Consider the following 56,660-nt stretch of genomic DNA (forward strand, 5'->3'; position numbering starts at 1 on the left):
GACGCACAGGCCTCGGTCAACGGATCCAGACCCCAAGCCTAAACCAGATCGTGTGCCATGCTGCGATGCAGAAATGGTTTCATCTGGTAGTGCCGGCCGCTGGCCAGCAACCTCACGTTGCGCAGGTCCGTGAGAGTGCCGGCCAGCGGCCGGCACTACCAGGACGGGTCAGCGCGTCTTCTTGGCCTTGCCCTGCTGCACCGGACCCAAGGTCTGTTCCAGCCAGCGTTCGCTTTCGGCCAGCATGGTCATGATCGATTCGCGTGCGCGGTAGGCATGCGATTCGTTCGGCAGCATCACCAGCCGTGCCGTGCCGCCCAGGCCCTTCACCGCAGCGAACATGCGCTCGCTCTGCAACGGGAACGTGCCCGAATTGTTGTCGTCCACGCCATGGATGAAGAGGATCGGATCCTTGATCCTGTCGGCGTAGTTGAACGGCGCCATCTTCTGGTACACATCCTGCGCCTGCCAGTAGTTGCGCTCTTCGGCCTGGAAACCAAACGGGGTCAGCGTGCGGTTGTAGGCACCGCTGCGGGCGATGCCGGCCTTGAACAGGCGGGTGTGCGCGAGCAGGTTGGCGGTCATGAACGCACCGTAGGAATGGCCGCCGATGGCGATGTGCTCGCGATCGGTCACGCCGCGCCGCACCACCTCGTCCACCGCGGCCTGCGCATTGGCCACCAGCTGTTCGATGTAGGTGTCGTTGGGTTCCTTGTCGCCTTCGCCGATGATCGGCATCGACGGGCTGGCCAGCACCACGTAGCCCTTGGCCAGGAACGCCTGCGGGCCCCAGTAACTGATCGCGTTGAAGCGGTACGGCGAATCGGTCACCTGGCTGGCGGCTGCCGCACTCTTGAACTCACCCGGGTAGGCCCACATCAGCAGCGGCCGCGGGCCATCGCGCTTGGGGTCATAGCCCGGCGGCAGCAGCAGGGTCGCGGTCAGGTCCACGCCATCCTTGCGCTTGTAGCGGATCTGTTCTTTCTGCACGCCCTTCAACTGCGGCAGCGGATGGGGGAAGTGGGTCAGCGCACGCGGTGCAGCGTTGGTGTCGGCCAGCGACTGCACGTAGAAGTTGGTGGGCTCGTCCGGACTCTCGCGGCTGATCAACAGCGAACTGGCCTGCGCATCCAGCAATGTCACCGGTGCGGCGTAGGTCGGTGCCTGCGAATGGAACAGGCGGGTCGCCTTGCCGCTGGCCACCTCGAAGCGATCGACGAACGGACGGTCGCCCTCCGGCGATGCACCGGCACCGGCCAGATACAGGCTGCCACCATCAGCGGTGGTCTGCAGCAGCGAGCGGCCGCGGTCATCGCTGGCCATCAGCGGGCGCCCCGGATCGGCATAGCGGTCCTGCGCATCGCGGTCCCACAGCAGCCGGGCATCAGCGCTGGCGTTGTCCGGCGCGATCAGCCAAGTCTTGCTGCGGCGGGTCTTCCACCACGATTCGTTGAGCAGGGCCAGGTCGCCACGGCCCCAGCTGATGCCGGCGTAACGGCTGCCGAGCTGGGCCAGGGTCACCGGCGGCGTGTCGAACGGTGCGGCCTGCATGAACACCGCATCGCGCACCTTGGCTTCCCTGTTCGGGTCGCCGCCGTCCTGCGCTTCGGCCCAGACCAGGGTGGCATCGGCATCGCCGCGCCAGCTGATGTCACGCACGCCGGTCACTTCAGCATCGTTGCCGGTCGGCAAGCCCTCCACCAACGGACGCACGGCCACGGTGTGCACCAGCTTGCCGGTGCTGCGGTCGAGCACTTCGATGCGGCGCGGGAAGCTGCCCAGCGGCACCACGTAGGAGTACGGGCGCTGCACCGGCTGGCTGAGCACGAAGCGGCCATCGGGCGACACCGCAAAGCCCATGAAGATGCCGGCCGCACCGATGGCACGGCTCTGCCCGTCCAGGCTGACCTCCACCGGCTGGGTGGTGGCGTAGTAATCGAACTGGCGCGCGTCGGCCTCGTTCTTCAGCAGATCCTGGTAGGTGCGGATGGACACCACGCCCCCGCCCTGACTGGTCTGCTGCACGGCCGGGCCGGTCGGAATGCCATCCGCGGCCGGCGCGGCGCCCAGGTTGGCCGGGCGGGTGAACACCACCAGTCCACGGCTGTCCGGCAACCACTGGTAGCCACTGCCCAGAACGGTGTTCAGGCCGGCGACCAGACGACGGGCGCTGCCGCCGGCCACGTCCACCAGCCACAGCTCATTGGCGCCGGTAGCGGCATCGACCTGGTTGAAGGCCAGCCACTTCTGGTCCGGCGACCACGTCAGGCTGGCAATCGACAACGTGGCCGGCAGCCCGCTGATCTGCCGCTCCTTGCCGTCGGCCACGTTCATCAGCCACAGCTTCTGGCCGAAGCTGAAGCGGCTGTCGGAGAAGGTGCGCGGGTTGATGCGCAGGCCGGCCAGCTTCAGTTCCGGCTGCGCCACCACCTGGATCGACGGCAGCGACGGCATCTGCATCAGCGCGGCCACATCGCGGCGCGGCGACAGGTACAGCGACGGCGCCCGCGGCGCGTCGACCACCGCCTGCAGTGCGGCCGAAGGCAGCTCATAGCCGGTCACGCCCTGCGCTTGGGCCGGCGCCGCCTGCGGGGCCGCTGCCCAGGCCTGCGGGACCACCGCCAGCAGGGCCATGGACAGGACCAGGCCAGTCAGGCGCCGGCTGCGGCGTGCGTGCATGCTCATCATTGTTCCACCTGTTCGCTGCGTGAAGCCCTTGACCTTAACAGGCCATGCACATCCGCCCATCTGCCGATGGTTGGGTCATCGCTGTGTCACAGCAGAGGCGCGATATAATGGGCGTCCTCCCCTGCCGAGGGGCGCTGCGACCGGATCCTCTGAGACCGGCCAGGCTCGGCCAGGTGGCTTTGCAACAACGGCGCCCGGCTAGATGCGAGCAACCGCTCGCCCACAACCGGAGCTACTGCATGAATGCTGTTGCCAAGACCTTCTCCACCGAAGGTGATTACAAGATCCGCGACATCACCCTGGCCGACTGGGGCCGCAAGGAACTGGACATCGCCGAGCACGAGATGCCGGGCCTGATGTCGATCCGTCGCAAGCACGCCGCCACCCTGCCGCTGAAGGGCGTGCGCGTGACCGGCTCGCTGCACATGACCATCCAGACCGCGGTGCTGATCGAGACCCTGAAGGACATCGGCGCCGACGTGCGCTGGGCCTCGTGCAACATCTTCTCGACGCAGGACCACGCTGCTGCGGCCATTGCCGCCACCGGCACCCCCGTGTTCGCCTGGAAGGGCGAGTCGCTGGAAGAGTACTGGGACTGCACCCTGGACGCGCTGACCTTCACCCTGGCCGACGGCACCCTGACCGGCCCGGAACTGGTGGTCGACGACGGCGGTGACGTGACCCTGCTGATCCACAAGGGTTACGAGCTGGAAAACGGCAGCACCTGGGTCGACGAAAAGGCCGCTTCGCACGAAGAGCAGGTCATCAAGAACCTGCTCAAGCGCGTGGCCAAGGAGCGCCCGGGTTACTGGGGCCGCGTGGTCAAGGACTGGAAGGGCGTTTCGGAAGAAACCACCACCGGCGTGCACCGCCTGTACCAGCTGGCACAGGCCGGCACCCTGCTGATCCCGGCAATCAACGTCAACGACTCGGTCACCAAGAGCAAGTTCGACAACCTGTACGGCTGCCGCGAGTCGCTGGCCGATGGCCTCAAGCGCGCGATGGACGTGATGCTGGCCGGCAAGGTCGCCGTGGTCTGCGGCTACGGTGACGTGGGCAAGGGCTGCGCCGCCTCGCTGCGTGCCTACGGCGCGCGCGTGGTGGTCACCGAGATCGACCCGATCTGCGCCCTGCAGGCCGCGATGGAAGGCTTCGAGGTCAACACCATCGAGTCGACCCTGGGCCGTGCCGACCTGTATGTCACCACCACCGGCAACAAGGACATCATCCGCATCGAGCACCTGAGCGCGATGAAGGACCAGGCCATCGTCTGCAACATCGGCCACTTCGACAACGAGATCCAGGTCGATGCGCTGGTCGCCTTCCCGGGCGTGAAGCACGTCAACATCAAGCCGCAGGTGGACAAGTACATCTTCCCGGCATCTGATGGGAGTGCTGGCAACGCGATCTTCCTGCTGGCCGAAGGCCGCCTGGTGAACCTGGGCTGCGCCACCGGCCACCCGAGCTTCGTGATGTCCAACTCGTTCGCCAACCAGACCCTGGCCCAGATCGACCTGTGGGCCAACAAGGGCAGCTACGAGAACAAGGTGTACCTGCTGCCGAAGAAGCTGGACGAGGAAGTGGCCCGCCTGCACCTGGAGAAGATCGGCGTGAAGCTGACCACCCTGAGCCAGGAACAGGCCGACTACATCGGCGTGCCGGTGGAAGGTCCGTTCAAGCCGGATCATTACCGCTACTGATGCCGTGCGCGGGGTCGGATCCCTTTCCACCGGAAAGGGCTCTGACCCCAGCAACGGATACACATGGACGGGCGCCTTCGGGCGCCCGTTCTGCGTTGGTGCGCGGGGCGTTCCGTATCCACGCATGGCGTGGATCTACTGCCTACATAGCCTGACCCGGTAGATCCACGCCATGCGTGGATGCTGTTCGTCGGCCACCCGCAGTAGCCTCAGTCAAGGCAACCCGCGCGCTGCGCGCTACGATTCCCCCATGACCCCCGCCATCAATCTGCTCAAGCGCGAAAAGATCTCTCATACCGTGCACAGCTACGTGCACGACGCCCACGCCGATTCCTACGGTGGCGAGGCCGTCGAAAAGCTGGGCCTGGACCCGGCACAGGTGTTCAAGACGCTGCTGGCCAGCACCGAAACGCATGAGCTGCTGGTAGCGATCGTACCGGTGGCCGGCCACCTCGACCTGAAAGCACTGGCCGAGGCGGCCGGGTGCAAGAAGTGCGAGATGGCCGCCGTCGATGCCGCGCAGCGCGCCACCGGCTATCTGGTCGGTGGCATCAGTCCGCTGGGGCAGAAGAAGCGCCTGCGCAGCTTCCTCGATGCCAGCGCGCGGCCGCTGCCAACGTTGCACGTCAGCGCAGGGCGGCGCGGGCTGGAAGTGGAGCTGGTGCCGGCCGACCTGCTGCGCCTGACCGGCGGCCACTACGCCGCGATCGGCAGGCCCCGTTGATGCGCTGGCCCTGGTCCATATCGCCGCCACCGCGGCTGGACGATCCGCAGGCCGACGTGCTGCTGCAGGATCTGCTGTCGCGCGATGCCAGCCGTATCCATGCGGCCAGCAGCCAGCTGGCGCGGCTGTTCAGCGCCACGTCGCTTGACGCTCTGGCGCCACATGCCGAACGCATCCAACACGCCTGCAATGGCATGCAGCTGGGCGGGGCGCTGGTCAGCAACAATGTGCATCTGAAAGCGGCACTGCGCCGCCTGCGCTATTGGCGTGAACGCAGCGGCTGCCTGTGCGCGCTGTATCCGGACTATCTGTTCTTCAACCCACGCCGGCTGATCGAACAGGGGCATGTGAGCTTGCTGGAACTGGGCGTGGCCGAGGACGGCTGGGGCGACCGCCATCGGGTGGCCTGCACAAACTGCAGCCAGCACTGGGATGCCACCGACCGCGAGTACCACTACCCGTGGTGGGAGTGGACCTTGGTCGCCGATGATTGAAGCCACGCATGGCGTGGCGCTACTGCGGTAGCGCGCAGATCAATACCATGCGCGGGCGGCATAGCCGCTAATCCATCAATTCATACCGCATCGGTACGCGCACGATGCTCAATTCCGGCACTGCATTCTTCGCGTCGGTGCGGGTGAAGCGCCAGCCGCGCAGTTCCTCAACCGCCGCTTCATCCAGCACCGCGTGGCCACTGGATCTTTCGACAACCACTGCAGCGACGGCGCCCTGCGCATCCACCACGGCCTTGAGCAGGCTGCGACCGGAAAGCCCTTCCTGCATGGCCTCCCGCGGGTAGCGCGGTGACACACCGCGGGGTGGCATCCAGGCCGTCTCGTCGCCCGCGAACAGATCCTGGCTGCTGCGCGCCGCGCAGCGCTTCGGCAGGCGCAGCTGCAGTGACACCTGCGTGTCATCCACGGTTGCTTCCGCCGGTGCGGCACAGGCCTTCTGCGCAAGCACCATCAGCATCTGCTGCTGGCGCAACAGGGCCTTGCCATCGACCGCCGTCACCTCCACCACGCAACGGCCTTCGCGGGCCTGCATCGACAACGCGGTCACCCCCGCATCGCGCAGCCAGGACGTGGGGGGCAGTGGCGAACACGCGTCCTGCGTGTCAGGCGTTGCCGCCAGCACCCCGGCAGCCGGCAGCATGCCTGCCAGCAGCAGCGGGATCCTCCTTGCCCAGATACCCATGCCCCGCCCTCCGTGCGTTTGTCTGCCCGATCATAGGGCAGTGGCGCATGGCATGGCGCTACGGGCCCTTATGCATTCATGGCCGCCAGTTGGCGTTGTTTTCCCAGAACGCCACCGCACGCTGGTACGCCGCGCGGTCCAGCGGCACACCGGAGCCGCCCTCCTCCACGCCCAGCGCATTGCGCATCATCGTGATCGGTGCCATCGGCACTTCTTCCGCTTCGGCGGTGTAGATGCAGCCGACGATGCCCCAGTCCGCATCAATGGGCGAGCCCTCCTTGGCCAACTGCTCGGCGCTGTACAGGATCACCACCAGGTAGTTCGCCCGCGGCGATTCCACACCCTCGAACCAGCGCACCAGCACCGGCAGTTCCTCACGGTTGCGCGCTTCGTAGCCGCTGCGCAGCTGGTGCCGGTTGGCCTCGGTGATCGGCACCGTCAGGCAGCGCGTGCTGGTCCAGTTCTCGTACACGAACAGCTTGCAGAACGGTGCATAGCCATCGAGCACTTTCAGCGGCGCATGCGCGTTGAGATGCGCCTCGAACTGCTCGGCACTGCAGTCCTGGATGGTGTTGCCGCGCGGCACGCGGGGGAACAGACGGGGGCGGGCGAAATCGGTGAGGACGATGGACATGGCGATGTAATGCGGGAACAGGGACTCAGGTTAACCGCCGTCGTGCTTGAAGTCTGCTTCACATCTGCCGCGCAGACTGCGCCGCACACCCAAGGAGAGACGAGCATGTTCCGATTCAACCCGAGCCACGTGCTGGCGCTGGTCCTGCTGCCATTTGCCGTTGTTGCGGCCCCCGCTCCCCCAGAGCCGCCGCGCGTGCTGCTGGTGGTCAGCAGCGAGGGCCGCGACCAGGGCAAGAGCCGTCCCGGTTTCGAGATGGACGAGTTCGCCCAGGCCTGGTTGATCCTCAAGCGCAACGGCTTTGCCATCGATGTGGCAAGCCCCCGCGGCGGCGCCGTGGAAGCAGACAAGTACAACCCCGCCGAGGCATTCAATGCCGCGCTGCTTGCCGATAAGCAGGCGGTTGCAAAGCTGGCTGCCACGCTTCCCACCAAACAGCTTCGTGCCGCCGATTACCAAGGCGTGCTGGTGATCGGCGGCAAGGGCGCGATGTTCGACCTGCCACGCGATATCGCCCTGCAGAAGACCATCGCCAGCATCTGGGAACAGGGCGGCGTCGTTGCCGCCGTCTGCCACGGCCCCGCCGCACTGGCGGAGGTACGCCTGGGTAATGGACGCCCGCTTGTGCAGGGCCGAGCGATGACCGGTTTCACCGAGGAAGAGGAAACCCAGTTCGGCAAGCGCTGGGCGAAGGAGTTCAGCTTCCAGCTGGAGCCGCGCATGCGCGAACTGGGGGCGCACTGGCAGGAGGCACCGCTGATGATGCCCAAGGTGGTGGTCGATGGCCGGCTGCTGACCGGGCAGAACCCGTTCTCGACCGCGGCCCTGGCCGATGCCTTCGTGCGTGCCAGCGGTCGCACTCCTGCAGCGCGCGAACCCTGGCGTGACGAACGCAGCATGGCCCTGGTCGAGCAGCACCTGCAGCGCCGCGATGACAGCGCAGCGCGGCAGCTGGCCGAGCGCAGCACCGATTTCCACGTGGAGCTGATCGGTATGCTCGGGTACGTGCAGCTGCAGGGCGCAGCCGATGGCACACAGGTGTCCGATGCACTGGCCATCATGCAGCTGGCTCGCCCGCACATGCAGGAACCGCGACTGGATGTGGCCATCGCCGATGCGCACTGGCGCCTTGGCAGGACGTCCCAGGCACGCGAACAATTGCAGGCACTGCTGGAAAAGCAGCCGCAGCTGGACGAAGCTAAGGCTCTCCTGGCCCGCATGCAGCCCTGATCATGGACGCCGAGCGCCTGCGCCTGCTGTTGATCGAAGACAACCTGCCGCTGGCCTCGGCCATCGTCGACCTGCTGCAGGCCCAGGGCCATCAGGTCGACTTCGCCGCCGACGGCCAGGTCGGCCTGCGGCTGGCGCTGGCAACACCACCGGACGTGCTGCTGCTCGATGTGGGACTGCCTGGCATCGACGGCATCACCTTGTGCCAGCGGTTGCGTGAATGCAGCGACCGCCATGTGCCGGTGTTGATGCTGACTGCACGCGATGCGATCGACGACAAGCTGCAGGGGTTCGCTGCCGGCGTGGACGACTACCTGGTCAAGCCGTTCGACGATGCAGAGCTGCTGGCCCGTTGCCTTGCCCTCGCCCGGCGCCATCGCGTGGGCCAACCGAACCTGCTGCAGATCGGTGCGTTGAGCATCGACCGGCGCAGTGGCCAGGCCTGGCGCGCCGGCACGCCGCTGGAGCTGCAGCAGGTTCCACAACGCATCCTGCTGGCGCTGGCCGAAGCCTGGCCGCGCACCGTCACCCGCAGCGAACTGGTGCAACGCCTGTGGGGAGATGAAGCGCCCCCCTCCGATCCGTTGCGCTCGCATCTGTACCTGCTGCGCCAGGTACTGGACCGGCCATTCGACGGTGAGATGCTGCGCACCGTGCACGGCGTCGGCTTCCGACTGGAGGCTTCGCCATGAAGCCGCGGCCGATCCAGCGCCTGCGCCGCCGCCTGGTCGTCGCGTTTACGTCCTTCACCCTGCTCATTGCTGCGGTGTTCGGGTTGTATTCGCTGGTCTTCATGTACGCCGTGGAAGACAGCGTTTTCAATGCACAGCTGGCCCGTGAAGCGACGGCGCAGCTCGCCGTCCATGCAGCTACGGGTCGGTGGCGCGAGCCGGGTGATGCGGCCATCCGCCTGTATCAGGACACGAGCGCGTTCCCAAGCGATCTGCAGACCGCATTCACCCAGGAGCCGTGGCGTTCTGAATTCAGCGGCAACGAGGGCCGGCACTACCACGTGCGACGCATGGATCCGCCACCGCCGTCACGGCCTGCCTGGCTGATCGCCGAGGTCAGCTCTCAACTGGCGGTGCGCCCGATCCGCGATGAAGTAGTGGCCCTGCTGGCCGGCACCGCATTGGTGATGGTGCTGCTGGCGATCCTGCTGGGCGTGTGGCTTGCACGGCGTGGCACGCGCCCTCTGTACACGCTCGTAGCGCACGTGGAGGCGTTGCCACTGCTGCCACGGGGAGACACCGCGCTGGCTGCTCACTTCGACGATGACGAGATCGGCGTGCTGGCGCGTGCCGTGGACCGGTTGTCCGCGCGGGTGGCCGCTTTCGTTGCCCGCGAGCACGCCTTCACCCGTGATGCCAGCCACGAACTGCGCACGCCTTTGGCGGTGATTTCCAGCGCCGCTGGCCAGTTGCTGCACGAACCCGGGCTGTCCGAGCGCGGCCAGCAGCACCTGCAGCACATCCGCCTGTCCGCACTGCAGCTGCAGCAGGCGGTGGCGGCATTGCTGGCCCTGGCCCGCGAGGACGAGGCGGCACCCGCCACGCAGGTGCGTCTGGTGCCGCTGCTGGAGCGGGTCATTGTTGAGCAGGCACCCCTGCTTGGCGCACGGCCGGTGGACGTACAGATGACGTTGACCGACGATGCGGCGCTCTGCGCGCCGGAACCGGCGCTGCGCGTGGTGCTGGCCAATCTGATCGGCAATGCCTTCGCCCATACACCGCTGGGACATGTGCGCATCAGCATGGAAGCAGACGAACTGTCGGTGTACAACAGCACCGGCAGCGACGCATCCCTTGGCCACTGGCCCGATCCACGCCCTTTTGAAAAAGGCGAAGACAGCCTGGGCAACGGTCTCGGCCTGGAGATCATGCGTCGCCTGTGCGATCACCATGGCCTGCAGCTGCGGATCGAACGACACGCCCTGGGCGTGCGGGCGATCCTGCGCGGCCGATCTCACGCCCCCGTCGCACATCCATCTCGATGAAGAGATATACTGATCCGAACCCGCCGCCGCCGTCCGTGCCATGACCGCCATCAGCTTCGAGTTCTATCCGCCCAAGACCGACGAACAGCGCACCCAGCTGGACCGTGCCGCGGCCAAGCTGAAGGCGTATGCCCCCGAGTACGTGTCCTGTACCTTCGGCGCCGGTGGCTCGACCCTCAGCTACACCTCCGAGACCGTGCGCCATCTCAACCAGCACCACGGCTTCGAGGCGGCACCGCATCTGTCCTGCGTGGGCGGCACCCGCCAGGAGATCCGTGAGCTGCTCAAGCTGTACCGCGCCATCGGCTGCCGCCGCCTGGTCGCGCTGCGCGGCGACCTGCCTTCGGGCATGGGCTTCCCCGGCGACATGCGCTACGCCTCCGAACTGATCGCCTTCATCCGCGCCGAACACGGCGATGCCTTCCGCATCGAAGTGGGCGCGTATCCGGAAACGCACCCGCAGGCGCAGGACGCACTGCTCGACCTGAAGCATTTCAAGGCCAAGATCGACGCCGGTGCCGATGCGGCCATCACCCAGTACTTCTTCAATCCCGATGCCTACTTCCACTTCGTCGACGAAGTGCAGCGGCTCGGCGTGCAGGTGCCGATCACCCCGGGCATCATGCCGATCTCCAACTTCAGCCAGCTGCGCCGCTTCTCCGAACAGTGCGGTGCGGAGATCCCGCGCTGGATCAGCCGCAAGATGCAGGCCTACGGTGACGATGCCGAATCGGTGCGCGCCTTCGGCGCCGAAGTGGTAGCCAAGCTGTGCCAACGCCTGATCGAAGGGGGCGCACCGGGCCTCCATTTCTACACGTTGAACCTGGCCAAGCCGACGGTCTCGGTACTGAAGCTGCTGCGCGGCTGAAAAGTACGCTGCGTTATCGCAATCGGCGCTACGCTGCGTCGATGAAGGTCGTCCTGTCCCTGTTGCTGCTCCTGCTGCTGCCCGGCGTTTGCGCTGTCGCACAGGCGCAACCCACGCGCTTGAACCGCTGCACCGATCCGCAGGGACAAAGTGTCTACACCGACCGCCCCTGCGACAGCCTGGGTGCGCAGTCCCGGCGGCCACCGTCGGCGCCTTCCGGCAACACCCTGCAACGCGACAGCCTCGGCAGCAACTGCCCACGTCGCTTGAGTGAACTGGTGCAGGCGCTGCACACGGCGGTCAGCATCGGTGACGTGAACCGACTCTCTTCGCTGTACCTGTGGGGCGCGGTGTCTGATGCCGGCGCACAGCGCATTCTTGGCCAGCTGGAATCGGTGGTACGGCGGCCGCTGGTGGATGTGGTGCCGGTGTATCCGCGGCAGGATGTGGATGAGGGCGCGGGCGCTGCTGCGCAGGAATTGGAGACGGCACCAGTGCCGACTGCGCGGCGCCATCCGGTCGGCTTGCGGTTGGAGCAGACCTTGCCGGGCAGTGCCACGCGCGCGGCGACCGTGCTGGGCCTGCGGCGGCAATATGGGTGCTTCTGGATTACGTTGTGAGCGGGTTCCGTTGAGCGGTCATCCACGCATGGCGTGGATCTACTGCCTGCGGTGAGGGGTCGGATCCCTTTCCTGCGGAAAGGGCTCCGACCCCGGATTCGAGCGCGGAGGTCAGAGCCCCGCGTCGCGGGGATCCGACCCCGTGTATGGCGCTACACCGGCCACAGACCTCGGATGGCGGCGATGCCCTGCCCGCCATGACGGCGGGCCTCGGACACATGCTGCGGCGTCATTCCGCCAAGCGCATAGATCGGCAGCGAAACCTGCGCACGCATCGCGGCGAAGGCCTCCCATCCCAACGGCACGGCATCAGGATGGCTCGCAGTGGCCTGCACCGGTCCCAGCACGGCGAAATCACAGCCCAGCCGCTGCGCGGCCAACAGCTGCTCAAGGTCGTGGCAGGAGGCCGCCACCAGCTGCCCGGCCGGCAGCGGCCGTTCCTGCAGTGACTGCAGCTGCTCGCTTCCCAGGTGTACGCCGACGCCGAGGGTGCGGGCCAGCTCGATATCGCGGTTGAGCAGCCACTGCACGCCGCGCCGATGCGTGCGCACGGCCTGCTCGATCATGCCCTGCCGCTGCGGATGCTCGGCAGGAAGCCGCAGCTGGATGCGTTGCTGACCCAATGCGACCGCCTGCTGCAGTTGGCCGTGCCAGCGCTGCAGGCCGCCCTCATCGGCCTCTGGCGCTGGGGTGATCAGGTAGCAGTCCGGTTGCCGCAGTACAGCCACCACCGGCAGGTCGGCCGGCGGCATGGAATAGCGGACCAGCTTGTCCGGCGCCACCCAGGTGATGGCCTGGCCCTCGCGTCCGCGCGGGGTGCCCTTCCAGCTGCGCACATGCCGCACTTCCAGGGTCAGGTCCTTGTCCGGGTAGCGCTGCGGCACGTCCATGATCCACTCGCCCACCTCGGCCTCGATGCCCAGCTCCTCGTGCAGCTCGCGCACCAGCGCCTGCTCGGAGGTCTCACCGGGCTCGCGCTTGCCGCCCGGGAATTCCCAGAGACCGGCCATGTCGCGGCTTTCGGTACGGCGGTTGAGCAGGATGCGGCCGCGGGCGTCAGTGATGACGGCGGCTACGACGTGGATCGATCGTTTCGGGGAAGGCATGGGGGGAGCATGCCGAAAACCGGGGCACCGGCGCAATCGCGGAGCGCTTCAAGGCCCAGAACAGGAAAGCCCCGCTTTCGCGGGGCTCTCCGGGGGTCAGCTCAGCTGGCCGTGGCAGTGCTTGTACTTCTTGCCGCTGCCGCACGGGCACGGATCGTTGCGGCCGATCTTCGGCTCGTCACGCTGCAGCTGGGCCGCCTCGACCTGCGCCGCTTCCTCATCGGCACTGTAGCCGCCTGCGTCCTGGTGCTGGAACTGCGACTGCTTCAGGCGGGCTTCCACCTGCTGCCGCTCGGCCGCTTCCAGTGCCTGCACTTCCTCGTCGCTGCGGATGCGCACGCGGGCCAGCAGGGTCACCACTTCGCGCTTGACGTTCTCCAGCATGTCCGAGAACAGCTCGAAGGCTTCCTTCTTGTATTCCTGCTTCGGCTGCTTCTGCGCATAACCGCGCAGGTAGATGCCCTGGCGCAGGTAATCCATGCGGGCCAGGTGCTCCTTCCAGCTCTGGTCGAGCACGGTCAGCATCACGTGCTTCTCCAGTGCGCGCATGGTCTCTTCGCCCACACCCGCTTCCTTCTCGGCGAAGTGCTGGTTGATGCGTTCCTGCACCTTGGCGGTGATGCCTTCGGCGTCCAGTTCCTCGTGCGACTTGACCAGATCGGCCAGCGACATGTCCACGCCGAAGTCCGACTGCAGGGTGGCTTCCAGGCCACGCAGGTCCCACTGCTCGTCCACCGAGTTCGGCGGCACGAAGCGAGCGACGATGTCGAAGATCACGTCGTCGCGGATGCCATCGACGTTGTCCTTCACCGACTCAGCGTCAAGCAGTTCGTCGCGCTGGGCGTAGATCACCTTGCGCTGGTCGTTGTTGACGTCGTCGAAGTCCAGCAGGTTCTTGCGGATGTCGAAGTTGTGGGCCTCGACCTTGCGCTGCGCCTTTTCAATCTGACGGCTGACCAGGCGGTCTTCGATGACGTCGTCTTCCTTCATGCCCATCATGCGCATGGCCTTCTGCACCCAGTCGGAGGCGAAGATGCGCATCAGGTTGTCTTCCAGCGACAGGTAGAAACGGGACGAACCCGGATCACCCTGGCGGCCCGAACGGCCACGCAGCTGGTTGTCGATACGACGCGATTCGTGGCGCTCGGTGCCGACGATGTGCAGGCCGCCGGCAGCCTTGACCGCGTCATGGCGCTTCTGCCATTCGGTCTTGATCGCCGCCTTCTGCTCGTCGGTCGCGCCTTCGCCCAGCTCGTGGATTTCCGCTTCCAGCGAACCGCCCAGCACGATGTCGGTACCGCGACCGGCCATGTTGGTGGCGATGGTCACGGCGGCCGGACGACCGGCGTTGGCGACGATGGTCGCTTCGCGGTCATGCTGCTTGGCGTTGAGCACTTCGTGCTTCACACCCGCCTTGCGCAGGTGCTCGGACAGCATTTCCGAGGTTTCGATCGAGGTGGTACCCACCAGCACCGGCTGGCCACGCTTGGCGCATTCTTCAATGTCGGCCAGCACCGCATTGAACTTGCCCTTGCGGTTGAGGAACACCTGGTCCGGGCTGTCCTTGCGGATGGTCGGACGGTTGGTCGGGATCACCACCACTTCCAGGCCGTAGATGCTCTGGAATTCGAACGCTTCGGTATCGGCCGTACCGGTCATGCCGGACAGCTTCTTGTACATGCGGAACAGGTTCTGGAAGGTGATGCTCGCCAGCGTCTGATTCTCGCGCTGGACCGGCACGCCTTCCTTCGCTTCCACCGCCTGGTGCAGGCCATCGGACCAGCGGCGGCCGGCCAGGGTACGGCCGGTGAATTCGTCGACGATGACCACTTCGCCATCGCGCACGATGTAGTCCACATCACGCTGGTAGATGGCGTGCGCGCGCAGCGCGGCGTTGAGGTGATGGACCACGGTCAGGTTCTGCGCCGCGTACAGGCCTTCGGTCTCGGCATCGAGGATGCCGGCGTCGACCAGCAGCTGCTCGGCGTGCTCCATGCCCGCTTCGGACAGGTGCACCTGCTTGCCCTTCTCGTCGACCCAGAAGTCGCCCTCGCCGTCTTCCGCTTCCTGCTTGACCAGGTTCGGCACGATGCGGTTGACGCGGATGTACAGCTCCGGGGAATCGTCGGCCGGGCCGGAGATGATCAGCGGGGTACGCGCTTCGTCGATCAGGATGGAGTCGACTTCGTCGACGATGGCGTAGTGCAGGCCGCGCTGGTAGCGGTCAGCCTTGGACAGCGCCATGTTGTCGCGCAGGTAGTCGAAACCGAATTCGTTGTTGGTGCCGTAGGTGATGTCCGAACCATAGGCTTCACGCTTGTCGCTGTGCGGCATGCCCGGGTAGACCACGCCCACGCTCAGGCCGAGCCAGTTGTACAGCTTGCCCATCTGCGCGGCGTCGCGACGGGCCAGGTAGTCGTTCACCGTGACCACGTGCACGCCCTTGCCTTCCAGCGCGTTGAGGTACACCGGCAGGGTTGCCACCAGGGTCTTGCCTTCACCGGTGCGCATTTCTGCGATCTTGCCCAGGTGAAGCACCATGCCGCCGATCAGCTGCACGTCGTAGTGGCGCATGCCCAGCACGCGGCGACCGGCTTCGCGGCAGACCGCGAAGGCTTCCGGCAACACCTTGTCCAAGGCTTCACCACCGGCAATGCGCTGCTTGAACTCCGGCGTCTTGGCCTGCAGCTGCTCGTCGGAAAGCTTCTCGATCTCCGGCTCCAGCGCATTGATCTTGGCGACGATGCGGTTGAGCTGGCGCAGCTGTCGTTCATTACGACTGCCAAATACGCGGGTAAGCAGGCTGTTGATCATTGAAGGAACCGGGTTGGATGGGAATGCCGCACGGCTCCGGGAGGATCCGTCCGCCGCAAACGAAACAGGGCGCCTGGCGCCCTGTCGATGGCAACACCCATTGTAGCTTGGGATGGGCCGCTGGGGTTTCAACCCTGCATCAAGCGCCATCGGGTCGCAATCGTCGCGGAATCGGCAAAGATGCGGCGGGATACGGGGTCGGATCCCCTTCGCCACGGCGAGAGGGCTCTGACCCCAGCCCTCATCCGGATCGGGTCAGAGCCCCTCCGCGGCGCGGAAGGGATCCGACCCGTGGATCAACCGCGGGTGATGCGCCCGACCGGGGTATTTCCGCCATCGCCGAGGAACTTGCGCGGGTTGACCACGTTGCCGTTCTCCCACACTTCGAAGTGCACGTGGGCGCCGGTCGAACGACCGGTGGAACCGGCCTTGGCCACTTCCTGGCCGGCGCGGACGAGATCGCCGACCTTCACCACCAAGCGCGAATTGTGCGCGTAGCGGGTGACGTAGCCATTACCGTGGTCAACATCAACCACGTTGCCGTAGCCGCCCTTGACCCCGGAGAAGCTGACCACGCCGTCGGCCACCGACATCACCGGGTCACCGACGCGGGCGTGGAAGTCCATGCCCTTGTGGGTAGCGGCACCGCGACCGAACGGATCGGCGCGGGTACCGAAGCCGGAAGTGACGTAGCTGTTGCGGATCGGCATGCGCGAAGGCACGGCGTTCTGCTGCAGCTGGTGGTCGAACATCAGCGATTCCATCACCGACAACTGGCGGCCTGAAGCAGCGAAGCGCTGCTCCAGCACCTGTAAGTCGGCGTTGACGTCCTTCACCGGGATGTCGGCGGTCGGGCCGCCGGCATCGCCGTCACCGAGGCCGGGGGTCTCGTTGAAGTCGAATTCGCCGTCTTCCAGCTTGCCCATCTGGGTCAGTCGCTCGCCCAGGGCGTTCAGGCGGGTGGCCTGTGCCTGCAGCTCGCCGAGGCGGGCGGCCAGCGCGTTGACCTGGGTCTGCGCATCGCGCTGGACCTTGGCCAGCTCGGCCTCCTGGCGGTCGACCTTGGCCTGCAGGCGCGAATCATTGAGCGCGCTGGCACCAATGCCGCCGGCAAGGCCGATAATGCAACCTGCGCCGAGCACGCTGCCCAGCAGGGCTCGGGGGCGGTCCTCGAAGTAGAACCGCAAACGCGTGAGCGCCGATTTGGCCTGTCCTTCACGCGTTTTGATTACGATCTTTTTAAATGCCATCAGTGAGTTTTCATGTCTGAGCCGAAATCCAGCGTTCGTCCCGCATCCAGACCGAAACCGGCCCTGGATGTAGTGATGGCGGACAAAAGCGGGAACCCGCTGCGGCGTGCCATGTGGCTCGACGCGCTGGACCGTCAGTTGCGCCCCCAGTTGCCGCCACCTCTGCGCAGCCGTTGCCGGCTGGCCAATGTGGACGGGGAACACCTCGTTTTTCTCGTCGAGTCCCCGGTCTGGCATGCCAAGTTGCGGCTTGCCGAAGCCCAGTTGCTCGACGCGGCCCGGTCCATCGGGCTGAAGGCCACCAAGGTGACCGTCAAGACTGCGTCTCCCACTCCCACGCGCTCCCCAGCGCTCGACAACCGGAATGGACCCCACGCAGTTTCAGCCGCCACGCACAAAGGGCTACGCGACGCCTTGGCAGCTCTGCAGGACCTTCCTTCGAAACCGAAGCGGGAAACCTGAAAGCAGCGGAGCGTCCTGCTCCACTCCCCGTCGCGCGTGTCACCGCAGCGTGAAACATTTCGGGGGCCGGATCGCATCCTAGCTGGCCCCGGGGGGCCAGTCGTTAGATTGTTGTTAAAACAACGTTAAATTCAGGCTTCCGATCCAACAGGTTCACAAAACCGTGACTTCGGCCCGACCGTCGCGTCACCGGATGCGCCAGCGCCTGAAGGAATACCGGAAACGTAAACGCCGCCCTGGAAGGCGGCGTTTTTGTCTTTGAAATCAATAGCCTGCGAAATCAGGCATACGCCGGCGTGGCGTACACCACGGGGTCCGCAACCGCGGGCGAGTCGTAAGTGACCCATTCCCAGGCGGTGGCATCGGCCATCAGCGCCCGCACCAGCTTGTTGTTGAGCGCGTGGCCGGACTTGAAGCCCTCGTAGGCGCCCAGCACCTGGCCGCCGGCCAGATAGAGGTCGCCGATCGCGTCGAGGATCTTGTGGCGCACGAATTCGTCGGCGTAGCGCAGGCCGTCTTCGTTGAGCACGCGGAACTCATCGAGCACGATGGCGTTGTCCATCGAACCGCCCAGACCGAGGTTGCGCTCGCGCATGTATTCCAGATCGCGCATGAACCCGAAGGTGCGCGCGCGGGAAATTTCCTTGGTGTAGGCCATCGTCGAGAACTCGATTTCCTGTCGCGACTGCTTGGCCGGAATCATCGGGTGGTCGAACTGGATGGTGAAGCCCAGCTTGTAACCCTCGTAAGGGGTAAAGCGGGCCATCTTGTCGCCCTCGGTCACTTCCACGGTCTTCAGCACGCGGATGAAGCGCTTGGGCGCGTCCTGTTCCACGATGCCTGCCGACTGCAGGAGGAACACGAACGGGCCGGACGAACCGTCCATGATCGGCAGCTCGGCCGAGGACAGTTCGACAATGATGTTGTCCACACCCAGGCCGGCCAGGGCCGACATCAGGTGTTCGACGGTCTGGATCTTGGCGTCGTTGCAGGTCAGGCCGGTGCACAGGGTCACTTCGGTGACCAGCTCGGCCTTCGCAGGTACTTCCACCACCGGGTCCAGGTCCACGCGCCGGAACACGATGCCATGGTTGACCGGCGCCGGACGCAGGGTCATGTAGACCTTGTCACCGCTGTGCAGGCCTACGCCGGTGGCGCGGATCGTGTTCTTGAGGGTGCGTTGCTGGATCATGGGGGGACGACCGGAAGTGACACATTAGATTAACACGCAGGGTCCCCTACCCCGACTGAAACGCCGGCAGGACACACCGGCGCGCCGGTAGGACGCGCGTGAAGCAGGGCGGCCGGGCCCATCCTGGCCCGGCGCCCGCGTTTTCAGGACATGGTGGCGCAACCCGGGGGGGACAAGCCCCGGGCAGCGTCGATCAGTCCGCCTGGCGGCGCAGGAACGCCGGGATGTCCAGGTAATCGTTCGGCAGTTCCGCCGCGGCCGGGGCCGAGGAGGCCGGAGCCGACGGGGTGGAAGCTGCCACGCTGTCGCTGCTGGCCCGACGCAGGCCCAGGCCCATGCCGCCGACGGCCTTGGACACCGCATCACCGCCGTTGTCGAACTCGCCGAACTCCGGCTGGCCGGTGGTGGCGTTGCGGACCAGCTTGATCGGTGCACGCTCGCCCGGACGCTGGGTCTTGCTGGCCGAGACGCGGTTCAGACCCGTGGCGACCACGGTCACGCGCACTTCGTCCTGCATGTCCGGATCGAGCACGGTACCCACCACCACGGTCGCGTCTTCCGAAGCGAAGCCGTCGATGGTGCGGCCGATCTCGTCGAACTCGGCCATGGTGAAGTCGGCACCGGCGGTGATGTTGACCAGGATGCCGTTGGCGCCGGCCAGGTTCACATCGTCCAGCAGCGGGTTCTGGATGGCCGACTCGGCCGCAGCCTGCGCGCGGTCATCGCCGCGGGCGGTACCGGTACCCATCATCGCCAGGCCCATTTCGGACATGACGGTGCGCACGTCGGCAAAGTCGACGTTGATCAGGCCCGGACGCACGATCAGGTCGGCGATGCCCTGCACGGCGCCCTGCAGCACGTCGTTGGCGGCACGGAAGGCCTGGATCATGGTCGCGTTGCGACCCAGCACGGTGATCAGCTTCTCGTTGGGAATGGTGATCAGCGAGTCGCAGTGCTGGCTCAGTTCTTCGATGCCCTTCAGCGCGACCTGCATGCGGCGACGGCCTTCGAACGGGAACGGCTTGGTGACCACGGCGACGGTCAGGATGCCCATCTCCTTGGCCAGCTGTGCCACCACCGGCGCAGCGCCGGTACCGGTGCCACCGCCCATGCCAGCGGTGATGAACACCATGTCCGCGCCCTGCAGCGCGTCCATGATGCGCTCACGGTCTTCCAGCGCAGCCTGGCGGCCGACTTCCGGATTCGCGCCTGCGCCCAGGCCCTTGGTGACATTGGTACCCAGCTGCAGCTGCAGCTTGGCACCACAATTCTTGATGGCCTGCGAGTCGGTGTTGGCGGTGATGAATTCCACGCCATCCACTGCCGAGTTGACCATGTGTGCCACGGCATTGCCGCCGCCGCCACCCACGCCAACCACCTTGATCACCGCATTGGGTGCCATCTTTTCGATCAGTTCAAAATGCGCCATGTCCGTGTCCTCGTTGTATCCGCTTTCGATTGCATGGGCCTTCGGGCGTCCTGCCTTCGTGCTGCATGCCGTCGTTGCGGCTGTGTGGGTTATGTGTTGCCGGTGTTGCGTCGTGTTGCCGGTGTTGCAACCGGGCGAGCCCGGGTAGTGCAGGTTCCGCGTCAGAATTCGCCGCGGAACCAGGTCTTGAGTTTCTTGAACATGCTTCCAGCGCGGCCAGTCGGCAGCGACGGCCGGCGCGGATGCTCGATCTGGCTGCCCATCAGCAGCAGGCCCACGCCGGTGGCATGCACCGGGTTGCCCACTACTTCGCCCAGACCGGTGACGTGCTGCGGAATGCCCACGCGCACCGGCATCTGCAGCATTTCCTCGGCCAGTTCGACCACGCCTTCCATCTTCGAGGCACCACCGGTCAGCACCATGCCGGCACGCACCAGTTCCTCGAAGCCGGAGCGGCGCAGTTCGGCCTGCACCATTTCGAAGATCTCTTCGTAGCGGCCCTGCACTGCCTGCGCCAGCGCGTGGCGCGGCATGCGGCGCGGCGGACGATCACCGACCGACGGCACCTGGATGCTCTCCTCGGCGGTAGCCAGCTGGGCCAGGGCACACGCGTAGCGCACCTTGATCTGCTCGGCTTCCGGGGTCGGCGTGCGCAGCATGTGCGCGATGTCGTTGGTCACGTGGTCGCCGGCGATCGGCAGCGAGGCGGTGTGGCAGATCGCGCCCTGCACGAACACCGCGATGTCGGTAGTACCGGCGCCCATGTCGACCAGCACCACGCCCAGCTCGCGCTCGTCGGCGGTCAGCACCGCCACGCTGGAGGCCAGCGAGGACAGCACCAGGTCGTCCACCTGCAGGCCGCAGCGCTGCACGCACTTGCTGATGTTGGCGGCGGCCGACTGCGCGCACACCACCAGGTGCGCGTGCACCTCCAGGCGCACGCCGGTCATGCCGACGGGATTACGGATGCCTTCCTGCGAGTCGTCCAGCACGTACTCGCGCGGGATCGCATGCAGGATCTTCTGGTCGGCCGGAATCGCAACCGCCTTGGCCGCATCGAGCACGCGATCCAGGTCACCCCAGGTCACTTCGCCGTCGCGGATCGGCACGATGCCGGGCGAATTCTTGCACTGCACGTGGTTGCCGGAGATGGAGGCGTACACCGAGCGGATCTCGCAGCCGGCCATCAGCTCGGCTTCTTCAACCGCGCGCTGGATCGACTGCACGGTCGATTCGATATCCACCACCACGCCGCGCTTGAGGCCGCGCGACTCATGGGAGCCGATGCCGATCACTTCGATCGGGTTGCCCGGCGAATACTCGCCCACCAGCGCCACCACCTTGGAGGTGCCGATATCCAGGCCGACGATCAGCGATTTGTCACCCTTGCGATTCATGTTCTTTCCTGCGTCCTTCTTGCCGGGGTGCCCGGTGCATTGGCGGGGGCGGCCGGAGTGCCCCAGCTCAGCGTGAAACCATTGGTATATCGGAGGTCGGCGCGCTCGATCGGCGCGGCCTGGTTGGCCAGCTGCGGCAGCACGCGCACGAAGCGCTGCAGGCGCGAACGCGCGTCATCGCGGCCGACCACCACTTCAGTGCCGTTGCTCAGCAGCAGCGACCAGCTGCCGCGCGCGTCCATGGTCAGCCGGCGCACATCGACGCCAGCCGGCGCGAACAGCGCACGCGAATCGTTGTAGAGCTTGACCACTTCTTCGGTCTGGCTGTCCGGGCCATCCAGCTCGGGCAGCTGCAGGTCGGCCAGCTTCTTCGGCGTGGGGAACAGCTTGCCCTGCTCGGACAGCAGGCGACCTTCGCCCCAGCGCGCGAACGGCTTGTGCTCGACCAGCGTCACTTCCAGCACATCCGGCCACTGCTTGCGCACCTGCGCGCTTTCCACCCACGGCAGCTTTTCCAGTGCGTCCTGCGCGTCCTGCAGCTTCACCGCGAAGAAACCGGCATGTGCATACGGCAGCAGCACCTGCTGCAACTGCTCCGGCGGCACCCGCTTGAACTCACCGTGCACGCGCAGCTTCGCCAGCGGCCAGCGCTCGGCGCCGACCCAGCCATTGACCACGGCCACCACCGGCAGTGCAACCACCGACAGTGCCAACAGCCAGACAAAGATACGCAGCACCGCGTTCATGCGTGCGATGCCTCCAGGGTCTGTTCCAGCACGCGCCACACCAGCTCCTCGAAGCTGATGCCGGCCTGCCCGGCCGCCTTGGGCACCAGCGAATGGCTGGTCATGCCCGGCGCCGTGTTCACTTCCAGCAGGAAGAAGCGGCCGCTGACGCGGTCACGCATCACATCCACACGACCCCAGCCACGGCAACCCGCGGCGCGGAAGGCCGCCAGCGCGATGCGGCGGATCTCTTCTTCGTCATCACCGTCCAGGCCGGGGCACAGGTACTGGGTGTCTTCGGCGATGTACTTGGCGTTGTAGTCGTACCACTGGCCCTTGGGCACGATGCGGATCGACGGCAGCGCGACATCGCCCAGGATGGCGACGGTCAGTTCGTCACCGACCACCATCTGTTCCATCAGCAGCTGGCCGTCGTAGCGCGCGGCCAGGGCCACGGCTTCGTCCAGGCCGGCGTCGTCGGTGACCCGGCTGATGCCTACGCTGGAACCTTCATTGGCCGGCTTGACCACCACCGGCAGACCGAGCTCGGCCGCCAGCGCATGCACGGTGGACGCATCGACCTTCCGGTACTGCGGGGTCGGCAGGCCCAGCGACAGCCACACCTGCTTGGTGCGGATCTTGTCCATGCTCAACGCCGAGCCCAGCACGTTGGAACCGGTGTAGGGCACGCCGAACGCATCCATCAGACCCTGCACGATGCCGTCCTCACCACCACCGTTGTGGCCGTGCAGGATGTTGAACACGCGATCGATGCCGCCGGCTGCCAGCGCCTTGGCCAGCGCCGGAATGCCATCGATGGCGACCGCATCGACGCCACGCGACTGCAGTGCTTCAAGTACGTTGCGGCCCGAATCCAAGGACACTTCACGTTCGCTGGAGCTGCCACCGAGCAGCACGGCGACGCGGCCGAACACGGCCGGATCGGTGCTGCGCAGCGGCGGGAAGGTCAGCGTGCTCACGCCTCGCCCTCCGCCTTGAAGCCTTCCACTGCAATGTGGCTGGCAACGGCGCCGATGTCGCCGGCCCCCATCATCAGCAGCAGATCACCGTCCTGCAGCACGTCCGGCAGCACGGTGGCGAGTTCGGACGCCTTGCCGACCACCACCGGCTCACTGCGGCCACGCGCACGGATGGCGCGGGCCAGCGCATGCGAATCGGCACCGGCGATCGGCTCTTCACCGGCCGGATAGACCTCGCTCAGAACCAGCGCATCGACGCTCGACAGCACGGCGGCGAACTTGTCGAACTGATCGCGGGTACGGCTGTAACGGTGCGGCTGGAAGGCCACCACCAGACGCTTGTCAGCCCAGCCGCCACGGGCGGCAGCGAACACCGCTTCCAGCTCGCTCGGATGGTGACCGTAGTCGTCGATGATGCGGACCTTGGCACCGTTGGCGGTGGTCACTTCGCCCAGATCGTTGAAGCGGCGACCGACGCCAGCAAAGCTGGCCAGCGCACGCGCGATCGTGTCCGGAGACACACCCAGCTGCCAACCCACCGCCGCAGCGGCCAGCGCATTGAGCACGTTGTGCTTGCCCGGCAGCGCCAACACCACTTCCTGGCTGGTGCCCTGCGGCAGGCGCAGGGTGAAGCGCATGCGCGAACCTTCCTGCACCACGTTCTCGGCGCGCACATCGGCCTGCGGGCTCATGCCGTAGCTCATCACGTGGCGCGGCGTCTTGGCAGCCAGTGCGGCCACTTCCGGGTCGTCGATGCACAGCACCGCCAGGCCGTAGAACGGCAGGCGCTGCAGGAATTCGGCGAACGCTGCCTGCACGCGGGCGAAGTCGTTGCCGTAGTTCTCCAGATGATCGGAATCGATGTTGGTGATGATCGACATCAACGGATTCAGGCGCAGGAAGCTGCCGTCGCTCTCGTCGGCCTCGGCCACCAGCCACTGGCCACCGCCGAGCTTGGCGTTGGCACCGGCCGCCAGCAGCTGACCACCGATCACGAAGGTCGGGTCCAGCCCGCCTTCGCTCAGCACCGCAGCGGTCAGGCTGGTGGTGGTGGTCTTGCCATGGGTACCGGCCACGGCAATACCGCGGCGGAAACGCATCAGTTCGGCCAGCATCGCCGCGCGCGGCATGATCGGAATGCGCTGGCTGCGCGCTTCCATCAGCTCCGGGTTGTCCTCGCGGATCGCGCTGGAGACCACCACGCAGTCGGTACCCAGCACATTGGCGGCGGAATGCCCGCGCATGATGCGCGCGCCCAGCCCGGCCAGACGGCGGGTGGCAGCGTTGTCGGCGTTGTCCGAACCGGACACTTCATAGCCCAGCGTCAGCATCACTTCGGCGATGCCGCTCATGCCGGTGCCACCGATGCCGACGAAATGCACGCGCGGGAATGCGCGCACCAGATCGTTGGTGTCATGCAGGCGGCGGATCATGCGCGGCCTCGCGCAGGGCAGGCGCTGGAGCGTGCCTTCTTCATACAGCTTCCTCGAGAATGATATCGGCGATGCGCTCGGCGGCATCGACCTTGGCCAGGGCACGCGCGGCTTGCGCCATCTGCATGCGGCGGGCGGGATTTTCGGACAGATCACGCAGCAGCGCGGCAATGCCGGCTGCCAGTGTTTCGTCCTGCTTCAGCAACACGGCCGCGTCGCGCTCGACCAGGTATTCCGCATTGCGGGTCTGGTGATCGTCGACGGCGGCGGGGAATGGCACCAGCACGCTGCCGATGCCGACCGCACAGAGTTCGGCCAGCGTGGATGCGCCGGAACGGCACACCACCAGGTCGGCCCAGGCGAAAGCTTCGGCCATGTCGGCGATGAACGGCGTCACTTCGCCCTGCACGCCGGCCTTGGCATAGGCCTCGACCGCTTCGGCATGCAGCTTCTCGCCACTCTGGTGACGCACCACCACCGGCACCTGCGTACCGAGTGCGGCCAGTGCCTGCGGCACGCCACTGTTGAGCGCGCGAGCACCCTGGCTGCCGCCCAGCACCAGCAGCCGCAGCGGACCGCTGCGATCGGCCAGCCGCTGTTCCGGCGGCGCGACGGCGGCGATTTCGGCGCGCACTGGATTGCCCACGAATTCCTCGCGTGCAGCGAAGGTTCCCGGGAAACCGGTCAGCAGGCGGCGCGCGTAGCGCGACAGGATGCGGTTGGTCAGGCCCGGCGCGCGGTTCTGTTCGTGCACGATCAGCGGCAGGCCGTGCAGGCGCGCGGCCATGCCACCGGGGCCGGAGGCGAAGCCACCGAAAGCGACCACCGCACGCGGCTGGCGATCACGGATGATCAGGCCGGCGGCACGCAGCGCGCGCATCAGGCGCCACGGCGCAGCCAGCAGGGCCAGCTTGCCCTTGCCGCGCAGACCGGTGATGGCCAGCGTATCGATGTGGATGTCGTGCTGCGGAACCAGACGGGTTTCCATTGCGCCAGCGGCGCCCATCCAGGTGACCGGCACGCCACGCGCGCGCAGCACGCGGGCCACGGCCAGGCCCGGGAAGATGTGCCCGCCGGTACCACCGGCCAGGATCATCACCGGCCGAGCATTGTTCTGGACAGCACTCATCCGAGCCTCCCGAAGGTAGGTTCGACGCGCGACTGCAGGCGGCTGGTGCCGCGCACGGCAGCCGACTCGGCCGCGGCCGGTTCAGCAGCCATCGGCACGTTCTTTGCCACCGGTGCGGTCGGCGCATCGGCCGGAGCCGGGCCAGTCACGTCGTCGGCAGCGCCCATGCGCACGGCCTGGCGGCGTTCGGCACGCTTGAGTTCATAGGACACGCGCAGCAGCAGGCCCATCGCCACACAGGTCATCAGCACCGACGAACCACCCGACGAAATCAGCGGCAGGGTCAGGCCCTTGGTCGGCAGGATGCCCAGGTTCACGCCGATCGAAACGAAGGTCTGCATGCTGATCCACAGGCCGATGCCGAAGGCGATGTAGCCGGAGAAGTGGCGCTTCATTTCCACGCAGCGCATGCCCAGCCAGAACGTGCGGCCAACCAGCAGCGCATACAGCGCCACGATCGTGCAGGTGCCCAGGAAACCGAATTCCTCGGCGGTGACCGAGAAGATGAAATCGGTGTGTGCCTCGGGCAGGTAGTACAGTTTCTGCACCGAGTTGCCCAGGCCGACGCCGGTCCACTCACCGCGGCCCACCGCCATCAGCGCGTTGGACAGCTGGTAGCCGTCGCCCTGCTGGTCGGCCCACGGGTCGAGGAAGGAGGTGATGCGGCGCATGCGGTAGGGCTCGATGATCGCCAGCGCGCTCATGCCGACCAGGCCGATCACCACCGGCATCGACATGCGCGGCATGTTCACCCCGCCCAGCACCAGCATGCCGGCGGTGATCGCCAGCAACAGGGTGGACGAACCGAAGTCGGGCTGCAGCAGCAGCAGTACCACCAGCGCACCGGCCACGCCCAGCGGCTTGAGCATCGCAGGCCAGGTGGCGTTGACCTCGTCGCGGAAACGCACCAGGTAGCTGGACAGCCAGACGATGTAGAGCACCTTCACCGCTTCGACCGTCTGGAACTTGGAGATGCCCAGGTTGATCCAGCGGCGGGCACCGTTGACGCTGCTGCCCAGGCCAGGAACGAACACCACCACCAGCAGCGCGAAGCAGCCCAGCAACAGCATCTGGTTGTACTGCTCGATGGTCTTCAGCTCGGTACGCGCGGCCAGGATGGCCAGCACGATGCCGACCGCCAGGAAGATCAGGTGGCGGTTGAGGTAGTAGAACGGGCTGCTCATCAATGCGATCGAGCTCGACGCGACCATCACCACGCCCAGCCCGGTGAGCGCGATCATCGCGCCGAGCAGCCACTTGTCGTAGCTGCCACCGATGGCCTCAAGGCGTGTTGCCTGGTGCGACAGGTCATTCATCAGCGTACCTTCAACGTGGCCAGGCCGATCAGCACCAGCACGACGGAGATGATCCAGAAGCGCACGATCACGCGCGGCTCCGGCCAGCCCTTCAGCTCGAAGTGGTGGTGGATCGGCGCCATGCGGAACACGCGCTTGCCGGTCAGCTTGAACGAGGCGACCTGGATCATCACCGAAAGCGTTTCGATGACGAACACGCCGCCCATGATCACCAGCACCAGTTCCTGGCGGGTGATCACCGCGATGGTGCCCAGCACCGCGCCCAGCGACAGCGCGCCGATATCGCCCATGAACACCATGGCCGGGTAGGTGTTGAACCAGAGGAAGCCCAGCCCTGCGCCGGCAATCGCCGCGCAGATGATGACCAGCTCACCAGCGCCCGGAATCTGCGGGATCTGCAGGTAGTTGGCGAACACCACGTTGCCCGAGGCATAGGCGAACACGCCCAGGCCGCAAGCCACCAGTACGGTGGGCATGATCGCCAAGCCGTCCAAGCCATCGGTCAGGTTGACCGCGTTGGAGAAGCCGACGATCCAGAAGTAAGCGATGGCCACGAAGCCGACGCCAGCCAACGGCAGCGCCACCGACTTGAACATCGGGATGTAGAAGGTCAACGCCGCCGGCACATCGGCGGTCTGCAGCAGGAAGATGCCCGCAGCCAGACCGAAAATCGACTGCAGCAGGTACTTCCAACGCGACTTCAGGCCGTTCGGGTCGCGACGGACGATCTTGATCCAGTCGTCGTACCAGCCGATGGCGCCGAAGCACAGCATCACCGCCAGCACCAGCCACACGTAGCGGTTGCGCAGGTCGGCCCACATCAGCACCGACAGGGTGACGGTAAGCAGGATCAGCGAACCGCCCATGGTCGGCGTACCGGCCTTGGAGAAATGGGTCTGCGGGCCGTCCTTGCGGATCGGCTGGCCACCCTTGAACTGGGCAAGCTTGCGGATCATCGCCGGGCCGAGCCACAGCGACAGGAACAGCGCCGTCAACGCGGCAAGGATGGCGCGGAACGTCTGGTAGTTGAACAGCCCGAACAGGCTCTCCAACTGCTGCAACCATCGAGCCAGTTCATACAACATGCGGGGATTCCTCTCCTTGCGCCAGCAGCGCTTTGACAATCGTGTCCATGGCGCTGCCACGGGAACCCTTGACCAGGCAGCGCACGCCAGCGTGCAGCTCGTCCTTCAACGCCTGCGACAGCGCGTCATGGGTGGTGAAATGGCGTCCGCCCTCGCCAAACGCGGCGGCAGCGGCGGCACTGAGCGGGCCCAGTGCATACAGGCGCTTGAGGCCGGCGGCACGCGCGCGGATACCCGCCTGTGCATGCAGCGCCTCGGCATCGGGACCCAGCTCGCGCATATCGCCCAGCACCAGCCAGCCCTCTTCCGGTGCGGCGGCCAGCGCGTCGATGGCAGCTGCCAGCGAACCGGGATTGGCGTTGTAGCTGTCGTCCACCAACACCGCGCCGTTGTGCAGCTGATGGGCGATCTGGCGGCCCGGCACCGGCTGCGCTTCGGCCAGGCCGGTAGCCACCAGTGACAGCTCTATGCCAGCGGCAAGCGCCAGGCTGGCGGCGGCCAGTGCATTGCTGATGTTGTGGCGGCCCGGCAGACCCAGCACCACGCCCGCCTCGCCCATCGGCGTGACCAGGGTGAAGCGGCTGCCCTGCGCACCGGCGCGGATGTCGCGCGCGGTGACGTCGGCGGTGTGTTCCAGGCCATAGCGCAGCACCCGGCAACGTGCCGGGGTACCGATGAAATGCTGTTCGAACCAGCGCCCGTAGGCGTCGTCGACGTTGATCACCGCAACACCATCGGCCGGCAGCGCGGCGTAGATCGCGCCCTTGGTCACGGCCACGCCGAGCAGGCTGCCCATCCGCTCCAGGTGGGCCGCGGCGATGTTGTTGACCAGGGCGTATCGCGGGCGCGCGATGTCGGTCAGGTAAGCGATGTCGCCCGGCTTGCCGGCGCCCATCTCGTAGACGGCGTAGTCGGCATCTTCCGGTGCGTCGATCACCGCCAGCGGCAGGCCGATCTCGTTGTTGCGGTTGCCCGGGTTGGCGTAGACCACCTTGTGCGCGTGCTGCGCCACCTGCTGCAGGATCGCCAGCAGCAGGCTCTTCACGCTGGTCTTGCCGTTGCTGCCGGTGATGGCGAACAGTTCGGTCGCACGGTCACGCTGCATGCCGGCGGCGATCTTCGCCAGCGCGCGCTCGCTGTCGGCCACCAGCACCTGCGGCAGGTCCAGCGGCAGCAGGCGCTCGACCAGCAGCGCGCTGGCGCCACGTGCCTGCGCGTCAGCGGCGAAGTCATGGCCGTCGAAGCGTTCGCCACGCAGCGCCACGTACAGGCTGCCCGGGCCAAGGCTGCGGGTATCATTGCTGATGGCATCGATGGCCACGTCGTCGCCGTGGATCTCGCCACCGGCCCAGTGCGCGATCAGCGAAAGCAGGGTGCGCTTCATGCCGCGCCCTCCCCGGCCTGTGGGCCCTCTTCCGCGTCCTGCGGCCGGGCCACTAGCGCATCCATGCGCGTCGCCGAAAGCACACCGACCTTGGCGGCCAGTGCAGCAGCGGCCACTTCGGTGTCGTCGAAGTCATGGCGCACGCCATTCACTTCCTGGTACGGCTCGTGGCCCTTGCCGGCGATCAGGATGATGTCGCCGTCACCGGCGCGCTTCACCGCCAGGCCGATCGCGCGCGCGCGGTTGCGCTGCACGGTCACGGTGGAGGTATCAGCGAAACCCGCCAGGATGTCGGCCACGATCACGTCGCCATCTTCGCCACGCGGGTTGTCGTCGGTGACGATGACCTGGTTGGCCAGGCGTTCGGCAATGGCGGCCATCTGCGGGCGCTTGCCGGTATCGCGCTCGCCACCGCAGCCGAACACGCAGAACAGCGTGCCCTGCAGGTGACCGTGCAGGCTGTCCAGTGCCTGTTCCAGCGCGTCGGGGGTATGTGCGTAATCAACCACCACGGTCGGCAGGCCGTCTTCGCCGCCGAGGCGGTTCATGCGGCCACGGATCGGCTGCAGCGCCGACAGCACCTCGGCGATGCGCGGCAGCGGCTGGCCCAGCGCATGCAGGCTGCCGGCCACGGCCAACAGGTTGTCCACGTTGAAGCGGCCCAGCAGCGGCGACTGCACTGCAGCGCGCTGGCCATCGATGATCAGGTCGAAACCGATGCCGCGACCATCCAGCTGCAGTGCGTCGGCGCGCAGGTTGGCGCCGTCGGCACCGCGCGAGCTCAGGCCGATCGCCTGCACACCCGCCGGCAGGCCGGCGAACAGCTGGCGACCGAACGCATCGTCAAGATTGATCACCGCCGCCTTCAGGCCCGGACGATGGAACAACCGCGCCTTGGCCGCGCCGTAGCTGGCCATGTCGCCGTGGTAATCAAGGTGATCGCGGGTGAGATTGGTGAACACTGCCACGTCGTAGTGCACGGCATCCACGCGGCCCTGGTCCAGCGCATGCGAGCTGACTTCCATCGCCACCGCACGCGCGCCGTCGTCGCGCAGCTGCGCCAGCAGCGCATGCATCTGCAGCACCAGCGGGGTGGTGAAACCAGTCGGTTCGACGGCACCATAAAGTCCGGCGCCCAACGTGCCGATACTGCCACTGGGCGTACCGAGCAGATGCCAGGCCTGGGCCAGCAGCTGCACGGTGGAGGTCTTGCCGTTGGTGCCGGTCACGCCAACCATGGTCATCGCCCGCGACGGCGCGCCATGGAACTGGTCGGCCATCGCACCCAGCCGCGCACGCAGGCCCGGCACGGCGATGGCATCGGCCGGTGCAGGCAGTTCGGCGGGCGCCGGCGCTTCAAACAGGATCGCGCCGGCACCGGCTGCGCGCGCCTGCTCGACAAAGCCCAGGCCATGCGCGCCGAAGCCGGCGATGGCGACGAAGGCATTGCCGGGGCGCACGGCACGGCTGTCCAGCACCAGGCCGGTCAAAACGGGATCATGGCCCGCCAGGGCCACGTCCGGAAGCAACTGCGAAAGCAACATCGAAGGACTCATTGCGTGCCTCCCGTAGCGGGTGGCACATGGGATTGCGCGCTGGGCAGCGCGGCATCGAATTCAGCGGCGGCATCCACCGGCAGCGCGGCTTCGGCCGGCGGCAGCGGCAGCACCGAGGCCGAATGCCCGATCTTTCCGGACTGCTGGGCAGCCAGCCACGACTGCAGATCGTCCAGCGGCACGTCCATCAGGCGCAGCGTGCCTTCCATCACGTTGTGATAGACCGGCGCCGACACCAGGCCGCCGTAGAACTTGCCACCCTGCGGGTCGTTGATGACGATGACGGTGGCAAAACGCGGATTGGTGGCCGGCACCACGCCCGCGAACAGCGCGTTGTAGTGGCCACGCTCGTAACCGCCAGGGCCGGTCTTGCGCGCGGTACCGGTCTTGCCGGCCACGCGATAACCCAGCACCGCTGCCTGCTTGGCGCCGCCCTGGGTGACCACCGTTTCCATCATCGCCACCACCTGCTTGGCGACGTTCTCATCGATGATCTGCTGGCCTTCGTTGCGCTGGCCTTTGACGAACGTCGGTGCGATCAACTTGCCGCCGTTGGCCAGCGCCGAATAGGCCGTCGCAATCTGCAGCGGCGTGACATTCAGGCCATAGCCGTAGGACATGGTGGTCTTGGTGGTGCCCGACCAGCGGGCCGGACGCAGCACCACGCCACCCGACTCACCCGGGAAGCCGCTGTGCGGTACCGAGCCGTAGCCGAAGCGGCGCACACCGTCGTAGAACACCTGGTCGGGCATCTTCGCGGCGACCTTGGCCGCGCCCACGTTCGAGCTGCGGGTGATCACGCCGGTGACGTTCAACACGCCGTTGTTGCGCGGCACATCGCGGATGGTGAAACGCCCCAGGGTCATGTAGCCCGGGTTGGTGTCGATGACGGTGTCCTTGGTCACCGCACCCGCCTGCAGCGCGGTGGCGATGGTCAGCGGCTTCATCGTCGAACCCGGCTCGACCAGATCCGTCACCGCGCGGTTGCGGCGCGTGTCCGGGGCCGCACCGCCCACGGAATTGGGGTTGTAGGTCGGCAGGTTGACCATGGCCAGGATCTCGCCGGTGGTCACGTCCATGATCACCATCGAACCGCCAGCCGCCTTGTTGGCCACCAGCGCGTTGCGCAGTTCCTTGAAAGCCAGGTACTGGATGCGGCGGTCGATGCTGAGGGTCAGATCCTTGCCCGGCTCGGCGGCACGCAGCAGATCGCTCTCGACCGTCTCGCCCTTGCGGTTGCGGATCACCCGCTTGCCGCCGGGCTTGCCGCGCAGCCATTCGTCGAAGGCCAGCTCCAGGCCTTCCTGGCCGCGGTCGTCGATGTTGGTGAAGCCCAGCACGTGCGCCATCGCTTCACCCTGCGGGTAGAAGCGGCGGAACTCGCGCTGAGCCGCCACGCCCGGAATCTTCAGGGCGACCACGCGCTCTGCCTCGTCCGGATTGATCCGGCGACGCAGGTACATGAATTCCTTGTCCGACTTCTGCGACAGGCGGCTGCTCAGCTCGTCCACCGACATGCCCACCGCCTGTGCCAGCTCGGGGATGCGCTCGGGCGATCGCAGCAGGTCCTGCGGGTTCACCCAGATCGAGGCGACCGGCGTAGACACCGCCAACGGCTCGCCGTTGCGGTCGGTGATCATGCCGCGCGAGGTCTTGATCGGCAGTTCGCGCAGGTAACGGGCTTCGCCCTGGCGCTGGTAGAAGTCGCTGTTGATGATCTGCACGTAGGCGGCACGACCGACCAGCGACACCGAGCACAGACCGAGTGCCAGGGCCACCCAGCGCAGGCGCTGGCGCAGGTTGAAGGCGTTGCGGGGACGGTTGCGGCCGGTCTTGCTCATGGGCGCACCACCACGACGTCGGCGGCCTCGGGGAACTTCATGCCGAGCTTTTCGCGGGCGATGCTGTCCACGCGGTTGGCTTCGGCCAGGGTCGCCTGCTCCAGCTGCAGGCGGCCGAATTCAATGTTCAGGTCATCACGCGCACGCTCGGCGCGCGACAGCTCGATGAACGTCTGCCGGTGACGGTGACGCACGAACACGACGCCGATCGCCGAGGCCACGGTGCAGGCCAACAGGATGATCAGCAGCAGCCGGCTCATGCATCGGCCTCCCGCTTCTGGGCAACACGCAGCACGGCGCTGCGGGCGCGCGGGTTCATCGCCAGCTCTTCGTCGGTGGCCTTGATGGCGCCACCGAACAGGTCCAGCGTCGGCACGAACACCTGCGCCTCGGGCAGCCGGCGGTTGGCCGGCGGTGCCTTGGCCAGGCGGTTCATGTACTGCTTGACGATGCGGTCTTCCAGCGAGTGGAAGCTGATGACCGCCAGCCGGCCACCGGGCTTGAGCCGCTGCACGGCCGCATCGAGCCCGGCTTCGAGATCGGCCAGCTCGCGGTTGATGTGGATGCGGATGGCCTGGAAGCTGCGCGTGGCCGGGTGGATCTTGTCCTTGCCGCGCGGCATCACCGAGGCGATCAGCTCGGCCAGTTCGGCAGTACGCGAGAACGGCTGCTTGTCGCGGCGGGCCACGATGGCCTTGGCGATGCGTCGGCCCTGGCGTTCTTCGCCATAGGTCCACAGCACATCCATCAGCTCGCGCTCTTCCACGCGGTTGAGCCACTGCGCAGCGCTTTCGCCACTGTCCGGGTCCATGCGCATGTCCAGCGGGCCGTCCTTGCCGAAGCTGAAACCACGCTCGGCCACGTCCAGCTGCGGCGAGGACACACCAAGGTCGAACAGCACGCCGTCCAGGCCTTCGGCGGTCTCGTTCCACTGCAGCAGCTGGGCGAAGCTGCCACGGAAGATCGACACGCGCGGGTCCGGCGCGAAATCGCGCTCGGCAACGGCAATGGCTTCCGGATCCTTGTCCATGACCAGCAGGCGTCCCTCGGGACCGAGCTGGGTGAGCACGCCACGTGCATGACCGCCACGACCGAACGTGCCATCCAGATAACGTCCGTTTTCGATCACCCTCAGGCCTTCCAGGACCTGGGTGTACAGGACCGGCAGATGCACCGCCGGCGACTGCGACACCGGAAGGTGACCGGTCTGCGCTTCTGGGCGCATCCGGGCACCCCGGCTCACAACTTCAGGTCGAGCAACCCATCACCCAGATCCTCATCAGACAACGTCTGCTGGATCAGGGCCCGATGCGCCTGCTCGCTCCACAATTCGAATTTGTCGCCCATACCGAGCAATACCGCCTTCTTCTCAATGCCCACCGCACCGCGGTGGCTGGCGGGAATGCTGATGCGACCGTTGCCGTCAAGCTCCAGGTGGGCGGCTGAACCGACCAGCTTCTGCTGCAGCAGACGTACGACGCGCTGTGTGTTGGGTTTGGACATGACGTCGTCGCGTACCCGCTCCCATTCCGACTCGGCATACAGCCACAGGCAGCCCGATTCGAAGGGGTTGTAGGTCAACACGAGACGGTTGTTGCTGACGCGCGCAACGAGGTCGCGGTGAGCGGTGGGAACCGCCATGCGTCCTTTGTCGTCAACTGTGATGGCCGTCTCGCCCTGGAACACGACGCCTGCACCTTATCCTTCGCCCGGTGAAACATTGAACCACGAAAATCCACAAAACACCCGGATTTCCCTCTGATGCCCACCTTAGCAGCGGCCAAAGGGTTGTCAACAACTTTTCCGAGGAGAAATCGCCAGCCGCATCAATGGCTTGCAACAATGTTTAGAGAGTTGTTCAAGGTTTATCCACAAGTTGCTGATCCGTCTCAATTTTTGAGATTGAACGGAAGTTCAGGGGTGTGGACGGCGCGTGAAACATAGGCTGCGCATTCATCCAGAACGGGCCGAAAGCGACGCCGTTCTGCGCAAACCGGGCACAATGGCCCCATGTGCCTGCTTGCTCTTGGCTGGTTGCACCACCCGCGCTGGCGGCTGGTGATGGCTGGCAACCGTGATGAGTTCCACACCCGCCCCACCGCGGCCCTGGCCCCCTGGCAGGATGAGACGTCCGTCATCGGCGGGCGCGACCTGCGCTCCGGCGGCGGCTGGGCCGGCGTTGGTGCCGGCGGCCGGATGGCGGTGGTGACCAACGTCCGCGATCCGCAGGCGTCGCAGACCGGGCCGTCACGTGGCGCCCTGGTGGCCGACTACCTGCGTGGCCGCGATCCGGCGGGTACGCATATAGAGCGTCTGGCCGGGATCTCCGCTGCCTACGCCCCCTTCAACCTGCTGCTGGCCGATGGCAACAGCCTGGAATACCTGGGCAACCACCCGGCCGAGCGACAGACGCTTGGCCCCGGCGTACATGGGATGTCCAATGGCGCCATCGACGCGCCCTGGCCAAAGACACGGCGATTGATGGACGCGCTTTCCGCTTGGCTGGAACAGGACGGGGTCAGATCCCTTTCCCGAGGGGAAAGGGATCTGACCCCACTGTGGAACGCCCTCGCCGACGAACACCGCCCGGCCGACAGCGACCTGCCCGATACCGGCATCGGCCTGGAGCGCGAACGCTGGCTCAGCCCCGCCTTCATCCGGGGCGACGATTACGGCACCCGCGCCAGCACGGTGCTGCTGATTGACGCGAACGGCCAGGGCGAAATCCACGAGCGGCGATTTGGGCCGCAGGGTGTACCCGGTGGACAGAGTCACGTCATTTTCTGACCTGGTGATGCCCGACGTTGGCCGAACCCCCTTGCCAGCGGGGTAGTGCCGGCCGCTGGCCGGCAACCTCCGGATCTTCGGGCAGGTCACGCGGCTGCCGGCCAGCGGCCGGCACTACCCGCACCGCGTTGCCGCGACACAAGGCCGCCAACAGGGTCATTCAGCTTTCCGACGCAGCGCCTTTCCGCCCGCGCCACAGGGCCTGCGCCGCTGCAGTCACCCTACTGTGCCCTTTTCGCCTTCGGCACTGTGTCTATAAATGTCGCCCTCAGCCTCTCAAGGTGGTCCTGCCCGGTGCCATGCCGCGCGATCCACACTCACAAGGAGGCCCCATGCGCCGCATCCTCATCCTGCTCGCCACCCACGTACTCACCCTCGGCCTCGGCTTCGGTCTGGGCGTGTATTTCCTGCCCATCCTGATCGCGCCCGACGATCCGCCGGTCGAGCAGGTACAGACCGCGATGGCCGACGCCACCTATCGCACCACCTTCCGTCGCGACCTCAAAGGCAGTGACGCGGTGCATTGGGCCGAAGGCAAGGTCAGCGTCAGCGCCCGCCAGGTCGCCTTCGACGGCAAGATGGGCCCGGGCCCGGACTACAAGGTCTACCTGGTCCACGACTTCGTCGACAACAAGGCCGACTTCCTGAAGATCAAGGCCAAGGCCAAGCGTATCGGCGAGGTCAAGACCTTCAACCGCTTCCTGGTGGATGTGCCGGCCGATGTGGACGTGGACGAATTCACCACCGTCGTGGTGTGGTGCGAGCGCTTCTCGCAGTTCATTTCAGCCGGGCAGTACCGGAAGCCGGGCTGAGGCTGGACATCATCCGGGTAGTGCCGGCCGCTGGCCGGCAGCCGCGTGAACTGCCCGAAGATCCAGAGGTTGCCGGCCAGCGGCCGGCACTACCAGATGCACACCATGCGTGGATGAAGGCAGATGGATCCACGCCATGCGTGGATGCACGTGGATGGAATGAAGGGGCGGAGCCGGCCGATAAGCCGGGTTCTGTCGTGGACAGTCATTCCTCTAGGCGTTACGTCGCCGCAACGCTCAAGCAACCTACCCGGATCCAACGCGGGCCGCGCCAATGGATCCCTATTTGGTCTTGCTCCAGGTGGGGTTTGCCGTACCGGTCTGTTGCCAGACTCGCGGTGCGCTCTTACCGCACCATTTCACCCTTACCGGCCTTCCGAAGAAGACGTAGGCGGTATCTTTCTGTTGCACTTTCCGTCGGCTTGCGCCGCCCAGGCGTTACCTGGCACCTTGCCCTATGGAGCCCGGACTTTCCTCGGCACCCCCGAAGGGATGACGCGACTGTCTGGCCGACTCCGCCGTGCGCATTCTACCGCACGCGGGCCTGCCCTGCCGGGTTGATCGCGGCGCGCGATTCATCCATCCACGCATGGCGTGGATCTACCGAGGCTTCGCACGCCCCATCAAGGCCGCCCGCGACTCCAGCTCCACCGTCACCGTCAATTCGCGCGACTGCGGCTTCATGCCGTCCCATTCAACCCGGCGCAGCCTCACCTCCACCCGGTCACCTGGATTGCGGGATTTCAACGCCTGCCCAATACCGAAGACCGTCTTCACCCGGGTGCCATCCACCGCCAGCACTTCATCCCCCATGCGCACGCCGGCCCGGCGCGCGGGACCGTCGTCGGGCTCGGCTTCAACCACGGCAGGGCCACTCATCTGAATCCCCAGCACCGGGCGCAGCGCATCATTGCGCAGATCACCCTCACCGGCCCGGTCGCGCGCAAGCTCGGCCGCGCCCAGCAAGGCGTCGTCCAACGCTGCGTCGAAATAGGGCGCGTTATCCACGAAGGCCCCGCACTGCCACTGCGCGCGTTCGGGCAGCTGCATGCGACCAGCGCGCAGCGCCAGTTGCAGGTCGCGCCACTGCGTCGCGCTGACGTACCGCTGCTGGGTACTTACTACCTGCTGGTACGCCGCCTCGATCGTTGCGCGGTTGTCGGCGTCCACCTGCAGGCAAGCGTCGTACGACTCCAGAACATCGCGCGCCATGCGGTACATCACGTAGCGACTGTAGTTCCGGGCCGGATCCAGCTGCTTGATGCTCACCAGACCGGGGTCGAACAGCGCGTAGCCGATGTAATCCCGGCCCAGATCGGCCTCGGTCATGGCCTCGATGTCGTCGCCCGCGGTGACCGGGGCGGGCGCGCCAACCAGGGCAAGCAGCAATGACAGTCCGTTTGCCAGCATCTTTTTCCTCCATGAAGAACTACGGGACTTCCCCCGACGCCCCAAAACTAACATCTCAACCCTTGTTCCAAATTGTCGGTATTTACTTCATTTATACCGACACTATGGAACAATCGCCCAATGACCGACCCACTCGCCATTGCCAAGGCCTTGATCCAGCGCACGGGCGCGGCACGCTCGCGCGATCTGGTCCGCGCCGGCGTAGCCCGCGCGCAGCTGTCGCGACTTGTCGCCGCTGGCAACCTGCAACGGCTGTCCCGGGGCGTGTACATGCTGCCCGGCCTGGCTTCGGCGGAAGGACAGGAGGGACTGCAGGTTGTCGCCGAGCGCACTGCTTCGCCGCGACTGTGCCTGCTGAGCGCCCTGCGCCAGCACGGCCTGACCACCCAGACACCCTTCGAAGTCTGGATTGCCATTGGCAACAAGGATCGTGCGCCCCGTATCGACTGGCCGCCTCTGCGGGTTGTCCGCATGTCGGAAAAGACACTGGAGGCGGGGCTGGAACCACTGCAGGTCGGACGCCGGCACGTGCGCACGACCTGCGTGGCCAAAACCGTTGCCGACTGCTTCAAGTACCGGAATCTGGTGGGTATGGACGTTGCCATCGAAGCGCTGCGGGACGCGCTGCGCGAGGGCGCGACCACCGTGGATGAGCTTTGGAGGTATGCACGCCTCTGCCGCGTTGCCAGACTGATGCGCCCCTATCTTGAAGCGCTGGCATGACCTCCACGCCCTCCTCAGACCGCATCCGCTCCATACGGCAGCGGCTGCGTGACCGCGCACGGGAGCGCGACGAAGACTTCCAGTTCGTACTGGATCGCTTCGCGGTAGAGCTGATGCTGTACCGACTGTCGATGTCCCCTTACCGGCAGCAGTTCCTGCTGAAGGGCGCGATGCTTTTCGCGATATGGTTCGACGTTCCTCATAGGCCCACCCGTGATGCCGACTTCCTGGGGCACGGATCGTCTGATCCCCAGCAGCTGATGCGCATCGTGCATGACCTGTGCGCGATTGAACTGGACGATGGATTGCAGTTCGATGCGGCCTCGGCTGCCATCGAATCGATACGCGAAGGCTCCCACTACCAGGGACTGCGCATGCGACTGTGCGCTCAGTTGGGCAATGCCCGCTGCCACGTCCAATGGGATGTCGGGTTCGGCGATGCCGTCCATCAGCCGCCGCCTGAATGCAACTACCCGGTACTGCTCGATGAGTTCCCGTCACCCCGATTGCGGGTCTACCCGCGGGAAGCCGTCTTCGCCGAGAAACTCGAAGCCATCACAGTACTGGGCATCGCCAACAGCAGGATGAAGGACTACTTCGATCTGCTGGCGCTGGCGCGCGAAGGTGAAATGGCAACCTCCTCACTGAGCGAGACGATTCGCGCAACGTTCGAACGCCGCGGTACACATTGGCCGCAAGCGCTGCCGTTCGGCTTGTCGAAGGCATTTGCCGACGATGCGCAGAAACAGGCGCAGTGGAGAGCCTTCCTGCGCAGAAATCGCCTGTTGGCCCCACCCTTGGACGTAGTGATAGGTGAAATCAGCACCTTCATCCGCACGCTGCACACGTAACGACCCTCGGGTGTCTGAGGTCGGAGCCCCTGCAGGGGTCCGACCCCGCGCATCAACTGCCGTACAACGCCTTGCGCGGTGCGCCGGTCAATTCGGCCGCCAGCTTGGCGGCGGTCGACGGCGGCAGGTGCTCGCTCAGCTTGGCGTAGACCTGACGGCCATGGGCCAGCTGCGCCTCGGCATCATCGCCAGCGCCCTGCACCATCACCACGAACTCGCCCTTGCGCTGGTTGTCGTCCGCTTCCACCTGCGCCAGCAGCCCGGCCAGGTCGCCGTCCAGCACGGTCTCGAACAGCTTGGTCAGCTCGCGCGCCAGCACGGCCGGGCGCTCGCCGCCAAAGATCGCCGCCATGTCGGCCAGGGATTCGGTAATGCGGTGCGAGGATTCGTAGAACACCATCGTGCGCACTTCGCCGGCCAGCGCCTGCAGGCGATCGCGGCGGCCGCTGGCCTTGGCCGGCAGGAAGCCCTCGAACGTAAAGCGGTCGCTGGGCAAGCCGGCCACGCTCAGCGCGGCGATGGCGGCGCAGGCGCCGGGAATCGGGCTGACCTTGATGCCGGCCGCGCGCGCCGCACGCACCAGGCGGAAGCCGGGGTCGCTGACCAGCGGGGTGCCGGCATCGCTGACCAGCGCCAGCGATTCGCCTGCCTGCAGGCGGGCCACCAGGCGCTGGGCCAGCGCCTCTTCGTTGTGCTCGTGCAGCGCCACCAGCGGCTGTTGGATGCCGAAATGGGACAGCAGCTGGCCGCTGCGGCGGGTGTCCTCGGCGCAGATGGCCGCCACCGAACGCAGCACGTCCTGCGCGCGCGGGCTCAGATCGGCCAGGTTGCCGATCGGCGTGGCGACGACATACAGGGTTGGGACACTCATTTCAGCGGTACTCACGGGGCAAGGGTAGAATCCTAGCGTGTACCTGGCCAAGGCCGCTGCCCTCATCGCATGGACCCGATCATGAACAAGCCCGCCGCACGCATCTCTGCCCTGTCGCTGTCGTTGATGCTGCTGGCCGGTTGTGCCACCACCAGCCTCGTCAGCGCGCCCGAATCGCCGGCCCAGAGCCAGGCGCTGGCGCTGATCGAACAAGGCAAGCCGCGCGACGCCGCCCTGCAACTGGAAGCGTTGGCCGCCACCCTGCGTGGTGGTGCCCGTAGCAACGCCCTGGCCGATGCGGCCTGGGCCTGGCATCTGGCCGGCGACAGCGCACGCGCGCGCAGCCTGCTGGGCCAGGTGACCGCCCGCCAGGTGAACGGTGCCAGCCTGCAGCGCTACCAGCTGGCCAGTGCCGAGCTGACGCTGGCCGACAAACAGCCGGCGCAGGCGCTGGCCCTGCTGAAGGATCATGGCGACAGCGTGCACCCGAGCCTGCGCACTCGCTGGTCGCTGGCCCGCGCCAATGCCCTGCAGGCTACCGGCGATGCCTTCGGCGCCGCCACCGAACGCGCCCGTGCGCACGCCGGTCTGGCCGGTGCTGCGCGCAACGAGAACCAGGCCGCCATCTCCGGCCTGCTCGGCACCCTTGACGATGCCACCCTGCGCAGCCGTGCCGCCGCACTGCCGGCCAATGACCCGTTGTACAACTTCGCCGGCCGCGCGCTGATCGCCCGTGGCCTGCCGCTGCCGCGCCCGTTCGATCGTGATGGCGCCGCCCAGTTCGACACCAGCAAGCGCCCGCCGGCCATGAGCGATGGCTACCGCCCACCGGCCAAGCTGGCGGTACTGCTGCCGCTCAGCGGCCGCCTGGCCACCGCCGCGCAGCCGGTGCGCGATGGCCTGCTCAGCGCGTACTACGGCGAAACCCGCCGTCGTCCGGAGGTCAACTTCTTCGACACCGCCGGTACCCCGGCCGGTGCGCTGGCCGCGTATGACAAGGCCGTAGCGTCCGGTGCCGACTTCGTGGTCGGCCCGCTCGGCCGCGACGAAGTGGATGCCGTGTATGGCCGCCAGCAGCTGCCGGTGCCGGTGCTGGGCCTGAACCGCGGCAAGGATGCACCGCCAGCCGGCAGCGCCGGTTTCTCCCTGGCACCGGAGGACGACGGCATCGTCGCCGCCGAATACATGCGTGGCCGCGAGCGCAGCAAGGCGCTGGTGATCAACAGCAGCGACGACACCGGCCGTCGCGCCGCAGCCGCCTTCGCCCAGCGCTTCGCCCAGCGCGGCGGCAGCGTCGCCGCCACCATCGCGATCAGCGAAACGGTGGGGGATGTCAGCGCGCAGGTGCGCAACGCCGGCGCGGTCGATGCCGTGTTCCTGGCCGTACGTGCACCGCAGGCCCGCCTGCTGGCGCCGCAGCTGGCGCTGGCCGGTGCCGGTGGTGCCACCCGCGTGGGTACCTCGCAGCTGACCACCGGCAGCGGCAAGGTCGAAGAAGACGTGGCGCTGGACGGCATCATCTACCCGAACGAAGCCTGGAACGTGCGCAGCGTGTCCGGCGTGCCGTCCGCTGCCCAGGTCGCGCAGACCCTGCCCAGCGCGCGCGGCGCGGCCGGCCGCCTGTTCGCCTTCGGCGCCGATGCCTGGAAGATCAGTGCCTACCTGGACAAGCTGTCCAACGAGGGCGGCCTGGACGGTGCCACCGGTACCCTGTTCCTGGACAGCAACGGCAACATCCTGCGCCAACCGGCGTGGTCCACCTTCAATGGCGGCCGGCCGATGCCGATCGTCGGTGGTCGCTGAGCGCAGCCAACGTGGCTCGGCGGTGGAAGCCGCCGCCGAGCAGCATCTGCAACAGGCCGGGCTACAGCCGCGTGCACGCAACGTGCGTTACCGCGGCGGTGAACTGGACCTGGTGATGGATGACGCCGGTACCGTGGTGTTCGTGGAAGTGCGCTACCGCGCGCGATCGGATTTCGGTGGCGGCGCCGCTTCGGTGGATGCGCGCAAGTGCCGGCGCCTGGCGCATGCCGCGCAGCTGTACCTGCAGGACAACCCGGCGCTGGCCAATGCGCCCTGCCGTTTCGATGTGGTGGAAGCCAGTGGTGAGCCACCGCAGTTGCATTGGCTGCGGGATGCGTTCCGGTTGGATGATTGCTGATGGGTACCGTCCGCTTTGGTAGAGGCCGACCTTGGTCGGCGCTTCTGTACCAACCAAGGTTGGCACCTACCAGAGCGCAGCCTGGCCGGCTCTACCACGGTGCGTGACTGATGCCTTCGATCATCACCCACGCAGCCGTGCCGCTGGCGCTGTGGTGCGCCGCTGATCGTGGCCGCATCCCGCCGCGACTGCTGGCGGCCGGTGTGGTCGCGGCAATGCTGCCCGATGCCGATGTACTGGCCTTTGCACTGCACATTCCCTATGCCGATGCGTTCGGACATCGCGGTGCCAGCCATTCGTTGCTGTTTGCCCTGGTGCTCGCCGTGTTGGCAGCGCTGTTGGCGTTCTTTGGTAGCCGCCGACCTTGGTCGGCGCCTTTGTGCCAACCAAGGTTGGCACCTACCGGAGAGGCAAATGCACGCTCTGGTAGAGGCCGACCTTGGTCGGCGGGTTTGTGCCAACCAAGGTTGGCATCTACCGTTCAAGCGGCGACGTTCGTCTTCGTGTGCGCCGCCAGCCATCCATTGCTCGACGCACTGACCTCCGGCGGCCTCGGCGTTGCCCTGGCCTGGCCCTGGAGCGAACACCGCTTCTTCGCGCCGTGGCGGCCGATCCGCGTTTCACCGTTTGCCCCGCAGTTCTTCAGCGCGCGCGGCCTGGCCACACTGCTCTCCGAACTGCGCTGGGTGTGGCTGCCTCTGGCCGGCGCCGTTGTTGCCTGGAAACTGATTCAACCCGCTCCTGCTGCCCCACGAGATCCGTCATGAGTACCGCACTACCCGCTGCACTGGTTGCCGAACTGTCCGCCCTGCTGGGCGCGGAAGGCTGGCGCATGGATGACGGCGCACTGGAGGCCAACGCACAGGACAATTCCTGGCGTCGCCAGCGACCGGCTGCGGTGGCACTGCCGGCAGATATCGAACAGGTGCAGGCGCTGGTGCGTGCCTGTCGCGTGCATGGCGTGGCCCTGGTCGCGCGCGGCGCGGGTACCGGCACCACCGGCGCTGCGGTGCCGTTGCCCGGCAGCATCGTGCTGTCGTTCACCCGCATGGACCGCATCCTCGAGATCCGCGCCGGTGACCGCTGCGCGGTGGTGCAGCCGGGTGTGCTCAACGGAACGCTGCAGCAGGCACTGGCACCGCACGGCCTGTTCTGGGCACCGGATCCTTCCAGCGCCGAGATCTGCAGCATCGGCGGCAACCTGGCCTGCAACGCCGGTGGCCCGCGCGCGGTGAAGTACGGCACCAGCCGCGACAACGTGCTGGGTCTTGTCGCAGTGACCGGCACCGGCGAGGTGATCCGTTGCGGCGGTGCCTACACCAAGGACGCCACGGGTTACGACCTGACCCACCTGCTGGTCGGCAGTGAAGGCACGCTGGCGCTGATCGTGGAAGCCACGCTGAAGCTGACCCCGCTGCCGGTCAGCCAGGCCGGGCTGCGTGTGCTGTACCGCGATGCCGACGCGGCCGCCGCTGCCGTGTCGCGGCTGATGTCGCAGCCGGTCGTTCCCACGCGCTTGGAATTCATGGACGCACGCAGCCTGGAGCTGTTGCGCCTCAACGGTGCCGACGTACCCGACGCTGGCGCGATGCTGCTGGTCGAGGCCGATGGTGACCACGACACCCTGCCCTACCTACTGCAGGCACTGGCCAACGCCGCCGAAGACGACGGCATGATCGAACTGGATGTAGCGATGGAAGGCCGCGCGCGCGACCAGCTGTGGGCGGCGCGCAAAGCGCTGTCACCCGCGCTGCGCAGCGTCGCGCCGGGCAAGATCAATGAGGATGTGGTGGTGCCGGTGTCGCGCATTCCGGAGCTGGTGGCCGGCGTGCAGGCCCTGGCCCACGACTACACGCTGACCATCGTCACCTTCGGTCATGCCGGCAACGGCAACCTGCACGTCAACATCCTCTACCACCCCGACGACGCCGACGAGAACGTACGCGCGCACGCGGCGCTGCCGAAGATCTTCGAACTGACGCTGGCGTTGGGTGGCACGCTGTCGGGCGAGCATGGCATCGGCCTGGCCAAGCGCGACTTCATGGCCAAGGCGTTCACCCCGGAAACACTGGCGGCGATGCGCGCGATCAAGGCCGCGCTGGATCCGGATGGCATCCTCAACCCGGGCAAGGTGCTGCCGCCGGTGTAGACCGCTGGTTCTACAACGTTGTGTCGTTCGCAGAATCGATCGGCGCTCTGCAGGGGTCGGATCCCAGCGGATCCGACCCCACCCACACTGCTTACCAGGCCATGCGCAGGCCCAACTGGCCACCCACGTTGCGGTAGCCGTGGTCGCCGCGCTGCACGGTCATGCCACCCCATGCGCCCCAGCGCTGGCCCAGCTTCAACTCGGCACCAGCCTGTACTTCATAGCGGTTGCGCGGCACCTCCGCGCCCAGCGTCTCACCGTTGAACTGCAGCGTGCTGGTACCGCTGCCACGCAACCAGTTGACGCCCAGATACGGCTGCACGATGTTGCCGGCTGCGGTGCCATGGCCGAACACGCGCGCGCCCAAACGCCCGCTCAGACCACCGACCTCGGCATGGTCGATAACCGTGCCATTGGTCTCCACGTGACGATCCGCGCGGTAGTCTGCATACGTCAGCTGCATCTGCGGCTGCACATACAGCGCACTGGCGGCGCCCTGCCACACATTGAAGGTGTAGCCGGTCTCCAGCGACGCACTGGCCACGCGCGAATCATAGTGCTCCGGCTCCAGGCCGATGCCCTGCACCCGGTTGTCGAAACGGCCGTACTGCAGGTTTGCATCGATGTAGGCACCCTGCGTGCCATCGGCATCCTGCATCCAGGTGCCGTACACCCCTGCCGCGTTACCGCGCACGCGACCCTTGGCGCTGTAGCCGGTCAGCTCGGACACCACACTGCTGTCGGCACGACCGCTGCCCAGCATCACCCCGAAGGCGGCGTTGCCCCGACGCAGCACGTCGCTGCCAATCTGCAGTACCGACGTATTGCCATCCACCGACAGCTGACCGCCGACCGCGCTGAAATCCGCCTGTTGGCGGCCCACGCGCGCCCATGCCGTGGGACCGTCCTGTAGCGACACCGCGCCAATACGGTCGTTCAGGCGATGGGCAAACATGTTGATGGCGGCCGACTGATTGGCCAGGTAGGCACCTGCCTCCGGGCGCAGCACCGGCGGCGGATTCACCGGGGTGTCGCCACCTTCGCCTTCTTCGCCGCCCTCACCCGGGTCAGGCCCCGGACCCGGGCCAGGATCGACCGCGCAGCCCGGCGCACCCGGATCGTCCTTGCAGACATCGAACCACTGCGAGCGCAGGTACCAGTTGCCGTCGGAAGGATCGGCAAGACCGCCCTGGAACAGGAAGTACTCGTAGGAACCGCCCACCGCACGTCCGGCCAGCGCATAGGTCGCCTGCGAAGCGCCGTCCACCTCGATCAGCTGGATGCCGTCGGTCGTCTGCGCGCCGGCACCCCCGATGTTCCTCACCGCAATACTGGCATCACCCGAGGTATCGCCACGCACATGCAGGCGATCAAAGGCGCTGTCGTCACCGCCCAAGGCCCCCTGGAACAGGAACGTCGCACCTTCGCTGTGCAGATCACCGTCCACGGTGAGCGTGTTGAATCGACCACTGCCGTCGGACAACGCCACGCCACTGTTGAGCACCTGCAGTTCACCCACCGTGGCGTCGCTGGTCAGCGTCCACTGGCTGCCGCTTTCAATCGCCATCGTCTGCACCAGGTCGGAAGACCCCTGCCACAGCGATCCGTCAGCCAGGCGCACGTGCACATCGGACCGCGGCACCAGGCCGGCGTCCTCGTCCTCGGGCGTGATGACGATGTCGCCCACCATCTGCGAATGCCCCTGCAGCACCGCGTCGAAACGCCCGGCGACAGCAGCATCCAGCGCGATGGCAATGCCGTTGCCACCCGATACATAGGCGTTGTTGGACAGCGTCAAACCAGCGTCACGGCTGCTGCGCACCCACACACCACCATGCTGCACGCTCTCCAGTGCACTTCCATCGATGCCAAGGCTGCCGTTGTCGTTGATCACCGCAGCCCACGCGCCTTCGCCTTCGGTGCGGACGTGCGTGTTGGTCAATGTCATCCCACCGCCGCCACCGGTCAGTACGCCGTGCGCCTGCCGTCCTTCAGTGAGGATCACACTGTCCTGCAGGTGGATGCTGCCGCCCTGGCGCGCAACCGCACCAATCGCGCCCGCGCCCGAGGTGTGAACCTGGGCCGCACGCGCACTGATGATCGGGCCGGCGCCGATGCCAGTGAAATCGGCATACAAACCATGGCTGCTCTCGCCGGACGTAGTCACACTCACGCTGTCCAGATCCACCGTACCGGTTCGCGCATCGATGCCGACCGCACGATCACCCTCGCTGATGACGGAACTGCGTGCCATTGCCAGCGTCGAGTCGGAGAACATCTTGACGGTTCCGGTCCCGTTGCCGGTGCTGTGGAAGCTGGAGTCCGCCACAGTGACTGCATTGCCACGGCCATTGATGTCCAACGCAATGCCGCTGGACTTCACGGTGCTTCCTGAAAGGTCGAGCAGGTTGCCATCGCCCAGCCAGATGCCCGACTCGCCTTCAATTGCAACGCCCGCCAGGGTCATGTTCGCACCGGTGGCCGACACCGCGCGGCTACCCAGCCCCATCGCCGAGATCGAGCCACCGGTCATGGTGATGTCACCGCCACCGGCGAGGCCGACCGACGACACACCTTCCATGCGGATGTTCACATCCTGCAGCGTGGCCTGGCTGCCGGTATGCGCCACAACGCCCATGCCAGCGCCTTTGTTGATGACGTCGGTCGCCGTCAGATGCAGTTCACCGCCGGTCGTCGCCAGCGCCGTGGTGGCACCAAAGCCAGTGGTGACCAAGGTCGAGCCGTTCAGTTCGATACGGCTGCCAGTTCCTTCGGCACGGGCGGCGGATGCGCCACCGCCGCTGGCGCTCACGTTGACCGCACCCAGCGGCACGATGCTGCCGCCGTTGAGCGCATGGAAGGCATGATTGCCCACGCCGGTTGCGCTGTAATCACCCGCTGCAGGGGTTTGTTCATCACCGTCGGCGATGACCTGCTGTGCGTGTGCACTGACGGGAATGCCTGCAGCGAGTACGGCGGCGAGGGATATGGCCAGCGCTGAGTAGTGAATGTGATGGGATCGCATGTGGGGGGCTCTGTTTGTCGTGACCGGCATGGTGAATGTCGCGTTGCGCACCCACCATGCAATTAGTTGCAATGTCGAATGCGACGTTTCGACGCATACGCGGCCGTTCAACGATGGTCGAGTGTCAACGTTGCTTCGCCACGCAGGTATCCAGGCACCAGCGCAGCGTCGGTGCGGATGTACTGGATCTCAAAGGGAACACGCTGTTGACCGGCCGCGGAAAGGCCATGCCGCCAGCGGCTGGCAAACCGGACGGGCGCCCCCTCTCTCAGCAGCCGCAGACGCACTCCCCGGGCCACCGAATCGGTGGTTGGAACCAGTTGCCCGGGCACGCCGCTGTCGCCATGGACATCCGCCACGGTGAGGTTCAGCGGCGTACCCGCCGATCTGCAGTTCACAACGACCTCCAGCGGGCGGGTACCTGCGGTGGCCCCTGGTGTGGACAGATCCACCGCCTGCGCCGGTTCCAGCGCGAGCGCGGCGTCGCTCGCCGTGCAGGGCAGTTGTGGCAGGCGGAGCCTCAGCACCACCGTGTACCGCAGTACAACCGCAGGATTGTTCTTCAACGAAAATTCCACACTGCCGCGGAAGGCTGGCACCTCCGTCATCACCCCGCCGCGCGAAAACAGAACCACCCCCAGCATTGGCTCGGCGACTCGGCCGAATCCGGTTTCGATCGTGGTCTCTGTGGACTGGTCGATACGCAGCGGAACCGGTTGGTTCATGGGAAGCCGCAGTACGCGAAACACAATCAAAGGCGACGACGCACTGAATGCGTAGGCCGGGTACCACTGCCCCGACCAGAAGACGTCACGGATGTAGGTCAGTCCTGGCATCGACGGACGGATGAGGACCGGTACGCGGTCGCCCGTCGAGCATCCGGTGAAACGGGACACCGTGGGCGCCGACAGTGGCCCATCCAGTGGCACGTCGGCCGTGGGTTCCTGGGCAATGCCACGGTCGCCCCACAGTTCGTGCTCCACTTGATTGACAGCGGTGCAGGCCAGCGCCGGTGCACTGGCCATGGCGGCTGCCAACAACAGGCATAGACGCGCGGAACCAACCGGGGACGGCGTCATGTCATCTCCCTGGCAGAAGCCATCTCGGCCTCACCGCTGCCGCCGACACACCATCGAATCGGTTGCAGAAGCGCGGGCGCCCATGTGCTTGGACATCATGGGCGTTACCGCGCATCAGCGCTGAAGCGGGGCGCAAGATAGTAGTACGCACTGCTGTCCAAGCCTGGGAACATCGGTGAGCGCAGCGAGACCACTCCGGTACGGATGCTGGACGAGTGCATCTGTCCGCCGCGCGAGAACACAAGCGCCGTGTAGTTGATGGTGTATTGCAGACCATCGCCGGCGCGTGTTTCGTACATCATTTCCATCTCCTCACCCAAGCGCAGCGGCCTGCGGTCGAAAATATTCCAGTACACGTCGAAAGCCAGCAGCGCCGAATCAGCCGAGGTCGCGTAGGACGCATACGTTCTGCCCTCGTACTGCAGTTCCCCCACATAGGTAAGCCCGTGGATGTCCAGACGCACGATGACAGGAATCGGCCCACCGGGGAACGAGCACTTCCTCATTGCCGAGCGCCCGCGCTCCTGATCCATGAGAATCCGAGGTTGTGTTGGAGCGGATGCATAGAAGGAATCAAGCACAACGTCGGGATACGCCGAGTAGTGCTCGCATGCTGCTGCCGTCCCGGAGACCATCAGCGCACCGGCAAGGAGCGCCGCCCCCAACTGGAGTGGGCCGCGCAACACCTGTTTGTCACCGGCGCTTGCCACGTCTGGTGCGCGGGACACGTTGGTTCCGCACGATAGAAATAGAAGTGCGGAACGAATGAGATCAAGTTTCATGCTGGTGCCTCGGCGAAGATGGCCCATCGTCGCCATCACCGCTGTGCCACGCCATCGAATAGGTTGCAGAATCCTGGACACGCGAGTACCTGTAGGCGATCGCCGCGTGCTCATCGCATGCGCAGATGAGCCCCTGCACGGTCTTACCAGTAATCGACGTTGAGCACCGCCTCTCCCTTGATCAGGCCCGGCACCAGCGGCTCGTCGGTGCGGATGTAGCGAGCGGTGAAAGCGTGATCGTGTACACCACCCACGCCCGGGTCGAAATTCCAGACCTGGCCGAACTGTACTTCGCTGCCATTGCGCAGCAGCTGCACGCGCACGCCTTCGGCATCCGAATCGGCCGTGGGTGTGAGCTGGCTGCCCGTGTTGCCCGCATCGCCGGCATCACTGAGGGTCATGCGCGCACGCGGCGGGTCCACGCCGCAGTCCATGCGGATGGACACGAGTTTTTCCTTGGCGGTGAAACCGGGCGTGGACAGCTCAGCGATCTGCACATCCTGTAGGACTTCAGCAGTATCGCGCAGCGGGCAGGTAACTGCAGGGAAGTTCAGGGTGTACGAACTGGTATAGACACCGTCAATTCCCGGCTGCTGAGGCGATGTCCAGTTCAAGGACACGTCAAACGTATACGTACGCATCCGCCCGCCTCTGGAGAAGAACTCGGGCCGGAAATCGACGTTCGCATTCATCGGCGTCTGCACCTCGATGGGATAGGTCTGTTCGCGCCCCACTTCAAGCGGAGCGCGTTCCCAGCCGAATACCTGTTCAAAGGTGAAGATCACCAACGGAGATTCAGGCCCGAACTCGTAAGCCGGGAACGTCATGCCCAGATAGTCGAGCGTGCCGACATAGGTCAACCCAGGTGCATCCAGACGTAGATTCAGATCGAAGTCGGCCGTGCAACTATGAAACGTCGTAGCGCCATTTGTCCCTCTGAACCATCGGCCACGCTCCTGCGGGTAAGTGTCATGGGTGAATTCCCGATCTCTTGGAGTGTTGCTGTAGTGCGTGCATGCTTGGACCACTGCGGACACTGTCAGCAGTGAAAGGCCAATTACCAATGCCGCCGCACGCGCTCGCGCGCTCTTTGCCATTGGCTTACGCTTGAATTCAATATTCATTGCCATGCTCCTTGGGCGTTGACTGGCCGCCTCACTCGTAGTCAGCAGTGACCACGATCTCAGTGGAAACTTCACCGGCACTCAGCGAAGAACCGGTCGGTGCGTGATACGCCGCCCGCAGGTCATAGCGCGCGGTGGCGCCGGTCACCGGCACATCGATGCCGGTGTCGCCGTCCTTCAGATAAGTGGTGCCGGTGGTGCCGGCCAGCAGCGAGATCGACACACCACTGGCTTCATCGGTGGTCGCGGTGTTCTTCCAGCGCTCGGCATCGCCATCGGCGGGCGTGCCGGCGAAGGACAGCACAGCCTTGTTCACGCCCACGCAGCCAGTGAACTCCAGCGCGCCGGCCTTGACCTGTGCATCCGCGCCGGGGGTCAGGTCACTGGCCTTCACCGGGTCCAGATCGATCGGCGCGGCATTGAGCGTGCAGGTGCCCGGCAGCACGCGCCCGGTGATGGTGAGGGTGGCGCTGTCGGCCAGGGCCACCGGCGCTACGGCCAGCAGAGCGGTAGAGAGGGCGATGCGGTTGAACAGCTTCATGGAAAACTCCTGCAAGTGACGTAAGGGAAAGGATTCAGAGCGAGGTGGCATCGACCGCGGTCAAGGCGGCCTGCAACCCGGGGCTGGGCGGCGGCAAGGGCGTGCACACCGCCTGGCTCCAGGACAGCCCGTAGGCATCCGGTGCGGCGGGCGTGGTGTATTCAAGGCGGCACCGCTGCGGGCCATCGGGGTCGACGATCAACCCGCCCTGCTCCGGGGCGCCGCGCAGCTGGATCACACCGCCCTGGCCCACCGCGCCATAGCTGCGGCCGGTCTCATCTTCGATGCGCGCGGCAAACGGCAGTGGTTGGCCCAGCGCATCGGTGGCATCGATGAACAACGTGCGCTCGCGCGTGGCGTTGAAGGCGACGCGCACGATGCTGCCTGCGGTCGGTGCCACCCGCTGCGAGGTCTGCAGCAGCTCCACGTCCATCGACAGGCCGGACGGATCCAGCTCGATCTGGTTCCAGCGGTAGGGGCTGACATGCGGCAGCAGCGCGTAGCCGTTGCGACCGATGCGCACATCGCTGCCATAGCCGATGCGCGCGCCCTGCGCACCGTCGGCTTGGATCAGGGCGAAGCCATCGCCCACCGGCGCACCGAAGTTGATGCCATCGCGATGCAGTACCACACTGCCGGCCGCACTGGCGTTGAAGGCGTTGTAGTCACCCGAACGGCTGTAGCCGGCGGTGACCGTGCCATGCCCGCCGCGGTAGGAGGCGTAGGCGCTGGCGCCGCTCGCCCCCTCGCTGGCAGCGTTGGCCGATACGTTGTAGTCCAGCTGCCGGTCTGCGCCCAGCGTGCCGCTCACGCCCAGCTGCGCCTGCTCGCCGCGGGCCGACTGCGCCAGCTGCGTGCTCATGCGCGGTGCAATGGGCGCCTTGCCCAGCGGAATGCTGAAGGTGGCCGAGTAGCGGGTGTCCTGGCGGCCATCGCCCTGCCGGTAGCGCATTGCCGAGAGGCTGTAATTCGCTCGGCCGAGCGTGCTCTGGAAGCGCAGCTGCAGGTCGTTCTGCGTTGCAGCGCCATCCCAGTAGCGGACGTGGCCACCACTGAGCGACAGCGTGCTGCGCTCGCCCATGCGCTGGGAGAAACTCACCTGGAAGCGCTGGCGGGCGCGGCTGCTGTAGCCCCAATCGTCCGAACGCGCCTGCGCGAAGTCGTTGAGCGAGAGGTAGCCACGGGTGCTGTAGCGGTGCGCGGCCAGGCCGAAGTTGGTGCCGGTGGCCGCAACGTATCGCTGGTAGTTCAGCCGGAAGCTGTTGCCGGTGATCTGCTCGCCATTGGCCAGGCGCGCGCGCGAATGGGTGACGTCGGCACCGAACGCGCCCAGCGGCGTGTTGATGGCCCCACCGAACAGTGCGGACTGGAAATCCTCTGCCACCTGCATGCCGCCCAGGGCGGTGAAGTGGTTGTTGATGCCACGCGCATAGGTACCTTCGGCAAAGCGCAGCGATTCGCGCACGCCACGGGCATCGCGCAGTTCACCGGCCGTGGCACTGAAGCGGCTGGCCCCCGGTCGCAGGGCCTGCGGCACGGCGGAGAAGTTGACCGTGAACGTCTGCTGGCGACCGTCGGCTTCGGTGACGGTGACATCGAGGTCGCCGCCGAAGTTGGTCGGGTACAGGTCTTCAATGGAGAACGGGCCGGGGGCCACGCTGACTTCATGGATGATGTTGCCGTTCTGGCGGATGGTCACCATCGCGTTGCCTTCGGCGATGCCCTGCACCACCGGCGCGAAGCCGCGCAGCGAATCAGGCAGCATGCGTTCATCGCTGGCCACGCGCACGCCGGTGAACGAGAGCGACTCGAACAGCTCGCCGCCCGTGTTGCCTTGCCCCAGCAGCAGCTGGCTGTTCCACGCCGGCAGGTCGCGCTGCAGGTAGCTGCTGATGACGTCGTGGCGCGAGCCGTAGCTGCTCTGGCTGAAGGAGGAACGATGGCGCAGGCGCCAGGCGCCGAGGTTCACGCCCGTGTTCAAGCCCAGGTACGTGGCGTTCTGGCCCTGCGCACGGTTGTGGTTGATGTTGTAGTCGAAGAACGCCGCGGTGACGCCATGGTCGCGCTGGTCCGGTGCCACGTAGCCGCGCGCATTGCGCGCCTGCGCGGCCTGCGGCACGTTCACCAGCAACTGCAGGTTGCCCGCGTCGTACTCCACCGTTGCGCCTTCCACCAGCGCGGCCAATGCAATGCAGGCATCGTCGTCCTGCTCCAGATCAGCCAGGTAGCTGTCTTTCAGATTCAATCGACGCAACAGGGCCACGGGCAGGCATGGCGTGGCGCCCACCGGTGCGGGTGCCTCGACAAAGCGGATGTCGCGATTCTCCAGGAACTGGCCATTCACCACCACGTCCAGTGGATAGACGCCCGGCTCCATCGGGTTGCCCTGTGCATAGCGCTGCATGTCGATGGACTTTCCGCCGATCAGGAAGCCTTCGCTGAACTGGAGTGGCTCGCCGGCCTCGGCACGGGCATAGCTGCTGAGCGTGATCGCCATGGCAAGGGCGATGGCCGCTCCCAGCGGGCGGCTGATGAGAGGACGCTGTATGCGGTGATGGAGAGGGCGCTTCTGCATGGAAAACGTCATTCGATGAGGCCGAAGCCGACATCGCTCGTAGTCGAAGTGGGCCGAAGCGTAGACAGCCCCCCTCCGCCTTCCCATGCAATTTGTTGCAAAGCGACAGCGAAGCACGGAAAGACGCGACTTTCCATGCACTGACTGTTTCAGGGCAATTCAGGCTTGTTTCCACGGCGCAAAGACAGTCAATCGAATGTGTTGCGGTTGTCGCACCGATTGCCTGCGACAGGCTGTCGCAGGGCGATATGTCGTTTCCTGACCGCCCGCTTTACCGCAAGCACGAACCCGCACATCACACAAGCACCTTGCAACTAATTGCATGTCCCCGGCGGGCGTGGCCGGGAACACTGTGCGCATCCGCCGGCTCGTCCGGTGCGGATCCCCTGTTTCCCCAACCGAGGACATTGCAATGTCGAACCGATTCAACCTGATCGCTGCCGGCGCGCTCGCGCTGGCCCTGTCCCCCGCAGCGTTTGCCGAGACGCTGGAGATCACCGGCGAGCTGATGACCAGCACCTGCTCTGTCGATGCCACCGGCGGCACCGTCACCGTGCCGATGGGCAAGGTGGACGTGGCCTCGGTCAATGCCGCTGATCGCGCCGGCATGAAGAACTTCAGCATCCTGCTCGACTGCACCGGTTCCGGCGCAGCCCAGAAGGTGGGCGTGCGCTTCGGCGGCACCCCTGATGGCAGCACCGGCAACCTGGCCCTGGATGCCGCCTCTTCGGCCACCAAAGTGGGCGTCGCGTTGTATGACGCCGGTGGCAACCAGCAGAAGCTCGGCGAAGACCCGCTGCAGTGGGTCGACATTCCGGCCGCCGGCACGGGCCAGCTGGACTACAGCGCCTGGTACTCGTCGCCGGGTCGCAACGCCACCGCCGGTTCCGCCAACGCCACTGGCGATTTCGTCGTGCTGTACGACTGAGCACTGCTGTGCCGGCCCGTCAGCGGGCCGGCACTTCCCACCCGATGAGGAATGACGATGAAGATTCGTGCAATGACGTGGATGACCGCGCTGCTGGCTGGCGCATTGGCGCTGCCTGCATCGGCAGCGGTGACGCTGCAGGGCACGCGCATCGTGCATGACGCCGCGCAGGGCCGCGACGTAACCGTGCGCGCCACCAACGGTGGCGATCAGGCGGCCATGGTGCAGGTCTGGATTGACGACGGCGACAGCCATGCGCGGCCGGAAAATGTGCGCACCCCCTTCCGGTTGACCCCGGCCGACCCGCGCCTGCTGCAGGCGCACCAGGGCCAGGCGTACCGCGTGACCTATGCGCCACGGCCATCGGAAGCGCCGCTGCCCACCGATCGCGAATCGGTGTTCTATTTCAATCTGCTGGATATTCCCCCCAAGCCCGCCGATGCCGCCGGCAAGAACCTGCTGCAGTTCGCCGTGCGCACCCGGGTGAAGCTGTTCCATCGCCCGGCGGGCCTGCCCGGCAATGCCCGCGATGCCGCAGGCCAGCTGCAGTGGCGAGCACAGGGCGGTGCTCTGCAGGTGAACAATCCCAGCGCCTACCACGTGACCATCAGTACGTTGACGCTGCCCGACGGCCGCAAGGTGGAGGCGGACATGATCGCGCCGGGGGCCGAGGTGCGGCTGCCGCTGCCGAGCGGTGCAGCGATGCCGTCGTCGCTGACGTTCCAGTGGCTGGACGATTACGGCACCCCGCGCGATGCCGAGGCCGCAGTCGCGCGTTGAACGCAGCCGGGCATGCGTTCGGCTCGACATCTGCCATGCAGGAAATGTCGCAACTGGCACGCGCATGTGCGCTTGGTTTAGCGCAGCGCATGCGACACGCATCTGCAACGTTTTCGAAATTGAAACTTTTCTGATTGGTACAGCAGCACTTGCGTGCACATCATGGCGCGCCACCGACAACGGGTGGCACGGGCTTGCAATCCCGTTAGGTTGATGTGTTGTTTACGCTTGCCTGTCGGCGTCGCCCATCCCTCGGGTGGCGTCGGCAGGCAATCCGTCCGCGCGTTTATGGCGGGCGGTGCGTGGGGGCCTCGTGCCCGCCGGCGCTTCTACATCAACCTCCGGTATTGCAACCACGCACCGCCTGCCACCCTCGCACCCGCGCGACAGTGGCCCCTTGCTACATGCACAAGGATGCCGCCATGACTTCTTCGCTCTATCCCTATCTGTTCGCCACACTGGGCGACGCCGTCGAACGCCTGCCGGATGACCTGGCCAAAGCACTGGAAACCACGTTGGGCAGCACGATGCGCGCCCACGCCGACGAAGGCATCACCCTGCTCAGCTGCCTGCAGCGCATTCGCCACGTGGAGGCCGCCGACGGGCGACCTTGGCCCTGGAAAACCCGCAATCAGGGCCACGGCATCGCGATGGCCCGCCTCGACCGTGCCAATGCCGGGCTGACACTGCTGCTGGAACTACTGCATGCCATCGAGCGTGTACGCGTGGACGGCGATGAGGGGCAGCAGGTGGGCGATGACGTGCGCGAGGGATTGATACTGGCCTGCCGTGGGCTGGCCGAATATGTCAGTTTGCAAGTGCACGCAGCTTGAGCGAAAGCTGCACCGCTTCTGGTAGATGCCAACCTTGGTTGGCACCTACCACAGCACCGCGATAGCGTCAGGTTGGGGTCAGAGCCCTTTGCGTTGCAAAGGGATCCGACCCCGCCGTGCTTCAGGTGAAGTGCTCGTAACCGCTCGGGCCGTCGTGGCCTTCGGTATGCACGCCCTGCCCTTCCATGATGCGGCCGATGCGGGTGATCGGCACGTCCAGCGATTCGGCCACGTAGTGCAGCGCGTCGCGCTGGTCGGCAGCGGCGGTGAAGCACAGTTCGTAGTCGTCGCCGCCGTGCAGCGCGCAGTCACGGGCCCCATCACGACCCAGCAGTTCGCGCAGTGCCGACGACATCGGTAATGCATCGGCGTCGACTTCGGCGCGCACACCGCTGCGTGCGGCGATGTGGCCCAGGTCGGCCAGCAGGCCATCGGAGATATCCACGGCGGCATGCGCGAATGCACGCAGACGC

Annotated in this window: 49 protein-coding genes, 1 other RNA gene, 1 pseudogene and 1 riboswitch (1 of these 52 running past the window's edge); of the genes and pseudogenes, 20 read left to right on the top strand and 31 right to left on the bottom strand. The window is 66.2% G+C overall.

The annotated features are described in order from the left end of the window. Positions 1-168 precede the first annotated feature (168 nt). On the bottom strand, positions 169-2,685 hold the full coding sequence (locus ACQ5SA_RS09355) for a S9 family peptidase (protein WP_499314068.1): 2,517 nt from the start codon (positions 2,683-2,685) through the stop codon (positions 169-171). Between the two features lie 123 nt (positions 2,686-2,808). Then, a riboswitch (S-adenosyl-L-homocysteine riboswitch) is annotated at positions 2,809-2,891 on the top strand. 36 nt (positions 2,892-2,927) lie between these two features. On the opposite strand from ACQ5SA_RS09355, the gene ahcY reads away from it, so the two are divergent. From ahcY to ACQ5SA_RS09370, 3 genes are all read left to right on the top strand, one after another. Then, the gene (gene ahcY / locus ACQ5SA_RS09360) at positions 2,928-4,388 is read left to right on the top strand and encodes an adenosylhomocysteinase (protein WP_499314069.1); all 1,461 of its coding nucleotides are present in this window, start codon (positions 2,928-2,930) and stop codon (positions 4,386-4,388) included. Positions 4,389-4,638: 250 nt separating this feature from the next. After that, positions 4,639-5,112, top strand: coding sequence for a Cys-tRNA(Pro) deacylase (gene ybaK / locus ACQ5SA_RS09365; protein WP_447944651.1), 474 nt, complete (start codon positions 4,639-4,641; stop codon positions 5,110-5,112). Further along, positions 5,112-5,606, top strand: a complete 495-nt coding sequence (locus ACQ5SA_RS09370) for a hypothetical protein (RefSeq protein WP_499314070.1) — start codon at positions 5,112-5,114, stop codon at positions 5,604-5,606. The genes ybaK and ACQ5SA_RS09370 overlap by 1 nt, the downstream gene beginning before the upstream one ends. A 67-nt stretch (positions 5,607-5,673) precedes the next feature. Here the strand turns inward: ACQ5SA_RS09370 and ACQ5SA_RS09375 are convergent, their stop codons facing one another. After that, positions 5,674-6,309 (bottom strand): TonB family protein, encoded by a 636-nt coding sequence (locus ACQ5SA_RS09375; RefSeq protein ID WP_230110829.1) that lies wholly within the window; start codon positions 6,307-6,309, stop codon positions 5,674-5,676. Between the two features lie 76 nt (positions 6,310-6,385). Next, positions 6,386-6,943 (bottom strand): DUF3228 family protein, encoded by a 558-nt coding sequence (locus ACQ5SA_RS09380; protein WP_230110830.1) that lies wholly within the window; start codon positions 6,941-6,943, stop codon positions 6,386-6,388. A gap of 105 nt (positions 6,944-7,048) precedes the next feature. On the opposite strand from ACQ5SA_RS09380, the gene ACQ5SA_RS09385 reads away from it, so the two are divergent. From ACQ5SA_RS09385 to ACQ5SA_RS09405, 5 genes are read left to right on the top strand one after another with little or no spacing between them, the layout of a single operon-like run. Next, on the top strand, positions 7,049-8,173 hold the full coding sequence (locus ACQ5SA_RS09385) for a DJ-1/PfpI family protein (protein ID WP_499314071.1): 1,125 nt from the start codon (positions 7,049-7,051) through the stop codon (positions 8,171-8,173). A gap of 2 nt (positions 8,174-8,175) precedes the next feature. Further along, a complete protein-coding gene (locus tag ACQ5SA_RS09390) occupies positions 8,176-8,865 on the top strand; it encodes a response regulator transcription factor (protein ID WP_425507244.1) in 690 nt (229 codons plus the stop codon). Continuing rightward, the gene (locus ACQ5SA_RS09395) at positions 8,862-10,169 is read left to right on the top strand and encodes a sensor histidine kinase (protein WP_499314072.1); all 1,308 of its coding nucleotides are present in this window, start codon (positions 8,862-8,864) and stop codon (positions 10,167-10,169) included. The genes ACQ5SA_RS09390 and ACQ5SA_RS09395 overlap by 4 nt, the downstream gene beginning before the upstream one ends. A 40-nt stretch (positions 10,170-10,209) precedes the next feature. Next, on the top strand, positions 10,210-11,037 hold the full coding sequence (gene metF / locus ACQ5SA_RS09400; RefSeq protein WP_499314073.1) for a methylenetetrahydrofolate reductase [NAD(P)H]: 828 nt from the start codon (positions 10,210-10,212) through the stop codon (positions 11,035-11,037). Positions 11,038-11,078: 41 nt separating this feature from the next. After that, a complete protein-coding gene (locus ACQ5SA_RS09405) occupies positions 11,079-11,657 on the top strand; it encodes a DUF4124 domain-containing protein (protein ID WP_499314074.1) in 579 nt (192 codons plus the stop codon). A 152-nt stretch (positions 11,658-11,809) separates the two neighbouring features. Here the strand turns inward: ACQ5SA_RS09405 and ACQ5SA_RS09410 are convergent, their stop codons facing one another. The 3 genes from ACQ5SA_RS09410 to ACQ5SA_RS09420 all read right to left on the bottom strand — a co-directional run bounded on the left by ACQ5SA_RS09410 (position 11,810) and on the right by ACQ5SA_RS09420 (position 16,827). After that, positions 11,810-12,763, bottom strand: coding sequence for a Nudix family hydrolase (locus tag ACQ5SA_RS09410; protein WP_499314075.1), 954 nt, complete (start codon positions 12,761-12,763; stop codon positions 11,810-11,812). 96 nt (positions 12,764-12,859) lie between these two features. Then, positions 12,860-15,577: a preprotein translocase subunit SecA gene (gene secA / locus ACQ5SA_RS09415; protein WP_499314076.1), complete on the bottom strand. Its 2,718-nt coding sequence runs from the start codon at positions 15,575-15,577 to the stop codon at positions 12,860-12,862. Positions 15,578-15,873: 296 nt separating this feature from the next. Beyond that, positions 15,874-16,827, bottom strand: coding sequence for a M23 family metallopeptidase (locus tag ACQ5SA_RS09420; RefSeq protein ID WP_108267187.1), 954 nt, complete (start codon positions 16,825-16,827; stop codon positions 15,874-15,876). Positions 16,828-16,839: 12 nt separating this feature from the next. On the opposite strand from ACQ5SA_RS09420, the gene ACQ5SA_RS09425 reads away from it, so the two are divergent. Continuing rightward, positions 16,840-17,289 (top strand): DciA family protein, encoded by a 450-nt coding sequence (locus ACQ5SA_RS09425; RefSeq protein WP_230110841.1) that lies wholly within the window; start codon positions 16,840-16,842, stop codon positions 17,287-17,289. 280 nt (positions 17,290-17,569) lie between these two features. Here ACQ5SA_RS09425 and lpxC read toward each other — a convergent pair whose 3' ends face one another. From lpxC to mraZ, 15 genes and pseudogenes are all read right to left on the bottom strand, one after another. Then, on the bottom strand, positions 17,570-18,481 hold the full coding sequence (lpxC, locus tag ACQ5SA_RS09430; RefSeq protein WP_223494239.1) for a UDP-3-O-acyl-N-acetylglucosamine deacetylase: 912 nt from the start codon (positions 18,479-18,481) through the stop codon (positions 17,570-17,572). 193 nt (positions 18,482-18,674) lie between these two features. Further along, positions 18,675-19,910: a cell division protein FtsZ gene (ftsZ, locus tag ACQ5SA_RS09435; protein ID WP_025876577.1), complete on the bottom strand. Its 1,236-nt coding sequence runs from the start codon at positions 19,908-19,910 to the stop codon at positions 18,675-18,677. Between the two features lie 161 nt (positions 19,911-20,071). After that, the gene (gene ftsA / locus ACQ5SA_RS09440; RefSeq protein WP_025876580.1) at positions 20,072-21,307 is read right to left on the bottom strand and encodes a cell division protein FtsA; all 1,236 of its coding nucleotides are present in this window, start codon (positions 21,305-21,307) and stop codon (positions 20,072-20,074) included. Positions 21,308-21,375: 68 nt separating this feature from the next. Further along, positions 21,376-22,053 (bottom strand): annotated as a pseudogene (locus ACQ5SA_RS09445) (cell division protein FtsQ/DivIB); the annotation flags it as partial. Next, entirely contained in the window at positions 22,050-23,012 is a 963-nt protein-coding gene (locus ACQ5SA_RS09450; RefSeq protein ID WP_499314077.1) for a D-alanine--D-alanine ligase, read from the bottom strand. The pseudogene ACQ5SA_RS09445 and the gene ACQ5SA_RS09450, both read right to left, overlap by 4 nt. Next, entirely contained in the window at positions 23,009-24,445 is a 1,437-nt protein-coding gene (murC, locus tag ACQ5SA_RS09455; RefSeq protein ID WP_223494237.1) for a UDP-N-acetylmuramate--L-alanine ligase, read from the bottom strand. The genes ACQ5SA_RS09450 and murC overlap by 4 nt, the downstream gene beginning before the upstream one ends. Positions 24,446-24,485: 40 nt before the next feature. Beyond that, positions 24,486-25,574 carry an undecaprenyldiphospho-muramoylpentapeptide beta-N-acetylglucosaminyltransferase gene (murG, locus tag ACQ5SA_RS09460; protein WP_499314078.1) on the bottom strand — a complete coding sequence of 363 codons (1,089 nt, stop codon included), beginning with the start codon at positions 25,572-25,574 and terminating at the stop codon, positions 24,486-24,488. After that, entirely contained in the window at positions 25,571-26,890 is a 1,320-nt protein-coding gene (gene ftsW, locus ACQ5SA_RS09465; protein ID WP_230110844.1) for a putative lipid II flippase FtsW, read from the bottom strand. Before ftsW ends, murG begins: the two co-directional genes overlap by 4 nt. Further along, positions 26,890-27,975, bottom strand: coding sequence for a phospho-N-acetylmuramoyl-pentapeptide-transferase (mraY, locus tag ACQ5SA_RS09470; RefSeq protein ID WP_100551564.1), 1,086 nt, complete (start codon positions 27,973-27,975; stop codon positions 26,890-26,892). Before mraY ends, ftsW begins: the two co-directional genes overlap by 1 nt. Then, positions 27,965-29,359: a UDP-N-acetylmuramoyl-tripeptide--D-alanyl-D-alanine ligase gene (locus ACQ5SA_RS09475; protein ID WP_499314079.1), complete on the bottom strand. Its 1,395-nt coding sequence runs from the start codon at positions 29,357-29,359 to the stop codon at positions 27,965-27,967. The genes mraY and ACQ5SA_RS09475 overlap by 11 nt, the downstream gene beginning before the upstream one ends. Next, positions 29,356-30,915 (bottom strand): UDP-N-acetylmuramoyl-L-alanyl-D-glutamate--2,6-diaminopimelate ligase, encoded by a 1,560-nt coding sequence (locus ACQ5SA_RS09480; RefSeq protein WP_499314080.1) that lies wholly within the window; start codon positions 30,913-30,915, stop codon positions 29,356-29,358. The genes ACQ5SA_RS09475 and ACQ5SA_RS09480 overlap by 4 nt, the downstream gene beginning before the upstream one ends. Further along, complete coding sequence (locus tag ACQ5SA_RS09485) at positions 30,912-32,756, bottom strand: peptidoglycan D,D-transpeptidase FtsI family protein (protein ID WP_499314081.1); 1,845 nt, start codon at positions 32,754-32,756, stop codon at positions 30,912-30,914. Before ACQ5SA_RS09485 ends, ACQ5SA_RS09480 begins: the two co-directional genes overlap by 4 nt. Further along, positions 32,753-33,016 (bottom strand): cell division protein FtsL, encoded by a 264-nt coding sequence (gene ftsL, locus ACQ5SA_RS09490; RefSeq protein ID WP_025876599.1) that lies wholly within the window; start codon positions 33,014-33,016, stop codon positions 32,753-32,755. The genes ACQ5SA_RS09485 and ftsL overlap by 4 nt, the downstream gene beginning before the upstream one ends. After that, positions 33,013-33,981, bottom strand: coding sequence for a 16S rRNA (cytosine(1402)-N(4))-methyltransferase RsmH (rsmH, locus tag ACQ5SA_RS09495; RefSeq protein WP_108267199.1), 969 nt, complete (start codon positions 33,979-33,981; stop codon positions 33,013-33,015). Before rsmH ends, ftsL begins: the two co-directional genes overlap by 4 nt. A gap of 14 nt (positions 33,982-33,995) precedes the next feature. Next, on the bottom strand, positions 33,996-34,442 hold the full coding sequence (mraZ, locus tag ACQ5SA_RS09500) for a division/cell wall cluster transcriptional repressor MraZ (RefSeq protein WP_025876601.1): 447 nt from the start codon (positions 34,440-34,442) through the stop codon (positions 33,996-33,998). Between the two features lie 324 nt (positions 34,443-34,766). On the opposite strand from mraZ, the gene ACQ5SA_RS09505 reads away from it, so the two are divergent. Continuing rightward, positions 34,767-35,543: an NRDE family protein gene (locus ACQ5SA_RS09505; RefSeq protein WP_499314082.1), complete on the top strand. Its 777-nt coding sequence runs from the start codon at positions 34,767-34,769 to the stop codon at positions 35,541-35,543. A gap of 332 nt (positions 35,544-35,875) precedes the next feature. Further along, positions 35,876-36,355, top strand: a complete 480-nt coding sequence (locus tag ACQ5SA_RS09510; protein ID WP_312786598.1) for a DM13 domain-containing protein — start codon at positions 35,876-35,878, stop codon at positions 36,353-36,355. A 165-nt stretch (positions 36,356-36,520) separates the two neighbouring features. Here the strand turns inward: ACQ5SA_RS09510 and rnpB are convergent. Beyond that, positions 36,521-36,872: RNase P RNA component class A (gene rnpB, locus ACQ5SA_RS09515), an RNA gene on the bottom strand. An 83-nt stretch (positions 36,873-36,955) separates the two neighbouring features. Next, positions 36,956-37,765, bottom strand: a complete 810-nt coding sequence (locus tag ACQ5SA_RS09520; protein ID WP_181393114.1) for a PDZ domain-containing protein — start codon at positions 37,763-37,765, stop codon at positions 36,956-36,958. Positions 37,766-37,885: 120 nt separating this feature from the next. Here ACQ5SA_RS09520 and ACQ5SA_RS09525 point away from each other — a divergent pair, with 120 nt between their 5' ends. Beyond that, on the top strand, positions 37,886-38,488 hold the full coding sequence (locus tag ACQ5SA_RS09525) for a type IV toxin-antitoxin system AbiEi family antitoxin domain-containing protein (protein WP_108267210.1): 603 nt from the start codon (positions 37,886-37,888) through the stop codon (positions 38,486-38,488). Beyond that, the gene (locus tag ACQ5SA_RS09530; protein WP_230110851.1) at positions 38,485-39,339 is read left to right on the top strand and encodes a nucleotidyl transferase AbiEii/AbiGii toxin family protein; all 855 of its coding nucleotides are present in this window, start codon (positions 38,485-38,487) and stop codon (positions 39,337-39,339) included. The genes ACQ5SA_RS09525 and ACQ5SA_RS09530 overlap by 4 nt, the downstream gene beginning before the upstream one ends. Before the next feature lie 52 nt (positions 39,340-39,391). Here ACQ5SA_RS09530 and rsmI read toward each other — a convergent pair whose 3' ends face one another. Continuing rightward, positions 39,392-40,210, bottom strand: a complete 819-nt coding sequence (gene rsmI / locus ACQ5SA_RS09535; protein ID WP_108267214.1) for a 16S rRNA (cytidine(1402)-2'-O)-methyltransferase — start codon at positions 40,208-40,210, stop codon at positions 39,392-39,394. 81 nt (positions 40,211-40,291) lie between these two features. Between rsmI and ACQ5SA_RS09540 the strand changes: the two genes are divergently transcribed. From ACQ5SA_RS09540 to ACQ5SA_RS09555, 4 genes are all read left to right on the top strand, one after another. Continuing rightward, positions 40,292-42,013 carry a penicillin-binding protein activator gene (locus tag ACQ5SA_RS09540; RefSeq protein ID WP_499314083.1) on the top strand — a complete coding sequence of 574 codons (1,722 nt, stop codon included), beginning with the start codon at positions 40,292-40,294 and terminating at the stop codon, positions 42,011-42,013. Further along, on the top strand, positions 42,003-42,371 hold the full coding sequence (locus ACQ5SA_RS09545) for a YraN family protein (protein ID WP_181357032.1): 369 nt from the start codon (positions 42,003-42,005) through the stop codon (positions 42,369-42,371). Before ACQ5SA_RS09540 ends, ACQ5SA_RS09545 begins: the two co-directional genes overlap by 11 nt. 110 nt (positions 42,372-42,481) lie before the next feature. After that, positions 42,482-43,138: a metal-dependent hydrolase gene (locus ACQ5SA_RS09550; protein WP_499314084.1), complete on the top strand. Its 657-nt coding sequence runs from the start codon at positions 42,482-42,484 to the stop codon at positions 43,136-43,138. Then, positions 43,135-44,520 (top strand): FAD-binding oxidoreductase, encoded by a 1,386-nt coding sequence (locus ACQ5SA_RS09555; protein ID WP_499314085.1) that lies wholly within the window; start codon positions 43,135-43,137, stop codon positions 44,518-44,520. Before ACQ5SA_RS09550 ends, ACQ5SA_RS09555 begins: the two co-directional genes overlap by 4 nt. 91 nt (positions 44,521-44,611) lie before the next feature. Here the strand turns inward: ACQ5SA_RS09555 and ACQ5SA_RS09560 are convergent, their stop codons facing one another. The 6 genes from ACQ5SA_RS09560 to ACQ5SA_RS09585 form a co-directional block, all read right to left on the bottom strand. After that, positions 44,612-47,545, bottom strand: coding sequence for an autotransporter family protein (locus ACQ5SA_RS09560; RefSeq protein WP_499314086.1), 2,934 nt, complete (start codon positions 47,543-47,545; stop codon positions 44,612-44,614). A gap of 107 nt (positions 47,546-47,652) precedes the next feature. Next, complete coding sequence (locus tag ACQ5SA_RS09565) at positions 47,653-48,624, bottom strand: fimbrial protein (protein ID WP_499314087.1); 972 nt, start codon at positions 48,622-48,624, stop codon at positions 47,653-47,655. Between the two features lie 104 nt (positions 48,625-48,728). Continuing rightward, complete coding sequence (locus tag ACQ5SA_RS09570; protein WP_353101575.1) at positions 48,729-49,406, bottom strand: hypothetical protein; 678 nt, start codon at positions 49,404-49,406, stop codon at positions 48,729-48,731. 143 nt (positions 49,407-49,549) lie between these two features. Beyond that, positions 49,550-50,530, bottom strand: coding sequence for a fimbrial protein (locus ACQ5SA_RS09575; RefSeq protein ID WP_499314088.1), 981 nt, complete (start codon positions 50,528-50,530; stop codon positions 49,550-49,552). Positions 50,531-50,561: 31 nt separating this feature from the next. Further along, a complete protein-coding gene (locus tag ACQ5SA_RS09580) occupies positions 50,562-51,071 on the bottom strand; it encodes a fimbrial protein (RefSeq protein WP_499314089.1) in 510 nt (169 codons plus the stop codon). Positions 51,072-51,105: 34 nt separating this feature from the next. Continuing rightward, entirely contained in the window at positions 51,106-53,646 is a 2,541-nt protein-coding gene (locus ACQ5SA_RS09585) for a fimbria/pilus outer membrane usher protein (protein WP_499314090.1), read from the bottom strand. A 412-nt stretch (positions 53,647-54,058) separates the two neighbouring features. Between ACQ5SA_RS09585 and ACQ5SA_RS09590 the strand changes: the two genes are divergently transcribed. The 3 genes from ACQ5SA_RS09590 to ACQ5SA_RS09600 all read left to right on the top strand — a co-directional run bounded on the left by ACQ5SA_RS09590 (position 54,059) and on the right by ACQ5SA_RS09600 (position 56,187). Continuing rightward, entirely contained in the window at positions 54,059-54,574 is a 516-nt protein-coding gene (locus ACQ5SA_RS09590) for a fimbrial protein (RefSeq protein WP_499314091.1), read from the top strand. 57 nt (positions 54,575-54,631) lie between these two features. Then, positions 54,632-55,354: a fimbrial biogenesis chaperone gene (locus ACQ5SA_RS09595; protein ID WP_230110872.1), complete on the top strand. Its 723-nt coding sequence runs from the start codon at positions 54,632-54,634 to the stop codon at positions 55,352-55,354. Positions 55,355-55,776: 422 nt separating this feature from the next. Continuing rightward, entirely contained in the window at positions 55,777-56,187 is a 411-nt protein-coding gene (locus tag ACQ5SA_RS09600) for a hypothetical protein (RefSeq protein ID WP_499314092.1), read from the top strand. Positions 56,188-56,308: 121 nt separating this feature from the next. On the opposite strand, the gene thiL is transcribed toward ACQ5SA_RS09600, so the two are convergent. Further along, positions 56,309-56,660, bottom strand: partial view of a thiamine-phosphate kinase gene (thiL, locus tag ACQ5SA_RS09605; protein WP_230110874.1) — the end only. 611 nt of this gene lie beyond the right edge of the window; only the last 352 of its 963 coding nucleotides appear in the window; its start codon lies off the right edge, out of view; the stop codon is at positions 56,309-56,311.

Source organism: Stenotrophomonas indicatrix (assembly GCF_050573115.1).
Taxonomy (GTDB): Bacteria; Pseudomonadota; Gammaproteobacteria; order Xanthomonadales; family Xanthomonadaceae; genus Stenotrophomonas; species Stenotrophomonas lactitubi_A.

Excerpts from the sequence above, each read along its gene's own strand:
- ACQ5SA_RS09520 (WP_181393114.1), bottom strand. The coding sequence starts at position 37,765 with ATGCTGGCAAACGGACTGTCATTGCTGCTTGCCCTGGTTGGCGCGCCC.
- ACQ5SA_RS09585 (WP_499314090.1), bottom strand. The coding sequence starts at position 53,646 with ATGCAGAAGCGCCCTCTCCATCACCGCATACAGCGTCCTCTCATCAGC.
- ACQ5SA_RS09410 (WP_499314075.1), bottom strand. The coding sequence starts at position 12,763 with ATGCCTTCCCCGAAACGATCGATCCACGTCGTAGCCGCCGTCATCACT.
- ftsA (WP_025876580.1), bottom strand. The coding sequence starts at position 21,307 with ATGAATCGCAAGGGTGACAAATCGCTGATCGTCGGCCTGGATATCGGC.
- ACQ5SA_RS09385 (WP_499314071.1), top strand. The coding sequence starts at position 7,049 with ATGTTCCGATTCAACCCGAGCCACGTGCTGGCGCTGGTCCTGCTGCCA.
- ACQ5SA_RS09505 (WP_499314082.1), top strand. The coding sequence starts at position 34,767 with ATGTGCCTGCTTGCTCTTGGCTGGTTGCACCACCCGCGCTGGCGGCTG.
- ACQ5SA_RS09555 (WP_499314085.1), top strand. The coding sequence starts at position 43,135 with ATGAGTACCGCACTACCCGCTGCACTGGTTGCCGAACTGTCCGCCCTG.
- ftsZ (WP_025876577.1), bottom strand. The coding sequence starts at position 19,910 with ATGGCGCATTTTGAACTGATCGAAAAGATGGCACCCAATGCGGTGATC.
- ACQ5SA_RS09560 (WP_499314086.1), bottom strand. The coding sequence starts at position 47,545 with ATGCGATCCCATCACATTCACTACTCAGCGCTGGCCATATCCCTCGCC.
- ACQ5SA_RS09355 (WP_499314068.1), bottom strand. The coding sequence starts at position 2,685 with ATGAGCATGCACGCACGCCGCAGCCGGCGCCTGACTGGCCTGGTCCTG.
- ACQ5SA_RS09530 (WP_230110851.1), top strand. The coding sequence starts at position 38,485 with ATGACCTCCACGCCCTCCTCAGACCGCATCCGCTCCATACGGCAGCGG.
- lpxC (WP_223494239.1), bottom strand. The coding sequence starts at position 18,481 with ATGATCCAGCAACGCACCCTCAAGAACACGATCCGCGCCACCGGCGTA.
- ACQ5SA_RS09570 (WP_353101575.1), bottom strand. The coding sequence starts at position 49,406 with ATGAAACTTGATCTCATTCGTTCCGCACTTCTATTTCTATCGTGCGGA.
- ACQ5SA_RS09480 (WP_499314080.1), bottom strand. The coding sequence starts at position 30,915 with ATGAGTCCTTCGATGTTGCTTTCGCAGTTGCTTCCGGACGTGGCCCTG.
- ACQ5SA_RS09425 (WP_230110841.1), top strand. The coding sequence starts at position 16,840 with ATGTCTGAGCCGAAATCCAGCGTTCGTCCCGCATCCAGACCGAAACCG.
- ftsL (WP_025876599.1), bottom strand. The coding sequence starts at position 33,016 with ATGAGCCGGCTGCTGCTGATCATCCTGTTGGCCTGCACCGTGGCCTCG.
- ACQ5SA_RS09590 (WP_499314091.1), top strand. The coding sequence starts at position 54,059 with ATGTCGAACCGATTCAACCTGATCGCTGCCGGCGCGCTCGCGCTGGCC.
- metF (WP_499314073.1), top strand. The coding sequence starts at position 10,210 with ATGACCGCCATCAGCTTCGAGTTCTATCCGCCCAAGACCGACGAACAG.
- murG (WP_499314078.1), bottom strand. The coding sequence starts at position 25,574 with ATGAGTGCTGTCCAGAACAATGCTCGGCCGGTGATGATCCTGGCCGGT.
- ACQ5SA_RS09510 (WP_312786598.1), top strand. The coding sequence starts at position 35,876 with ATGCGCCGCATCCTCATCCTGCTCGCCACCCACGTACTCACCCTCGGC.
- ACQ5SA_RS09600 (WP_499314092.1), top strand. The coding sequence starts at position 55,777 with ATGACTTCTTCGCTCTATCCCTATCTGTTCGCCACACTGGGCGACGCC.
- murC (WP_223494237.1), bottom strand. The coding sequence starts at position 24,445 with ATGATCCGCCGCCTGCATGACACCAACGATCTGGTGCGCGCATTCCCG.
- rsmI (WP_108267214.1), bottom strand. The coding sequence starts at position 40,210 with ATGAGTGTCCCAACCCTGTATGTCGTCGCCACGCCGATCGGCAACCTG.
- ACQ5SA_RS09475 (WP_499314079.1), bottom strand. The coding sequence starts at position 29,359 with ATGAAGCGCACCCTGCTTTCGCTGATCGCGCACTGGGCCGGTGGCGAG.
- mraY (WP_100551564.1), bottom strand. The coding sequence starts at position 27,975 with ATGTTGTATGAACTGGCTCGATGGTTGCAGCAGTTGGAGAGCCTGTTC.
- ybaK (WP_447944651.1), top strand. The coding sequence starts at position 4,639 with ATGACCCCCGCCATCAATCTGCTCAAGCGCGAAAAGATCTCTCATACC.
- secA (WP_499314076.1), bottom strand. The coding sequence starts at position 15,577 with ATGATCAACAGCCTGCTTACCCGCGTATTTGGCAGTCGTAATGAACGA.
- ACQ5SA_RS09540 (WP_499314083.1), top strand. The coding sequence starts at position 40,292 with ATGAACAAGCCCGCCGCACGCATCTCTGCCCTGTCGCTGTCGTTGATG.
- ACQ5SA_RS09485 (WP_499314081.1), bottom strand. The coding sequence starts at position 32,756 with ATGAGCAAGACCGGCCGCAACCGTCCCCGCAACGCCTTCAACCTGCGC.
- ahcY (WP_499314069.1), top strand. The coding sequence starts at position 2,928 with ATGAATGCTGTTGCCAAGACCTTCTCCACCGAAGGTGATTACAAGATC.
- ACQ5SA_RS09370 (WP_499314070.1), top strand. The coding sequence starts at position 5,112 with ATGCGCTGGCCCTGGTCCATATCGCCGCCACCGCGGCTGGACGATCCG.
- ACQ5SA_RS09380 (WP_230110830.1), bottom strand. The coding sequence starts at position 6,943 with ATGTCCATCGTCCTCACCGATTTCGCCCGCCCCCGTCTGTTCCCCCGC.
- ACQ5SA_RS09575 (WP_499314088.1), bottom strand. The coding sequence starts at position 50,530 with ATGAATATTGAATTCAAGCGTAAGCCAATGGCAAAGAGCGCGCGAGCG.
- ACQ5SA_RS09390 (WP_425507244.1), top strand. The coding sequence starts at position 8,176 with ATGGACGCCGAGCGCCTGCGCCTGCTGTTGATCGAAGACAACCTGCCG.
- ACQ5SA_RS09580 (WP_499314089.1), bottom strand. The coding sequence starts at position 51,071 with ATGAAGCTGTTCAACCGCATCGCCCTCTCTACCGCTCTGCTGGCCGTA.
- ACQ5SA_RS09375 (WP_230110829.1), bottom strand. The coding sequence starts at position 6,309 with ATGGGTATCTGGGCAAGGAGGATCCCGCTGCTGCTGGCAGGCATGCTG.
- ACQ5SA_RS09550 (WP_499314084.1), top strand. The coding sequence starts at position 42,482 with ATGCCTTCGATCATCACCCACGCAGCCGTGCCGCTGGCGCTGTGGTGC.
- ACQ5SA_RS09420 (WP_108267187.1), bottom strand. The coding sequence starts at position 16,827 with ATGGCATTTAAAAAGATCGTAATCAAAACGCGTGAAGGACAGGCCAAA.
- ACQ5SA_RS09395 (WP_499314072.1), top strand. The coding sequence starts at position 8,862 with ATGAAGCCGCGGCCGATCCAGCGCCTGCGCCGCCGCCTGGTCGTCGCG.
- ACQ5SA_RS09565 (WP_499314087.1), bottom strand. The coding sequence starts at position 48,624 with ATGACGCCGTCCCCGGTTGGTTCCGCGCGTCTATGCCTGTTGTTGGCA.
- rsmH (WP_108267199.1), bottom strand. The coding sequence starts at position 33,981 with ATGCGCCCAGAAGCGCAGACCGGTCACCTTCCGGTGTCGCAGTCGCCG.
- ftsW (WP_230110844.1), bottom strand. The coding sequence starts at position 26,890 with ATGAATGACCTGTCGCACCAGGCAACACGCCTTGAGGCCATCGGTGGC.
- ACQ5SA_RS09595 (WP_230110872.1), top strand. The coding sequence starts at position 54,632 with ATGAAGATTCGTGCAATGACGTGGATGACCGCGCTGCTGGCTGGCGCA.
- ACQ5SA_RS09525 (WP_108267210.1), top strand. The coding sequence starts at position 37,886 with ATGACCGACCCACTCGCCATTGCCAAGGCCTTGATCCAGCGCACGGGC.
- ACQ5SA_RS09405 (WP_499314074.1), top strand. The coding sequence starts at position 11,079 with ATGAAGGTCGTCCTGTCCCTGTTGCTGCTCCTGCTGCTGCCCGGCGTT.